Origin of the sequence: Vibrio sp. T13N, from assembly GCF_032970445.1 — a bacterium.
Taxonomy (GTDB): Bacteria; Pseudomonadota; Gammaproteobacteria; order Enterobacterales; family Vibrionaceae; genus Vibrio; species Vibrio diabolicus.
The window spans coordinates 1-51,834 of record NZ_JAWJYE010000019.1 but is presented as its reverse complement, the minus strand read 5'-3'; the positions used below and the strand labels follow the sequence as shown (position 1 = coordinate 51,834).

47 protein-coding genes and 1 pseudogene are annotated in these 51,834 nt (G+C 45.3%); 36 read left to right on the top strand and 12 right to left on the bottom strand.

The genetic code is table 11. The annotated features are described in order from the left end of the window. From tuf to R2S67_RS21030, 4 genes and pseudogenes are all read left to right on the top strand, one after another. Window positions 1-141 (top strand): annotated as a pseudogene (gene tuf / locus R2S67_RS21045) (elongation factor Tu); the annotation flags it as partial. Between the two features lie 331 nt (window positions 142-472). Beyond that, window positions 473-661: a (2Fe-2S)-binding protein gene (locus R2S67_RS21040; protein WP_031780493.1), complete on the top strand. Its 189-nt coding sequence runs from the start codon at window positions 473-475 to the stop codon at window positions 659-661. 101 nt (window positions 662-762) lie between these two features. Next, window positions 763-1,239 (top strand): bacterioferritin, encoded by a 477-nt coding sequence (gene bfr / locus R2S67_RS21035; RefSeq protein WP_005395745.1) that lies wholly within the window; start codon window positions 763-765, stop codon window positions 1,237-1,239. Between the two features lie 203 nt (window positions 1,240-1,442). Further along, window positions 1,443-2,720 (top strand): malic enzyme-like NAD(P)-binding protein, encoded by a 1,278-nt coding sequence (locus tag R2S67_RS21030; RefSeq protein ID WP_006742766.1) that lies wholly within the window; start codon window positions 1,443-1,445, stop codon window positions 2,718-2,720. A 113-nt stretch (window positions 2,721-2,833) separates the two neighbouring features. Here R2S67_RS21030 and metJ read toward each other — a convergent pair whose 3' ends face one another. Then, window positions 2,834-3,154, bottom strand: a complete 321-nt coding sequence (gene metJ, locus R2S67_RS21025) for a met regulon transcriptional regulator MetJ (RefSeq protein WP_005381353.1) — start codon at window positions 3,152-3,154, stop codon at window positions 2,834-2,836. A 225-nt stretch (window positions 3,155-3,379) separates the two neighbouring features. Here metJ and R2S67_RS21020 point away from each other — a divergent pair, with 225 nt between their 5' ends. From R2S67_RS21020 to metF, 3 genes are all read left to right on the top strand, one after another. Then, complete coding sequence (locus tag R2S67_RS21020; RefSeq protein WP_114324092.1) at window positions 3,380-4,543, top strand: O-succinylhomoserine (thiol)-lyase; 1,164 nt, start codon at window positions 3,380-3,382, stop codon at window positions 4,541-4,543. Between the two features lie 12 nt (window positions 4,544-4,555). Continuing rightward, window positions 4,556-6,964: a bifunctional aspartate kinase/homoserine dehydrogenase II gene (locus tag R2S67_RS21015; protein WP_104971011.1), complete on the top strand. Its 2,409-nt coding sequence runs from the start codon at window positions 4,556-4,558 to the stop codon at window positions 6,962-6,964. A 261-nt stretch (window positions 6,965-7,225) separates the two neighbouring features. Next, a complete protein-coding gene (metF, locus tag R2S67_RS21010) occupies window positions 7,226-8,128 on the top strand; it encodes a methylenetetrahydrofolate reductase (RefSeq protein ID WP_046874624.1) in 903 nt (300 codons plus the stop codon). Between the two features lie 70 nt (window positions 8,129-8,198). Here the strand turns inward: metF and R2S67_RS21005 are convergent, their stop codons facing one another. The 3 genes from R2S67_RS21005 to argE all read right to left on the bottom strand — a co-directional run bounded on the left by R2S67_RS21005 (window position 8,199) and on the right by argE (window position 13,206). Next, on the bottom strand, window positions 8,199-8,738 hold the full coding sequence (locus R2S67_RS21005; RefSeq protein WP_005395734.1) for a PadR family transcriptional regulator: 540 nt from the start codon (window positions 8,736-8,738) through the stop codon (window positions 8,199-8,201). A gap of 425 nt (window positions 8,739-9,163) precedes the next feature. Then, window positions 9,164-11,797 carry a phosphoenolpyruvate carboxylase gene (ppc, locus tag R2S67_RS21000; RefSeq protein WP_012841346.1) on the bottom strand — a complete coding sequence of 878 codons (2,634 nt, stop codon included), beginning with the start codon at window positions 11,795-11,797 and terminating at the stop codon, window positions 9,164-9,166. Between the two features lie 272 nt (window positions 11,798-12,069). Further along, on the bottom strand, window positions 12,070-13,206 hold the full coding sequence (argE, locus tag R2S67_RS20995; protein WP_317346945.1) for an acetylornithine deacetylase: 1,137 nt from the start codon (window positions 13,204-13,206) through the stop codon (window positions 12,070-12,072). Between the two features lie 144 nt (window positions 13,207-13,350). Here argE and argC point away from each other — a divergent pair, with 144 nt between their 5' ends. The 4 genes from argC to argH all read left to right on the top strand — a co-directional run bounded on the left by argC (window position 13,351) and on the right by argH (window position 18,595). Next, window positions 13,351-14,355 (top strand): N-acetyl-gamma-glutamyl-phosphate reductase, encoded by a 1,005-nt coding sequence (argC, locus tag R2S67_RS20990; RefSeq protein ID WP_301572630.1) that lies wholly within the window; start codon window positions 13,351-13,353, stop codon window positions 14,353-14,355. A 21-nt stretch (window positions 14,356-14,376) separates the two neighbouring features. Further along, entirely contained in the window at window positions 14,377-15,168 is a 792-nt protein-coding gene (gene argB / locus R2S67_RS20985) for an acetylglutamate kinase (RefSeq protein ID WP_317346943.1), read from the top strand. A gap of 84 nt (window positions 15,169-15,252) precedes the next feature. After that, window positions 15,253-16,467, top strand: a complete 1,215-nt coding sequence (locus tag R2S67_RS20980; protein ID WP_065645889.1) for an argininosuccinate synthase — start codon at window positions 15,253-15,255, stop codon at window positions 16,465-16,467. A gap of 253 nt (window positions 16,468-16,720) precedes the next feature. Then, window positions 16,721-18,595 carry an argininosuccinate lyase gene (gene argH / locus R2S67_RS20975; protein WP_006742774.1) on the top strand — a complete coding sequence of 625 codons (1,875 nt, stop codon included), beginning with the start codon at window positions 16,721-16,723 and terminating at the stop codon, window positions 18,593-18,595. A gap of 206 nt (window positions 18,596-18,801) precedes the next feature. Here the strand turns inward: argH and R2S67_RS20970 are convergent, their stop codons facing one another. From R2S67_RS20970 to R2S67_RS20960, 3 genes are all read right to left on the bottom strand, one after another. Next, window positions 18,802-19,071, bottom strand: a complete 270-nt coding sequence (locus R2S67_RS20970) for a DUF3624 domain-containing protein (protein WP_012841349.1) — start codon at window positions 19,069-19,071, stop codon at window positions 18,802-18,804. 390 nt (window positions 19,072-19,461) lie between these two features. Further along, the gene (locus R2S67_RS20965) at window positions 19,462-20,934 is read right to left on the bottom strand and encodes a dihydrolipoyl dehydrogenase (protein WP_317346942.1); all 1,473 of its coding nucleotides are present in this window, start codon (window positions 20,932-20,934) and stop codon (window positions 19,462-19,464) included. Between the two features lie 192 nt (window positions 20,935-21,126). After that, window positions 21,127-21,855, bottom strand: a complete 729-nt coding sequence (locus tag R2S67_RS20960) for a redoxin family protein (RefSeq protein ID WP_005395721.1) — start codon at window positions 21,853-21,855, stop codon at window positions 21,127-21,129. 170 nt (window positions 21,856-22,025) lie between these two features. Here R2S67_RS20960 and oxyR point away from each other — a divergent pair, with 170 nt between their 5' ends. Beyond that, window positions 22,026-22,937: a DNA-binding transcriptional regulator OxyR gene (oxyR, locus tag R2S67_RS20955; RefSeq protein ID WP_005395720.1), complete on the top strand. Its 912-nt coding sequence runs from the start codon at window positions 22,026-22,028 to the stop codon at window positions 22,935-22,937. A gap of 51 nt (window positions 22,938-22,988) precedes the next feature. Here the strand turns inward: oxyR and R2S67_RS20950 are convergent, their stop codons facing one another. Then, the gene (locus R2S67_RS20950; RefSeq protein WP_048626702.1) at window positions 22,989-25,550 is read right to left on the bottom strand and encodes a penicillin-binding protein 1A; all 2,562 of its coding nucleotides are present in this window, start codon (window positions 25,548-25,550) and stop codon (window positions 22,989-22,991) included. Between the two features lie 143 nt (window positions 25,551-25,693). On the opposite strand from R2S67_RS20950, the gene pilM reads away from it, so the two are divergent. The 14 genes from pilM to rplI all read left to right on the top strand — a co-directional run bounded on the left by pilM (window position 25,694) and on the right by rplI (window position 36,886). After that, on the top strand, window positions 25,694-26,710 hold the full coding sequence (gene pilM, locus R2S67_RS20945) for a type IV pilus assembly protein PilM (RefSeq protein ID WP_317346940.1): 1,017 nt from the start codon (window positions 25,694-25,696) through the stop codon (window positions 26,708-26,710). Next, window positions 26,694-27,269: a PilN domain-containing protein gene (locus R2S67_RS20940; RefSeq protein WP_046874634.1), complete on the top strand. Its 576-nt coding sequence runs from the start codon at window positions 26,694-26,696 to the stop codon at window positions 27,267-27,269. The genes pilM and R2S67_RS20940 overlap by 17 nt, the downstream gene beginning before the upstream one ends. Then, window positions 27,262-27,855, top strand: coding sequence for a type 4a pilus biogenesis protein PilO (locus R2S67_RS20935; RefSeq protein ID WP_012841351.1), 594 nt, complete (start codon window positions 27,262-27,264; stop codon window positions 27,853-27,855). Before R2S67_RS20940 ends, R2S67_RS20935 begins: the two co-directional genes overlap by 8 nt. Continuing rightward, the gene (locus tag R2S67_RS20930; protein ID WP_005395715.1) at window positions 27,845-28,360 is read left to right on the top strand and encodes a pilus assembly protein PilP; all 516 of its coding nucleotides are present in this window, start codon (window positions 27,845-27,847) and stop codon (window positions 28,358-28,360) included. The genes R2S67_RS20935 and R2S67_RS20930 overlap by 11 nt, the downstream gene beginning before the upstream one ends. 25 nt (window positions 28,361-28,385) lie before the next feature. Further along, entirely contained in the window at window positions 28,386-30,134 is a 1,749-nt protein-coding gene (locus R2S67_RS20925; protein WP_006742777.1) for a type IV pilus secretin PilQ, read from the top strand. A 187-nt stretch (window positions 30,135-30,321) separates the two neighbouring features. Continuing rightward, window positions 30,322-30,840, top strand: coding sequence for a shikimate kinase AroK (gene aroK / locus R2S67_RS20920; protein ID WP_005381319.1), 519 nt, complete (start codon window positions 30,322-30,324; stop codon window positions 30,838-30,840). A gap of 32 nt (window positions 30,841-30,872) precedes the next feature. Next, window positions 30,873-31,973, top strand: coding sequence for a 3-dehydroquinate synthase (gene aroB / locus R2S67_RS20915; RefSeq protein ID WP_046874636.1), 1,101 nt, complete (start codon window positions 30,873-30,875; stop codon window positions 31,971-31,973). 52 nt (window positions 31,974-32,025) lie between these two features. Further along, window positions 32,026-33,540: an SPOR domain-containing protein gene (locus tag R2S67_RS20910; RefSeq protein WP_317346933.1), complete on the top strand. Its 1,515-nt coding sequence runs from the start codon at window positions 32,026-32,028 to the stop codon at window positions 33,538-33,540. Between the two features lie 69 nt (window positions 33,541-33,609). Next, window positions 33,610-34,449: a Dam family site-specific DNA-(adenine-N6)-methyltransferase gene (locus R2S67_RS20905; protein WP_005395710.1), complete on the top strand. Its 840-nt coding sequence runs from the start codon at window positions 33,610-33,612 to the stop codon at window positions 34,447-34,449. A gap of 92 nt (window positions 34,450-34,541) precedes the next feature. Beyond that, window positions 34,542-35,213 carry a ribulose-phosphate 3-epimerase gene (gene rpe, locus R2S67_RS20900; RefSeq protein ID WP_139059621.1) on the top strand — a complete coding sequence of 224 codons (672 nt, stop codon included), beginning with the start codon at window positions 34,542-34,544 and terminating at the stop codon, window positions 35,211-35,213. Window positions 35,214-35,455: 242 nt separating this feature from the next. Beyond that, a complete protein-coding gene (gene rpsF / locus R2S67_RS20895) occupies window positions 35,456-35,845 on the top strand; it encodes a 30S ribosomal protein S6 (protein ID WP_005381299.1) in 390 nt (129 codons plus the stop codon). 8 nt (window positions 35,846-35,853) lie between these two features. After that, the gene (priB, locus tag R2S67_RS20890; RefSeq protein WP_005381298.1) at window positions 35,854-36,156 is read left to right on the top strand and encodes a primosomal replication protein N; all 303 of its coding nucleotides are present in this window, start codon (window positions 35,854-35,856) and stop codon (window positions 36,154-36,156) included. 16 nt (window positions 36,157-36,172) lie between these two features. Continuing rightward, on the top strand, window positions 36,173-36,400 hold the full coding sequence (gene rpsR / locus R2S67_RS20885; RefSeq protein WP_000090472.1) for a 30S ribosomal protein S18: 228 nt from the start codon (window positions 36,173-36,175) through the stop codon (window positions 36,398-36,400). 33 nt (window positions 36,401-36,433) lie between these two features. Beyond that, window positions 36,434-36,886: a 50S ribosomal protein L9 gene (rplI, locus tag R2S67_RS20880; protein ID WP_005381278.1), complete on the top strand. Its 453-nt coding sequence runs from the start codon at window positions 36,434-36,436 to the stop codon at window positions 36,884-36,886. Window positions 36,887-36,965: 79 nt separating this feature from the next. Here rplI and R2S67_RS20875 read toward each other — a convergent pair whose 3' ends face one another. Continuing rightward, complete coding sequence (locus tag R2S67_RS20875; protein WP_006743223.1) at window positions 36,966-37,730, bottom strand: DUF481 domain-containing protein; 765 nt, start codon at window positions 37,728-37,730, stop codon at window positions 36,966-36,968. Window positions 37,731-37,951: 221 nt separating this feature from the next. Between R2S67_RS20875 and R2S67_RS20870 the strand changes: the two genes are divergently transcribed. Both R2S67_RS20870 and alr read left to right on the top strand, forming a co-directional pair. Beyond that, window positions 37,952-39,352: a replicative DNA helicase gene (locus R2S67_RS20870; protein ID WP_005395704.1), complete on the top strand. Its 1,401-nt coding sequence runs from the start codon at window positions 37,952-37,954 to the stop codon at window positions 39,350-39,352. Window positions 39,353-39,365: 13 nt separating this feature from the next. Continuing rightward, the gene (gene alr / locus R2S67_RS20865; RefSeq protein WP_041853013.1) at window positions 39,366-40,442 is read left to right on the top strand and encodes an alanine racemase; all 1,077 of its coding nucleotides are present in this window, start codon (window positions 39,366-39,368) and stop codon (window positions 40,440-40,442) included. 38 nt (window positions 40,443-40,480) lie between these two features. Here the strand turns inward: alr and R2S67_RS20860 are convergent, their stop codons facing one another. Beyond that, the gene (locus R2S67_RS20860) at window positions 40,481-40,900 is read right to left on the bottom strand and encodes a secondary thiamine-phosphate synthase enzyme YjbQ (RefSeq protein WP_085344358.1); all 420 of its coding nucleotides are present in this window, start codon (window positions 40,898-40,900) and stop codon (window positions 40,481-40,483) included. 306 nt (window positions 40,901-41,206) lie between these two features. Here R2S67_RS20860 and pgi point away from each other — a divergent pair, with 306 nt between their 5' ends. Continuing rightward, the gene (pgi, locus tag R2S67_RS20855) at window positions 41,207-42,859 is read left to right on the top strand and encodes a glucose-6-phosphate isomerase (RefSeq protein ID WP_317346867.1); all 1,653 of its coding nucleotides are present in this window, start codon (window positions 41,207-41,209) and stop codon (window positions 42,857-42,859) included. A gap of 100 nt (window positions 42,860-42,959) precedes the next feature. Here the strand turns inward: pgi and R2S67_RS20850 are convergent, their stop codons facing one another. Both R2S67_RS20850 and zur read right to left on the bottom strand, forming a co-directional pair. Continuing rightward, window positions 42,960-43,421, bottom strand: a complete 462-nt coding sequence (locus R2S67_RS20850) for a chemotaxis protein CheX (protein WP_005381269.1) — start codon at window positions 43,419-43,421, stop codon at window positions 42,960-42,962. 9 nt (window positions 43,422-43,430) lie between these two features. Further along, entirely contained in the window at window positions 43,431-43,895 is a 465-nt protein-coding gene (gene zur / locus R2S67_RS20845; RefSeq protein ID WP_005381268.1) for a zinc uptake transcriptional repressor Zur, read from the bottom strand. 321 nt (window positions 43,896-44,216) lie between these two features. Here zur and dusA point away from each other — a divergent pair, with 321 nt between their 5' ends. From dusA to R2S67_RS20810, 7 genes are all read left to right on the top strand, one after another. Then, entirely contained in the window at window positions 44,217-45,197 is a 981-nt protein-coding gene (dusA, locus tag R2S67_RS20840; protein ID WP_109170353.1) for a tRNA dihydrouridine(20/20a) synthase DusA, read from the top strand. Window positions 45,198-45,360: 163 nt separating this feature from the next. After that, a complete protein-coding gene (pspG, locus tag R2S67_RS20835) occupies window positions 45,361-45,576 on the top strand; it encodes an envelope stress response protein PspG (protein ID WP_005398086.1) in 216 nt (71 codons plus the stop codon). A 98-nt stretch (window positions 45,577-45,674) separates the two neighbouring features. Next, window positions 45,675-46,334, top strand: coding sequence for a TIGR04219 family outer membrane beta-barrel protein (locus tag R2S67_RS20830; protein ID WP_104971004.1), 660 nt, complete (start codon window positions 45,675-45,677; stop codon window positions 46,332-46,334). 156 nt (window positions 46,335-46,490) lie between these two features. Next, complete coding sequence (locus tag R2S67_RS20825; protein ID WP_005455817.1) at window positions 46,491-46,721, top strand: hypothetical protein; 231 nt, start codon at window positions 46,491-46,493, stop codon at window positions 46,719-46,721. A 117-nt stretch (window positions 46,722-46,838) separates the two neighbouring features. Beyond that, window positions 46,839-48,710 carry an assimilatory sulfite reductase (NADPH) flavoprotein subunit gene (locus R2S67_RS20820; protein WP_074191318.1) on the top strand — a complete coding sequence of 624 codons (1,872 nt, stop codon included), beginning with the start codon at window positions 46,839-46,841 and terminating at the stop codon, window positions 48,708-48,710. Further along, window positions 48,710-50,446 carry an assimilatory sulfite reductase (NADPH) hemoprotein subunit gene (gene cysI, locus R2S67_RS20815; protein WP_006743229.1) on the top strand — a complete coding sequence of 579 codons (1,737 nt, stop codon included), beginning with the start codon at window positions 48,710-48,712 and terminating at the stop codon, window positions 50,444-50,446. The genes R2S67_RS20820 and cysI overlap by 1 nt, the downstream gene beginning before the upstream one ends. After that, window positions 50,439-51,218 (top strand): phosphoadenylyl-sulfate reductase, encoded by a 780-nt coding sequence (locus R2S67_RS20810; RefSeq protein WP_006743230.1) that lies wholly within the window; start codon window positions 50,439-50,441, stop codon window positions 51,216-51,218. The genes cysI and R2S67_RS20810 overlap by 8 nt, the downstream gene beginning before the upstream one ends. Window positions 51,219-51,834: the final 616 nt, after the last annotated feature.

Genomic DNA, 51,834 nt, shown 5'->3' with positions numbered 1-51,834 from the left:
GAAATGGTAATGCCAGGTGACAACGTACAGATGACTGTTGAGCTAATCGCACCAATCGCAATGGACGAAGGTCTACGTTTCGCGATCCGTGAAGGTGGCCGTACAGTAGGTGCTGGTGTTGTTGCTAAGATCTTCGACTAATTCATAACGAATTAAACGAAATCTTGCACTCGTCTTCTTTATGAAGAAAGCGCATCGAGAAAGGGAAGCTTAGGCTTCCCTTTTTTATATCTAAATTATATTTGGTTATAAGTGTTCGTAGGAAATACGTTAATTTTTTAATTTAAAAACAGAATATTACCGGCTCTATTTTTCAACACCTTTAGTCGTAACACCTAACCCTCTGATCTTTGCCTACTGTCACCAAATCTATATAACAAAATATTCTGAACAGGCCTATCAATGCGACTGGTAACAAGAACTATTCTTGTTTATATTGGTTGCCACAGGTTAATTTAATAGGTTTTTGAGTATGTACGTTTGTCTTTGCCATGGGGTCTCCGACAAGAAAATTAGGAAGTTGGCGATAGATGAAGGCGTAACGGATATTAAAGGAATCAAAAAATGCACAGCATTGGGTAGCCAATGTGGTAAGTGCATCAGACAGGCCAAGGATATTTTAGCGGAAACCAGTTACACGGTATTCAAACAAGCTAGCTAATTACTGTGAGCATGCGGTAATTAAGTAATTATTTGCCTAGCGTTTTGACACCTTCTCATTTGCTTCTACATTTAAATGAAGCTAAAGAGGAGGTTTTTGTCATGAAAGGCGATCCAATCATCATCCAACATCTCAATAAAGTGCTCGGAAATGAGCTCATCGCTATTAATCAGTATTTTCTTCATGCTCGAATGTATAAGGACTGGGGGTTAAAGCACCTAGCAGATAAGGAATATCACGAATCTATCGATGAGATGAAACATGCCGATCATCTGATTGAGCGTATTTTGTTTCTTGAGGGCTTACCGAATCTACAAGATTTAGGCAAGTTGATGATAGGTGAAGACACTAAAGAAATGCTCGAGTGTGACTTAAAGCTTGAAATGGCCGCCATTCCAGATTTAAAAGATGCGATTGCCTATGCTGAAGACATTCGAGACTATGTGTCTCGCGATCTGTTTCAAGATATTCTTGAAGATGAAGAAGAGCATGTTGATTGGCTAGAGACGCAACTTGGCTTGATTGAAATGTCTGGCATTGAGAACTACCTCCAAGCGCAATACGTAGACGAAGAGTAATAACGTCCAGGATTTTGCGCACTTCAATTGTAAGAAGAAAAGAGCACCTGACTCGAAAATCAGGTGCTTATCCCCGCTATCTGGTCTAATCTCTTTTATTATCGGCTTTTTAAGGATATTGCTCGCAATCTTGCCTATGAAGTTTGATTTCTATCCGATAGAATTTATCCCCCCTTACCTAAAAATAAAAAAGAGAAACGTCCATGTCTGAAGACAATCGCCAAGCAGCCACTCCAGAAGAAGAACATCGCCAAAAAGCATTGGATTACCATGCTTATCCAACTCCAGGGAAGATTGCTGTCGAATTGACAAAGCCTGCGGAAACGGCGGGTGATCTTGCCCTTGCTTACAGCCCAGGTGTTGCAGAACCAGTGCGTGAAATCGCACAAAACCCTGATAACGTGTACAAGTACACAGCGAAAGGCAACATGGTTGCTGTTATTTCTAACGGTACCGCTATCCTGGGTCTAGGTAACCTAGGTCCACTTGCATCTAAGCCAGTGATGGAAGGTAAAGCGTTATTGTTTAAACGTTTTGCAGGTCTTGACTCGATTGATATTGAAGTTAAGCACCGCACGATCGATGAATTTGTTGATACTGTTGCAAGCATTGCAGACACCTTTGGTGGTATCAACCTTGAAGATATTAAAGCACCAGATTGTTTTGAGATTGAAAAGCGTCTAATTGAGCGTTGTGATGTACCAGTATTCCACGATGATCAGCACGGTACTGCGATTGTAACGGCGGCAGGTATGCTGAACGCGATCGAACTTCAAGGTAAGAAGCTTGAAGACTCAACGATCGTTTGTCTTGGCGCTGGCGCTGCAGCCGTTGCGTGTATGGAGCTGCTGATTAAATGTGGTGCAATGCGCGAAAAAATTTACATGCTGGATCGTAAAGGTGTGATCCACACTCGTCGTGATGATCTTAATGAATACAAGCAGCTATTCGCAAACAACACGGACAAACGCACATTAGAAGACGTGATTGAAGGCGCGGATCTGTTCCTAGGTGTATCTGGTCCAAACCTATTGCCAGCGGAAGCGTTGAAGCTGATGGCAGATAAGCCAATCGTATTTGCATGTTCGAATCCAGATCCTGAAATTAAGCCGGAACTTGCCCACGCTGTTCGTGATGATTTGATCATGGGGACTGGCCGTAGTGATTACCCGAACCAAGTAAACAACGTATTGTGTTTCCCATTCATCTTCCGTGGTGCTCTTGATGTGCGCGCAAGTGAAATCAATGATGAAATGAAACTTGCAGCCGTTGAGGCGATTCGTGAGCTAGCAAAAGAGCCTGTACCTGAAACTGTATTGAAGGCCGCAGGCGTCGATAAGCTTGAGTTTGGTGCAGACTACATCATCCCAAAACCAATGGACTCACGTTTACTACCACGTGTTGCAAAAGCTGTGGCTCAGGCGGCAGTTGATTCAGGTGTTGCTCGTATCGAGATGCCTGAAAACTACATGGCAGAGTAATATATCTATTAGATGTGATGTACAAAAAATGGGACGCAATCGCGTCCCATTTTTTATATCATTCTTTTGGCTCGAGATAAGAATTGCTATCTGAAGCCTCCAGCCTCGCTTTTTTACTCTTCGTCAAACGACTCAAATTCGATGCCCATTTCCGTCATCAGTGCTTTTACTTCTGTTGGAATATCATCTGGACGGTCTTTACGAAGGTCTTCATCTGTTGGAAGTGGCTGACCTGTGTACGCGTGCAAAAATGCTTCGCATAGTAATTCACTATTGGTTGCATGGCGTAAGTTATTGATCTGACGGCGAGTACGCTCATCAGTTAGCACTTTTAAAACTTTTAGCGGGATAGAGACGGTAATTTTTTTTACTTGTTCGCTTTTTTTGCCGTGCTCTGCATATGGGCTAATGTATTCGCCATTCCAGTCAGCCATTGCACACCTTCATTTATGTAATCGGTTAAAAATAATTTAGGTGCTGATTTTAGCTGCATTTACCGCCATAAGCAAAGACATATAGACGTCTAGAAGTGTTGACGTCTCATTTTTTGACGAGTAAAGTGAACAGAACAGCAAAGGAAGCGTGTTGATCACTTTATTTCACTCATTAGATATAGCGCATTCCTATTTAGAAGTCATTACCCGTGAAAGGATACACCCATGAGCTCTCGCAAACCTGCGACCATTGCAGTACGCACTGGTATTGAATCAGACAGCCAATATCACGCTGTCGTTCCACCTATTTATCTTTCCACTAACTATGGTTTTCCTGCTTTTGGTGAAGTACCTAAGTATGATTACACGCGATCTGGAAATCCAAATCGCGGACTGTTGGAAAGTGCGTTATCTGAACTCGAGTCTGGAAAAGGAGCGGTTGTCACGAACTGCGGTACGTCGGCATTAAATTTATGGGTGTCCGCTTTTCTTGGCCCTGATGATCTCATTATTGCTCCTCACGATTGTTATGGCGGCACCTATCGTCTTTTTAATACCCGAGCCAACAAAGGCGATTTTAAGGTTCAGTTTGTCGATCAATCAGACGAGCAAGCTTTGGATGCAGCATTAGCACAAAAACCAAAACTCATTTTGCTAGAAACTCCTTCAAACCCTCTGGTTCGCGTAGTGGATATTGCAGCTACCTGTGAAAAAGCGAAACAAGTCGGCGCGTTAGTTGCGGTGGACAATACCTTTTTGACACCCGTGTACCAAAAACCTTTAGAGCTAGGTGCGGATTTTGTTATCCACTCTACAACGAAGTACATCAACGGTCATTCAGACGTGATTGGTGGCGTGATCATCACCAAAACAGAAGCGCATGCAGAAGAGCTTGCATGGTGGGGCAATTGCATTGGTGCGACTGGCACACCTTTCGATAGTTATATGACGTTGCGAGGCATTCGTACACTTGGTGCTCGCATGCGAGTGCATGAAGAGAGTTCACAGCAGGTACTGGCTTATCTCCAGAAGCAAGCGTTAGTTAAAACCATTTATCATCCAAGCCTGCCGGAGCACCCGGGTCATGACATTGCTAAAAAGCAGCAAACTGGTTTTGGCTCTATGCTGAGCTTCGAGTTTGCCGGTTCGTTTGAGCAGTTAAAAGTGTTCGTTAAAGAGCTCCAACTGTTTTCATTGGCCGAGTCATTAGGTGGTGTAGAAAGCTTGATTTGTCATCCGGCATCCATGACGCATCGAGCTATGGGAGAGGAAGCACTGGCAGAAGCGGGGGTGTCACATCAACTATTGCGTTTGTCTGTCGGCTTGGAAGATGCACAAGATCTCATCACGGATTTAGAGCAAGCATTCGCTAAAGCTGCCCAACAATAGGAGACGAGAATAATGACTGTACAACGTCAGCTGCATAAGTTTGGTGGCAGTAGCTTAGCAAACCCAGAATGCTATTTACGCGTTGTGGATATTCTTAAGGAGTATTCGACGGAAAATGATCTTGTGGTCGTTTCGGCGGCAGGAAAAACCACTAACCGCTTGATTGAGTTCCTGGAAGGGTTAGACAAAGATGGCCGAATCGCGCATGAAGCACTTCAAAGCCTAAGACAGTTCCAAACTGAGCTAATAGAAAACTTGTTGGAAAATGAAGTACAAGAAGAGCTATTAGCGTTACTGCATGATGAGTTCAGTACCTTATCTGAGCTGACAGCACCACTCACTGGCGCGCAAAAAGCCGCGGTACTAGGACACGGAGAAGTTTGGTCTGCTCGCCTATTGGCCGCGTTATTATCTCAACGTTCTATCCCCGCTGTCGCACAAGATGCACGAGCGTTTTTACGTGCGGAAGCCGGGACTCAACCTGAAGTTGATCGGGCTCGTTCATATCCTTTGATAAAAGAAGTTCTCGCGCAACACAATCATAAACGTGTGGTAATTACTGGCTTTATGGCTCAGAACGAGGCGGGCGAAACCATTTTACTTGGTCGTAATGGCTCTGACTATTCTGCAACTGTCATTGGTGCTCTGGCTGAAGTGAGCACGGTCACCATTTGGAGTGACGTTGCCGGTGTCTATAGTGCCGATCCGCGTTTGGTGGCAGACGCGTGTCTGTTACCGTTACTTCGATTGGATGAAGCCAGCGAACTCGCCCGTTTAGCTGCCCCAGTCCTACACAGTCGTACACTTCAGCCTGTGGCGCAAAGTACTATGGATCTCAACCTCAAGTGTAGCTATCTGCCGGAATCGGGCTCTACTCGTATTGAGCGTGTCTTGGCGTCTGGCCGTGGCGCTAAAATTATTACCTCGCTGGATGATGTTTTATTGGTGCAGCTATCTTTCATGCATGGGCACGATTTCGAAAAAACACAGAATGATGTATTACAAGCGTTGCAGCGAGCGCAATTGGAGCCATTGGCATTTGAGGCACAGCCCGATCAACACACGTTGCGCTTGGCGTATACCGCAGAAATTGCCGGTGGCGCACTGAAACACTTACAAGAGCTTGCGGTTGAAGCGGAGATTAAGCTCAAAGAAGGCTACTCGCTCTTAGCGGCGGTAGGCGCTGGCGTTACGAAAAACGCCAACCATTGTTTTGGTTTTTATCAGAAGTTAAAACACTCTCCGGTTGAATTTATTTCTGAAACTGAGTCAGGGCTGAGTTTAGTCGCCGTTTTGCGTCGTACTGATACCGAAGTGTTGGTTCAAACGATTCATAGCCAGTTGTTCCAAGCGCAAAAGCGCGTGGCGGTGGCTTTATGTGGCAAGGGCAACATTGGTTCTAGTTGGTTAAATTTATTTGCAACTCAAAAAGGTGAGCTCGAAAAACGTCATGGCATGAGCTTTGACCTTGTCGCGGTCGTGGATAGTCAAACCTACTGGTTCGATGAGCAAGGTATTGATGCAGCAAGTGTTGCTGAACGATTTGATGATGAAAGCCTAGCAAACGATGGGTCTTGGTTGACTCAATTAGGAGCGCTAAAAAATTACGATGAAGCCGTAGTGCTTGATGTGACAGCGAGTAAAGACTTAGCTCAGCGCTATGTAGAAATTGCGCAGCAGGGCATTCATTTGATTTCCGCTAACAAAGTGGCGGGTTCGGCAGATAGCCAGTATTACCATCAGGTTCAAGATGCATTCGCTAAAATTGGTCGTTATTGGCTGTACAACGCGACGGTTGGTGCAGGGTTACCAATAAACCATACCGTGCGAGATCTACGTGAAAGTGGGGATGAGATCGTTGCTCTATCGGGTATTTTCTCAGGGACGTTATCATGGTTATTCCAACAATTTGACGGCTCAGTACCATTTAATGATTTAGTCGACCTCGCTTGGCAGCAAGGTTTAACAGAGCCTGATCCTCGTTCTGATTTAGATGGTTCAGATGTGATGCGTAAGCTGGTTATCTTAGCTCGAGAGTCTGGTCTCGATATTGAGCCGGGCAGCGTTAAGGTTGAATCTCTGGTACCAGAAGAATTAAGAAAACTTAGCATCGATGACTTCTTCGATAACGGAGGGCTGTTGAGTGAAATACTGCAAGAGCGCCTGACAAAAGCACAGAGAAACGACCAAGTGCTTCGCTACGTTGCTCGTTTAGAAAAAAATGGTAAAGCGACGGTGGGAGTAGAAGCGTTATCTCGTGAACATGCGCTCGCCAACCTACTGCCGTGCGACAACATTTTTGCCATTGAAAGTAAGTGGTACAAAGATAATCCACTCGTTATTCGAGGGCCTGGCGCAGGAAGAGAAGTGACAGCCGGCGCGATTCAATCCGACCTCAACCGATTAGCCGGTTTATTCTAAAGTTGCGAGATACCTAAAACCCTGGAACCCGACCAGGGTTTTTTATTTTGCCTTCAGTGCCATACTGAAGTATCGGCTTGTGATAAGTGGTGAAATAACGTTCAAGTAATAACTTGAACTATCCTCATTATTAACTTGAGAAAAATTCATAATTACAAGGTTGACATTAAATCGTATTCAATACATTCTGTAGACATATAGACGTCTAAACGTCGATTTAAGGAATTTGTTTTCGTGGCGGAGTGCCACAGGGAGAGTAAGATGGGATACACGCACGCAGGCCATATTGACGCCTTGAACCAGAATATTGCTGAGTTGTCAGACAACATCAATGTATCATTTGAGTTTTTTCCACCAAGCAGCGCGAAGATGGAAGAGACACTCTGGAATTCAGTGCACCGTCTTAAAACGCTCCAACCTAAATTTGTTTCTGTTACTTACGGCGCGAACTCTGGCGAGCGTGACAGAACGCACTCCATCATTAAAGAAATCAAAGCAACAACCGGATTGGTTGCTGCTCCTCACCTCACTTGTATTGATGCGACTCGCGAAGAGTTAATTAATATTGCCGATGATTACTGGAATAATGGTATTGAAAATATCGTTGCTCTGCGTGGTGATATTCCTCCTGGTGGCGGTGCGCCTGACATGTATGCCTCGGATCTGGTTGAGCTGCTGAAATCACGTCACGATTTTGATATCTCAGTAGCCGCGTTTCCTGAGGTTCACCCTGAAGCTAAAAGTGCGCAGTCTGACTTATTGAACCTAAAACGTAAGGTTGATGCAGGCGCAAACCGTGCAATTACTCAGTTCTTTTTTGACGTCGAGTCTTACCTTCGTTTCCGCGATCGCTGTGTGGCGGCAGGAATTGATGTGGAAATTGTCCCTGGTATTTTGCCAGTGTCGAACTTTAAGCAAGCCTCTCGCTTTGCTGCGCAGAACAATGTGAAAGTACCAGGCTGGATGAGTAAACAGTTCGAAGGCTTGGATGATGATCCGGTGACTCGTCAGCTTGTGGGAGCAAGCCAAGCTATTGATATGGTGCGCGTACTTAGTCGTGAAGGCGTTAAGGATTTCCACTTCTACACCCTAAACCGTGCAGAGATGACTTACGCTTTATGTCATACGCTAGGCGTTCGTCCTCGCGCTGCAGTAGGTGCATAAATCGGGTTTCAAAAAGACAAAAGGCTTGCCGAGTGGCAAGCCTTTTTCGTTGTATCAAAGTAAAAGGAAATTAACCAATCACTTCAAGTTCTGTTAGGACTTCTTCAGCCCACGTGATCCACGTTTCACGTAACAGTAGGTTACGACGAAGCGTTAAACGCTCTAGGCGAGCTTGTTTGTCTAAAGTTGACGGCGTTGCGTAGTAAGCCGCTTCAATTTCTTTGTAGTGAGAAACCAGTTTGCGAGACTCTTCAACCAGTTCGGCGAGTTGATCACGGAAAGGTGTTGATGGTTGAACGGCACATGCCATCAATTTCGCTGAAAATTCATCACGAACAGTCGGGTGTGCAGTTGGTTGATCAAACCATTCTCCTAAAGCGCTGCGACCAGCATCTGTGATGGAGTAAACCTTACGGTCTGGTTTGCCTTCTTGGGGTTCTAATACGCAAGTAACCAGCTCTTTCTCGGCCATTTTATTGAGTTCACGGTACACTTGTTGGTGGCTTGCTTTCCAGAAGTAACCGATGCTAGCAGAGAATTCTTTAGTGATATCGTAACCGGTTGCGTCGCGAGTGCTAAGAACAGTTAAGATTACGTGTGGTAATGACATGTCTTCAATCCAAATGGTCAATAAACTTGTAAACAAGCTACTTATACTTTCAGCTGTGCTCTTTCTGGCACTTGAGTTTTTTAATGTATAAGTAGCACCAACAATGTTGGTCCTGTCACCTTAAAGCCGTTTATCACCTAGAGAGATGGGGAGTCCCATCATGGCTGGAGCAGGTATGATTGGATTTATGAGCTCTCAGCAGGCAAGTAGTATATAAATAATAAGCATGAAGTGGAATAGTAGGACAAAATTACCCTAAAAAACTAACATAATAATCAATAGTGTTAACTTGTGGTTTTTTATTCTTTTTGTGTGGTAATTTTTGGGTTTTTTATAGTTTATTAAACTGCCTTTTGGTTGCGCAATTATCCAGCGCCAAAAAAAAGCTGAGCACTTGCTCAGCTTTTTTATTACAAATGAAGCGATTAGCCTGTGTTGCGCATGCCAGCTGCAATACCAGCAATTGTCACCATTAGCGCTTCTTCTAGGTTTGCAGATGCTTCTTCGGTTTGGCGTGTACGGTATAGCAACTCGGCTTGTAGCATGTTCAATGGCTCAACGTAGATGTTGCGCAAGCGAATCGATTCGAGTCCCCAAGGGTCATGCTGCATCAAGTTTTCGTTGTTCTCTACATTCAGTACTGCTTTGATATCTTCTTGAAGCTGAGCGCGAAGCTTTTCACCGAGTGGACGGAGTGATTCATCCACCAATCGCTCATCGTAATAGCGAGAAATATCGATATTACACTTCGAGTACACCATTTCTAACATGCCAAGGCGAGTCGAGAAGAACGGCCATTCACGACACATCTCTTCGAGCAGCGCTTGGTGACCTTTATCGATCGAGTATTGAATCGCTTCACCCGCACCTAGCCATGCAGGAAGTACCAAACGGTTTTGGCTCCATGAGAAGATCCACGGGATTGCACGTAAGCTTTCTACTCCGCCCTTCGGATTACGTTTTGCAGGACGAGAGCCAAGTGGCAACTTACCGAGCTCGAGCTCTGGTGTCGCTTGACGGAAGTAAGGCACAAAGTCAGGCTCGCCGCGAACTACGTTGCGATAAGACTCGCAGCTAACTTCTGATAGCACTTCCATTAAGTCGCGCCATTCTTGTTTTGGCTCTGGTGGTGGCAATAGGTTGGCTTCTAGAATCGCGCTCGCGTAAAGGTTAAAACTGTTTACGGCGACATCTGGAAGGCCCAGTTTAAAGCGGATCATCTCGCCCTGTTCTGTTACGCGCAAACCACCTTTCAAGCTTTTTGGTGGTTGAGACAGAAGTGCAGCGTGTGCAGGTGCGCCGCCACGACCAACGGTGCCGCCACGACCGTGGAATAGAGTTAGTTCAACACCTTCTTCTTCCGCCACTTTTACTAACGATTCCATCGCATGGTACTGAGCCCAGCCTGCAGACATGACACCCGCATCTTTCGCTGAGTCAGAGTAACCAATCATGACCATTTGGTGGTTTTGGATAAAGCCACGGTATAGGTCGATACCCATCAGCTGTTTGATGACCGATTCTGCATTGTTCAAGTCGTCTAGCGTCTCGAATAACGGGCAAACATCCATACGATATGGGCAGCCTGCTTCTTGCAGAAGTAGGTGGACTGCTAACACATCTGATGCAGTGCGTGCCATAGAAATAACGTAGGCACCGAATGCTTCACGCGGTTGTGCTGCAATAATCTTACAGGTGTCCAAAACCTCTTTGACAGGTTCTGATGGTTCCCAATCACGAGGCAGAAGAGGACGTTTAGATGCGAGTTCGTTGGTTAGGAAAGCAATCTTATCTTGCTCGCTCCATTGTTCGTAATCACCAATGCCTAAGTAGCGGGTTAATTCAGACAATACGTCTGAATGACGAGTGCTCTCTTGGCGGATATCAAGGCGAACAAGATGAATACCAAATGCTTTTACGCGGCGCAATGTATCCAGTAGAGAGCCATTTGCGATCACACCCATGCCACATTCATTTAGCGACTGGTAACAGGCATACAGAGGTTCCCAAAGTTGCTCGACTTTTTGCAACGGAGCTTTAACGGCCAGTTTTTGACCATGGATTTTAGCATCGAGAATATCTTTGGTTTCGTTCAATAGGGTGCGAAGTTGTTTCAGGATCGCACGATATGGTTCGTGCTGATCTTCGCCAGCAAGCTCACGAACTTGGTCGTTTGAAACCGTCATAGACAGTTCACTGATCAACTCGTTGATGTCATTGAGATAAAGATCTGCGGCTTTCCAACGAGACAGAAGCAATACTTCACGCGTCACGCTATGAGTGACGAACGGGTTACCGTCGCGGTCACCCCCCATCCAAGAAGAGAAGTGCACAGGGCGAGCATCAATTGGTAAACCTTCACCCAAGTAAGATTTCAAGCGATCGTGCATTTCACGTAAGAAGTCTGGCACTGCTTCCCACAGTGAGTTTTCTACTACGGCAAAACCCCATTTCGCTTCATCCAATGGAGTAGGGCGTTGTTGACGAATCACGTCAGAATGCCAGCTTTGTGCGATAAGTTGCTCTAAGCGACGCTCGGTTTTCTTGCGCTCTTTAGAAGAAAGATCACTCAGTTCCAACTTTGATAAGCACTCGTTGATCTTGACCAACTTGTTGATCATCGTGCGACGCGTGATTTCCGTTGGGTGAGCCGTCAAGACCAATTCAATATTCAGATCACGAACCGCTTGCGCAGTGTCCAGTTTGCTCACATCGTTTTGTACCAGTTTAGAAAACAGCGAGTTAATCGCGTCTGGTTCACAAATGTGCTCTTCACAATGGCGTGAAATCGTGTGGTATTGCTCAGCAATATTGGTGAGATTTAGAAATTGGTTAAACGCACGGGTAACGGGCGTTAGTTGCTCATCAGGTAAATGTTTGATTTCTTCGATCAAGCTATCCCTGTCTGCTTGATTTCCTGCTTGAGCTGATTTGGATAATTTACGAATGGTTTCCACTTTCTCGAAGATTTCTTCGCCATGGGCATCGCGAATGGTGTTACCCAATAAGTGGCCTAACATGCGCACATTGCTTTTGAGTGCGGCGTATTTCTCGTTCATTGTCGTCCTGCCTCGTAAAAAAACTACATCCATTGTCCTTGTTAAGACTCCAATCTAGCGAAAAGCACCAGTTATAGTCAAATAAAGCAGACTAAGTTTGCAATTATTCCGCTGTCTCCTGATTTAGAGCAAATTTACGGCAGCTGTAGAATAAGAAGTGAAAATTAATTACAAAATAACAAGTTAAAGAAGTGTTAAGGCTAGCGCTAAATTGTGAAGATAAAAAGATGCAGCTCAATCGAGCTGCACTGACTTTTGAGTTTATTCGCGTATTAACAGCAATACTTGACCATTGCCTTTGAAAGCACATCAATTGTGGGATCGATAAAATCAAATGAGAGAAACTCATCCGGTTGGTGCGCTTGGTCAATTGAACCCGGACCAAGAACTAAGGTTGGACAGAGCTGTTGTAAGAAGGGCGCCTCAGTACAGTAGTTCACGGTTTCTGAACTGGTTTGGCAGATCTCTTCAACACCACCGATAAATGGGTGGTCATGTTGGCATTCGTAACCCGGAATTGGTTCATGTAACGGAATTATCTCCAAGCGTCCAGGCCACTTTGCTTCGACTTCTTTTAATGCTCCGCGCAGCATATTTTCTAGGCCATCCAGGCTGATCCCTGGTAGTGGGCGAACATCATAGTGCAGCTCACAGCAACCACAAATACGGTTAGCACTGTCACCGCCGTGAATGTGTCCAAGGTTTAGGGTAGGGCTTGGAATGGCAAAACCCGGATGGTGGTATTCTTTCACCAATTTATCGCGCAGTTGCATCATGGCAAACATCACTTCATGCATGATCTCAATCGCGTTAACGCCTAAGGCAGGATCGGATGAATGGCCTGACTTACCCGTGACCCGAACTGCATTCGCCACATGACCTTTGTGGCCGCGAATAGGAACGAGGCTGGTAGGCTCACCAATGATGCAGTAATCCGGCTTAAAGGGGGCGTTTGCTGTGAAATGTCGCGCGCCCAACATGGTTGTCTCTTCATCACAAGTGGCTAATACGTATAGCGGCTTGGTCTGCTTGCTCCAATCGACTTTCTTCACTGCTTCATAAATAAAGGCGAAAAAGCCTTTCATGTCTGCTGTGCCTAAACCGTAGAAGCGGTTGTCTTTTTCCGTCAGTTTATGCGGATCAAAATTCCATCGCCCTTGATCGAATGGCACGGTATCACTATGGCCAGCAAGTAAAAGGCCACCTTCACCCTCTCCCATACGTGCGATCATATTGTGCTTGCCTGGCTCGACTTCGATCACTTCAACGCTAAAACCCAGATCTTTAAACCAAGATGCGAGTTTTTCGATGACTTTTGCATTGCCCTGATCCCAGCTCGGATCCGTGGAGCTGATAGAAGAGGTGCTGATGAGTCCTTCATAGACCTCTAGAAAAGTTGATAATTGCATGGATTCTTCAAATCTCCTGTTGACAGACAGACCACAAAAATGTAAAACACATATTAAATCATATTTAATGAATAAAAAATCAAAATAAAGCAAAAATTAAATATGATTAGTCATTTGAGCCTTTAAGTATATGGATGTCACACAATGCTAAAAACCACGATTATTGGAGCCAGCGGTTACACCGGCGCAGAGTTAGCGTTAATGGTTAATAAACACCCACAACTCACGCTATCAGGTTTATACGTTTCCGCCAACAGTGTTGATGCGGGAAAGAGCATAGCGCAGCTACACGGTAAGCTAGCGGGCATCATTGATATGCCAGTTTTACCACTAACGGATCCACTGCAAATCGCTCAAGAATCGGACGTGGTGTTTTTGGCAACGGCTCACGAAGTCAGCCATGATTTAGCCCCAACTTTCTTGGAGGCAGGCTGTCAGGTATTCGATTTATCGGGTGCATTCCGTGTGAAAAGTGAAGGCTTTTACGACACTTTTTATGGCTTCGCGCATCAACATAACAACTGGCTAGATAAAGCAGCATACGGCTTAGCAGAGTGGAACCAAGAATCAATAAAAACCACTCCTTTGATTGCAGTAGCAGGTTGCTACCCAACCGCTTCACAGCTTGCAATCAAACCTTTATTAGAACACGCATTACTGGATAACAACCAATGGCCAGTGATTAACGCAACCAGCGGTGTATCAGGTGCAGGGCGTAAAGCCTCCATGGTTAACAGCTTTTGTGAAGTGAGCTTGCAACCTTATGGTGTCTTTAACCATCGTCACCAGCCAGAGATTGCTCAGCACTTGGGTTGCGATGTGGTTTTTACTCCGCACCTCGGCAACTTTAAACGCGGCATTCTTGCCACTATCACCATGAAGCTTGCGCAAGGTGTGACAGAAGCACAAGTGGCACAGGCGTTTGAACAAGCTTATCAAGGCAAGCCTGCGGTGCGTCTTAAAGGCGACGGTATTCCACGTATTCAGGATGTCGAAAATACCCCTTTCTGTGATATCGGCTGGAAGGTACAAGGCGAACACATCATTGTGATTTCGGCTATCGACAATCTACTTAAAGGTGCATCGAGTCAAGCGATGCAATGTCTCAATATTCATTACGGTTACCCAGAACTGACAGCGTTGCTGTAGTCGTTGAAAGAGGGAAATGCGATGACGCAAACCAATCAAGCTCCTTTAGTCATTAAGCTAGGTGGTGCAGCTCTATCATGCACTCAAACCTTAAGCCAACTGTTTGGTGCCATTGCGGCTTACCAAAAATCGGCACAGCGACAAATCGCCATCGTTCATGGCGGTGGCTACCTAGTTGATGAGTTGATGGCAAAGCTTCAGCTTGAAACCGTAAAGAAAAACGGTTTACGCGTAACGCCTTACGATCAAATTCCTGTGATTGCAGGCGCGCTTGCAGGCACTGCGAATAAGTTACTTCAAGGTCAAGCGATTGCGGACGGTCTTAACGCTGTGGGTCTTAGCCTTGCGGATGGTGGTTTGTGTCTTGTTGAAGAACTTGACCCAGAACTCGGCGCGGTAGGCAAAGCATCACCGGGTGACTCAGCACTATTACAAGCGGTGCTAAACACAGGTGCACTGCCGATCATCAGTTCAATTGGTTTAACCAAAGATGGCCAGATGATGAATGTGAATGCTGATCAAGCAGCAGTCGCGGTTGCGGGCGCATTAGATGCGGAGTTGGTCCTGTTATCAGACGTGAGTGGTGTACTAGATGGAAAAGGCCATTTGATCAAAACCCTGTCGGAACAACAAGCGAACATGTTGATCGATGGACATGTGATCACAGACGGCATGATCGTCAAAGTGAAAGCTGCTTTGGAGGCGGCCAATGATCTTGGTCGCCCTATCGAAGTCGCGACCTGGCGTTACCCAGAAAAATTAGTACAGCTATTCGCTGGTGAAAGTATTGGAACGCAATTTTTGCCTCAATAAGCATCAGCAAAAGAATTCAATATTAGGAAGTAGTAGTTGGCACTGACCGCCGAGCGCAGCGCCAGTTAAGTTTGGAGAAGAAAGATGAGCAAAGTGAACGTAAATAAAGTGGTAGTCGCATACTCAGGCGGTCTAGATACCTCAGTAATTATCCCGTGGCTAAAAGAGAACTACGATTGTGAAGTCGTTGCTTTCGTTGCCGATGTTGGTCAAGGCGCAGAAGAGCTAGAAGGTATTGAAGAGAAAGCAAAAGCTTCAGGTGCTTCTGAGTGTTACATCGCTGATCTGAAAGAAGAGATGGTGGCGGATTACATTTACCCAACGCTAAAAACCGGCGCGTACTACGAAGGTAAGTACCTGCTGGGTACATCAATGGCGCGTCCAATTATTGCTAAAGCACAGGTTGAAGTCGCACGTAAAGTGGGCGCGGACGCATTGTGTCACGGCTGTACAGGTAAAGGTAATGACCAAGTTCGTTTCGAAGGCGCATTCGCAGCACTAGCACCAGATCTACAAGTGATTGCCCCTTGGCGTGAATGGGACCTAGTGAGCCGTGAAGAATGTTTAGATTACCTAGCTGAGCGTAACATTCCTTGTTCAGCGTCTCTTACTAAGATCTACTCACGTGATGCAAATGCATGGCATATTTCCACTGAAGGTGGCGTCCTAGAAGATACGTGGAACGCACCAAACGAAGATTGCTGGGTATGGACTGTAGACCCAGAGCAAGCACCAAACGAAGCGGAATACGTCACGCTGAAAGTAGAAAAAGGTGAGGTGGTCGAAGTTGATGGCGAAGCGATGACACCATACAACGCGTTGGTTTATCTAAACGAAAAAGGTGCGAAGCACGGTGTTGGTCGTATCGATATCGTTGAAAACCGTCTAGTAGGAATGAAATCTCGTGGCTGCTACGAAACACCGGGAGGCACCATCATGATGGAAGCGCTGCGTGCCGTTGAACAGCTCGTGCTAGACAAATCATCATTCGAATTCCGTGAAGAGCTGGGTCTAAAAGCGTCTCACCTTGTGTACGATGGCCGTTGGTTTACGCCACTATGTAAGTCGATCCTTGCCGCTTCAGAAGAGCTAGCGCAAGACGTGAATGGCGAAGTGGTTGTTAAGCTCTACAAAGGCCAAGCCACGGTAACGCAAAAACGTTCTGACAACAGCTTGTACTCAGAAGAGTTCGCGACTTTTGGTGAAGATGAGGTTTACGACCAAAGCCATGCGGGTGGTTTCATCCGTCTTTACTCGCTATCAAGCCGTATCCGTGCATTGAACAGCCAGAAGAAATAATCTCTCCACATCTCGGATTGAGTAAAGACCTGCTATTGGATAGCAGGTCTTTTTTGTTGGCTTATGTCTATGAGCACAAAGATGCAAATTCACTCCATTTGAATATATATGTAAAAATATTGAATTTATACTTTATTTTTTGTCGAAATTGCCGTAACGTTGACCCATAAGAAAAAGTGAGCAAATGACCATCAAATTGGTTACTACTCATTCGAGAACGTTAGAGTAAGCAATAGTCATCAGGAGAAACGCAATGGCATTATGGGGCGGAAGATTTACCCAAGCGGCAGACACTAGATTTAAAGAGTTTAACGATTCGTTGCGTTTTGACTACCGATTGGCTGAGCAAGACATCGTAGGTTCAATCGCATGGTCTAAAGCTCTGCTTTCTGTAGATGTTCTATCGGCAGAAGAACAGCAAAAGCTGGAACTTGCTTTAAACGAGCTGAAGTTAGAAGTGATGGAAGATCCTCATCAAATTCTTCGCTCAGATGCAGAAGATATCCACTCGTGGGTTGAACAGCAGCTGATTAGTAAAGTGGGAGATTTAGGTAAAAAACTCCACACTGGGCGTTCTCGTAATGACCAAGTAGCGACAGACCTAAAACTTTGGTGTCGTCAGCAAGGCCAGCAACTGTTGATTGCTTTAGATCGTCTGCAAGCACAAATGGTTCATGTTGCTAAGCAGCACCAAGGCACTGTATTGCCTGGCTATACTCATCTTCAGCGCGCTCAACCTGTCACCTTTGCTCACTGGTGTTTGGCTTATGTTGAAATGTTCGAGCGTGACTACTCTCGTCTGAATGATGCCTTACAGCGCCTCGACACTTGTCCACTTGGCTCGGGTGCTTTAGCTGGCACGGCTTATCCGATTGATCGTGAACAATTAGCTCATAACCTTGGTTTCCACCGCGCTACGCGTAATTCACTCGATTCGGTTTCGGATCGTGATCATGTGATGGAACTGATGTCGGTGGCCTCGATTTCTATGTTGCACCTTTCTCGTCTTGCAGAAGATATGATCTTCTACAACTCAGGGGAGTCTAACTTTATTGAGTTAGCGGATACGGTGACGTCTGGTTCGTCATTGATGCCACAGAAGAAAAACCCAGATGCACTTGAGTTGATCCGTGGTAAGACAGGGCGTGTCTATGGCGCATTATCGAGCATGATGATGACAGTGAAAGCCCTACCATTGGCGTACAACAAAGACATGCAAGAAGATAAAGAAGGGTTGTTTGATGCGTTAGACACATGGAATGATTGCATGGAAATGGCAGCGCTGTGTTTTGATGGCATTAAAGTAAATGGTGAGCGTACGCTTGAAGCTGCGAAGCAAGGGTATGCGAACGCGACTGAGTTAGCTGATTACTTAGTGGCGAAAGGCATCCCATTCCGTGAGGCGCACCATATTGTGGGCGTGGCGGTGGTAGGGGCAATTGACAAAGGTTGCGCGCTGGAAGAATTGTCTCTGCAAGAGCTAAAAACCTTCTCTGAGGTGATTGAAGATGATGTGTATGACATTCTGACAATAGAGTCTTGTTTGGAAAAACGTTGTGCGCTGGGTGGTGTTTCGCCTCACCAAGTCGCTTATGCGGTAGAGCAAGCGGATAAACGTCTGAGCCAGCGTGACAGCTCGGCAGTGAAAGTGCGTCCTGCACGTTTGACGGACATTGAAACACTAGAGGGCATGGTGGCTTATTGGGCGAACCTCGGTGAGAATCTACCCCGCTCTCGTAATGAGCTCGTGAGAGATATTGGCTCCTTCGCGGTGGCTGAGCATCATGGTGAAGTGACAGGTTGCGCTTCTCTATATGTGTATGACTCAGGGTTGGCTGAAATACGCTCTCTTGGTATCGAAGCGGGCTGGCAAGGCCAAGGGCAGGGCAGTGCAATCGTAAATCACTTGGTTGAGAAAGCACGTCAAATGGCGATCAAGAAGGTCTTTGTCCTCACTCGAACGCCAGAGTTCTTTATGAAGCAGAGCTTTTTACCAACATCGAAGTCGCTGTTGCCAGAAAAAGTCTTGAAAGATTGCGATCAGTGTCCACGTCAGCACGCGTGTGATGAAGTGGCGCTAGAGATCAATTTAATGGAGCAAGTGATCCAAAAATCGCATGTGGCATGAGCTGAAATTTCGGAGTGATTTTATTAGCATTCAATGACATAGTTATTTTCTGATTCACTTACATCAGTATTTGCTAAAAAAATCGAAAAAATTTGGAACCTTTGAGAGGAAGCTCGGTCTATTAAAGTACCACTGCTTTTTCTTAGAAGAATCTAAGAGAGCCCCAGAACTGATATTGGTTTTGGGGCTTTTTTCTATCTGCCACTTTACTCTTTTTTATCCGTCTCTTTTCGTCCTCGCCTACGTTGCCACGGCAAGATGACAAAACGCATCCATAAGTGCAAAAACAATAAAATATTGAAAGCGAAACCAGCAAAGATCAAAGCGATCGACTCGATGCTTTGTGGATCATCTTTGAACGCAAACCACCACACAATCCAGCACAGTACCGAAAGCACCGTTAACTGATCCAAGCATCGTTGGCAACGCCCAAGCTTTTTCCAAAACCAATGTTCCTCGCAACGGCGACAAGTCATAGTGTTTTCCAAGGCATCAGTGTTGCTTCAGATTATATACCCAACACAAAGAGAGAAAGCGTTTTTTGTCGCAGCTTAGAGCGCAGGAACACAACCAAAAATGGAAAGTTAGCTTTGTAGAGCTTATGTGGCACGTGATTGATGTATGGTGCGCTGTCAGTCTTTAATAGGAAAAATAATCATGTCGACAGAATTGAAATTTGCGCTGAGTATCGCTGGTGGCTTTTTTACGATCGGTGTAGTCGCGATCATCATGGTAAGTCGTTACGCAATGATGGCAGTGTAGTACTTATGTAATCGCCTCAAAGTAGTCAACAGAAAGCCTCGTTAATCACGAGGCTTTCTGTTTTGTTTGGTATGTAAAGACTGGCTCGATTGAGCATGAAAGCGTTAGCAACCAGGCCCACAGTCAAGGCAATGTTTCACCATTTCTGGCCCTAAGTGTAGTTTTGCATTCAAATCACGTAGAGCGGTGCGGACACCCTCTTCGATCACTGGATGATAGAAGGGCATATCTAGCATCTCAGAAATCGTCATTCTATTTTGGTGTGCCCAAGCCAAAAGATGCGCGAGGTGTTCTGCGTTCGGCCCCATCATCTCTGCACCTAAAAAGCGTCCAGTACCTTGCTCGCCATAGACATGTAACATCCCTTTGTTTCGTAGCATGACACGCGAACGTCCTTGATTCTCAAACGAGACTTCGCCAGTAACAAAACAACCACAGCTTCCTAAGCGAGTTTCCAGTTGTTTGAAAGTTTCACCGACCATAGCTATTTGCGGATCGGAGAATACAGCTGAAATTGGCGAACGACGCAGACCTGCACGAATATCCGGGAAACGACCAGCATTGTCACCAGCAATGCGGCCTTGGTCAGCGGCTTCGTGCAGCAATGGAACTTGGTTACTTGCATCACCCGCAATAAAAATACTCTCTACGGAGGTTTGCAATGTGTAGTGATCTGCGGTTGGTACACCGCGTTCATCTAATGCCACACTGGTGTTCTCGATCGCCAGCTTATCTACGTTTGGACGTCGTCCAGTGGCTGCTAAAACGTAATCAACAATAAAGGTTTCTAATTCACCGTCGTGGTTAATGAATTTGATTTCAACTTTGTCTGCGCCTGCTGCATTCGATGAGGGTATGCGCTTCATGCTTTCTACTTTTACATCGGCATCAAGATAGAACTCTTCTTTAAAAGTTTTATCTGCGTAAGCCATCACCTCTGGATCTGTCAGTGGACCAACTTGACCACCAAGACCAAAGAGCTTCACTTTCACCCCTAGGCGGTGCAATGCTTGACCGAGTTCAAGACCGATCACTCCAGGGCCAAATACCGCAACGGACTCAGGCAAATCATCCCAATCAAAGACATCATCATTAATTACGAGATGGTCACCCAACTCATTCCAAGCTGCTGGATAGGCGGGACGAGAGCCCGTCGCGATCACAATCCGTTTTGCGGTGACCTGAGTATGGTCATCTATGATAAGTGTATGATCATCGGCAAACTTCGCGTAACCTGACAACTTGTCTTCTGCGGGAATATCATCGACGCTTTCAAGCACAAAGCCAACAAAACGATCACGTTCGTGTTTTACACGATCCATGACTTCTTGTCCGTTAATGCGTATTTCACCTTGCGGATGGATCCCAAATCCAGGCGCTTTTTCGATTTGGTGGGCACTTTCTGCGGCCGCAATCAACAGCTTAGAGGGCATGCAACCGACGCGAGCACAGGTTGTTCCGTAAGGGCCGCCTTCAATCATTACTACGCTATTAGTATGAGCTTTTGCTGCTCGATAAGCGCCAAGACCAGCAGTACCACCACCAATAATCGCTACGTCGACATTAACTTGTTTCATCGTGAACTCTCGCTTTTTGTTTTTAAGCCAAGCTAGCTACATTGAGCTTGGAGAGTGAATTGGGTCGTTGAATCTGTATAAGGAGTCACCTTATCGGTAGACGACTACTTATCTAGACTAGTAGAAGAAGTGAGTTAGGGTTGGCCTCCGAGCCAAAGGCACCGGAGACCGAGGGTGTAGGCTATGGACAGCTTAGCCTAGATACGCTTCTAGCTCTTCGCTACCGCCGATGTGCTTGCCACCGATAAAGACTTGTGGAACAGTCGTGCGACCAGATATAGCTCGTAGACTAACTGTCGTTGCGTCTTTACCCAGAATCACTTCTTCATATTGAAGACCGTGGTCAATCAGGTTTTGTTTCGCTTTCATACAGAAAGGGCAGCCTGGTTTAGTGAACACCGTGATGGATTCTTGCGTTTTGTAGTCAGGCGCTATGTAGTTCAGCATCGTATCTGCGTCTGACACCTTGAATGGGTCGCCTGGTTCGTTTGGCTCAATGAACATTTTTTCCACTACGCCATCTTTTACTAGCATGCTGTAACGCCATGAGCGTTTACCAAAGCCGATGTCGTTTTTATCCACTAACATGCCCATGCCATCGGTGAACTCACCATTACCGTCAGGAATGAAGGTGATGTTTTCTGCTTCTTGGTCTTGTTTCCATGCATTCATCACGAACGTATCATTGACTGAGACACAAATAATCTCATCCACTCCGTGCTCTTTAAATACAGGGAACAATTCGTTGTAACGAGGTAGATGGCTTGATGAACAGGTTGGAGTAAATGCACCCGGTAAGCTAAATACGATAACGGTCTTACCTTTAAATAGCTCATCAGTCGTTACATTCATCCAAGAGTCACCTTGACGAACTGGAAAAGTAACTTGAGGGACTTGTTGACCTTCTTTAGATACAAACATAATGATTTCCTTTAACTATTTTAAATTATGCGTATAGAGCTTAGCGTTTTTCTTTGCTCTGTTTCGTTCTGTTGAGCCCATTATTGTAAAAATCCTTTGATAGCTCTAATCGTTTGGTGTTATGGTTTTGATAGGTATTAGCTATTGTTAAAAGAAGCGAATTGTGAGTTATGAATATTCGAGATTTTGAGTACTTAGTTGCACTTGCGGAACATAAGCACTTTCGCAAAGCGGCAGAAGCATGTTTTGTTAGCCAACCAACATTGAGTGGACAAATTCGTAAGCTAGAGGATGAACTCGGTACCACGCTTTTAGAGCGAAGCAGCCGTCGCGTTTTGTTTACCGATTCAGGGTTGCAGTTGGTGGAGCAAGCTAAGCGTATCTTAAGTGAAGTGAAAACTTTTAAAGATATGGCGAGTGGTCAGAGCGGAGCAATGACTGGGCCTATGCATATCGGTTTCATCCCGACGGTAGGTCCGTATCTACTACCCAAAATTCTGCCGCAGATAAAAGAAGCATTTCCTGAACTGGAGCTGTTCCTGCACGAAGCTCAAACACATCAGTTGGTGCGTCAATTAGAAGAAGGTAAATTGGACTGCTTGGTCTTGGCTTCGGTTGATGAAACGGCACCTTTTAAAGAAATCGAAGTGTATAACGAGCCGTTAAGCGTAGCGGTGCCATGTGATCATGAGTGGGCCTCTCTCGACCATGTTGATATGTTGGAGTTGAATGGTAAAACCGTTTTAGCGCTAGGAGACGGTCACTGTCTGCGTGATCAAGCGTTAGGTTTCTGTTTTGCTGCCGGAGCGAAAGACGATGAACGCTTTAAGGCAACCAGTTTGGAGACACTGCGGAATATGGTCGCTGCTGGTGCTGGGATTACGTTATTGCCTCAGCTTTCTATCCCCAATGAGAAACAAAAAGATGGCGTGTGCTATGTACCAGCCGTTAACCCTACGCCTTCGCGCAATATAGTCCTTGTATATCGCCCGGGCTCACCACTGCGTGCAAGGTTTGAAGCTTTGGCGGCGAAGATTAAAGAAGTATTGGCTTCTTATCCTTCATTGAACGCCGCGGCGTAAAAGCCGACATAAAAAAGGGAGAGCGAATGCTCTCCCTTTTGCTTTAGTGATTTAGAACAGCTCTTCTGCACCAGAGCCGGAAGAATAAATACTGTCTTCCAAACGGTCTCCAGCGTATTCGGTAGGCTCAGTGCCTTTTTCAAAGTATTCGAACATCGATGTGCTGTCTACTTTGTGCGTTAGCATGCCAGTGTTGCGATCAATACGAACACGAATGATGTTATCTGGAATATTTTTACCTTGCTCAGGTGTTTCTTCTAGTGCAACGCGCATAAAGTCAATCCAAGCGGGTTCTGCGGTTTTCGCACCCGATTCAGCACCGGAAATTTGGCCTTTGCCTAGGTTGCTATTAACCGTTGTGCGACCAAGGGCGCGTGAGTGATCATCAAAACCAACCCAAGCAATGGCAACAACACCAGGACCATAGCCGTTGTACCAAGCATCTTTGGAGTCATTCGTTGTACCCGTTTTACCACCGATATCACGACGCCCCAGTTTTTGTGCACGCCAGCCAGTACCGTTCCACCCCGTACCTTCACGCCAGTTACCACCACCCCAAATGTTGCTGTACATCATCTCACGCATCAAGAATGCGTTTTGCTCAGAGATAACTTGTGGAGCATATTGAGGTTCATCATTTTCCAGTGCGTTGTCTGTTGCCAAACCATCAATCGCGACGTCTTGTTCGCCAAACTCATCGGCATAGCGATTGTCTGGCTCATCGCTCATTTGTGGGCAATCCTTATGACAAACGCTTTTTGGATTCGCTTTAAACAGCACTTCACCGAATGCATCTTCCACGCGTTCTACGTAGAACGGTTCGACGTAATAACCTCCGTTCGCAAATACAGAGTAGCCTTGTGCCACTTTCATTGGTGTTAAGCTACCAGCACCGAGCGCGATGGTCTCTGAACGTGGTACTTGGTTAATATCAAAACCAAAACGAGTAAGGTACTGACGAGTTTCATCAAGGCCTACTTCACGCAGCGTACGCACTGCCATCACGTTCTTTGACTGAGCTAAGCCGAGGCGAAGGCGAGTTGGACCGCCATAGGTTGGTGGTGAGTTTTTAGGTCGCCAAGCCGAACCAGAACCTGCGTCCCATTTGTTAATCGGCGCATCGTTGATCAGAGTGGCTAAGGTAAGTCCCTTGTCAATTGCAGCTGAGTAGATAAATGGTTTGATACTTGAGCCAACCTGACGCACGGACATAGTGGCACGGTTAAACTTACTATGAACAAAGTTAAAGCCACCCACTAACGACAATATCGCACCATTTTCCGGGTTCATCGCGACAAACGCGGTGTTCGCTGTTGGCACTTGGCTCAGTTTCCAGCTTTGTGTCGTGTTGTCATCTTCATTGGCTTCGCTCACTTCGCGAACCCAAACTTGTTGACCCGTCGCTAGCACATCATGCGCTGATTTTGGTGTTGAGCCTTGGCGGTTTTCGGTGATGTATTTACGTGCCCAATGCATTCCAGTCCAAGGAATGGTCTGCTCTTCATGGTTTTTAACCCAAACTTGTGCAGTCTTATCATCGACTTTTGTCACGACGGCAGGATAAAGGTCACCATAAGTTGGCTGCTTCTTAAGGTGCTTTTCTATTTGCTCGCTGTTCCAAGCGGTTTCACCTTCTTTCCAAAGCACTTTCTCCGCACCGCGGTAGCCGTGACGTTCATCGTATGACAGCAGATTATTTACCACGGATGTATTCGCGGCATCTTGCAGTTTAGAGTCCACCGTCATGTAGATATTCAAGCCAGAGGTATAGGCTTCTTCTTCACCGTACTCTTTCACGGCCCATGCACGAGCTAGTTCCGCCACATAAGGAGCGGAAAGTTCAATTTCAGCACTGTGGTAACGCGCCACGATAGGTTCGTTGCGTGCTTCGTCATACTGTTCTTGCGTGATGTATTTTTCATCAAGCATTCGCATTAACACGACGTTACGGCGTTTTGTCGCACGCTCAAGAGAGTAAATTGGGTTCATCGTTGATGGCGCTTTTGGCATCCCTGCGAGTGTCGCAAGTTCGCTTAACGTCAACTCATCAAGGCTCTTACCAAAGTAAACTTGAGCGGCCGCACCAAAACCATATGAGCGGTAACCAAGGAAGATTTTATTGACATAAAGTTCCATGATTTCTTGCTTACTCAGAAGCTGCTCAATGTGGATAGCAATGAAAATCTCTTTAATCTTACGCATGATCTTCTTCTCATTAGATAAGAAGAAGTTACGCGCTAGCTGTTGCGTAATGGTACTTGCGCCCTGCTTAGCGGAACCTGAGATCGCAACTACAACGGCTGCACGAGTGATGCCGATAGGATCGATACCTGGGTGTTCGTAAAAACGGCTATCTTCGGTTGCGATTAGCGCATGAATTAAGTCTTGAGGAATTTCATCATAAGTAACAGGAATACGACGCTTTTCACCGAACTGTGCGATCAGCTTCCCGTCTTGACTAAACACCTGCATAGGTGTTTGTAATTCAACGTCTTTTAGAGTTGCAACATCTGGCAATTCAGGCTTCACGTACTGATAGAAGCCAAATATTGTGGTGACTCCAAGAATTATGCAAATCAATGTTAAAAATAATAAACGCTTTATGAACTTCACCGGAGAATCCCTGATTGGTTGAGGCTGTGTAACGGCAAACCCTTGTACTCTTAGGTCAAAAATTTAGCACATAGAGATATTAACTCTTATTTGGGTGCTAATAACAACCTTTGCACGAAGAAATTTCGGAGCGAGAGTAAGAGATGGATAAGCTAATCGTTACCGGCATCGATATAGGCCATAACAGCCTCAAAGCCGTAGTACTTAAACCCACAGGCAACAATTACGCTCTGTTGGGTTACAAAGAAATATTACTAAAGGAAGGTATTGTCGCTGAAAATAACACTATAAATCATCAAGAAATTGTAAAGACCCTAAAGCTGATTAAAAAAGAACTGCCTTTTGGTGCTAAAAAGGTCGCAATTTCAGTGCCTGATAATTCGCTGATCAGTAAAAAATTGCAAATAGAACAAAACCTTGAAGATAGCGAAGTTGAGTTTGCTGTGATTCAGGCATTTTCTCATCAATCGCCATTCCCTGTCGAAGAGCTGAGTTTAGACTTCGTCCGTCTTCGTGCCGAAGATGGGTTGCGTGGGACTGATAACTATCAAGTGTTTGCGACAAGAAAAGATGTGGTCGATAGTCGCGTGGATGCATTAAAAAAATCCGGACTAAAACCCGTTTTAGTAGACGTGCATTCACAAAGTCTTGGTCATATCTGGAAGCTCACCGCCGATCGCTTTCCTGACAAAAATAAGTACTGCTTACTCGATATTGGCACCTCATCGAGCTCCTTTACCATGTTTACCGAACAAGGTGAGCTGTTTCACAAAGAGTTTGCTTGCGGCACTCGAGGAGCAAACAGCCCTGTTCAAGATGATTTGCTGTCCGATGGTGCTCAGGAGAAAACAGAACTGTTTAATCGCCAAATCGTCGAGCGGGTGAAACGTCAGATGCAGCTCTACACCTCAATTAATGGCTCGCAAAACATCAAGGGTATCTGGTTGTCAGGGGAAGGAGCTTCGACACCAATGCTCGCGGAAGAGTTATCTCAGCAACTGTCACTAGAGTGTGAATTGCTAAACCCGCTAGGGCTATTTGAGATGAAGGTGTCCAAACGTAAGCGTCGTGCCGCGGATTGGCAGCATTTCTCTACAGCCGCAGGACTCGCGATTTGTGGCATTCATTGGCTAGGAGGTGCGCGTGCTTTATCGCATTAATTTACTTCCTTGGCGAGAGAACCAAAGAGAAGAGCACCGACGTCGTTTCATTAGCTTGGTCGCGTTAGGCATGTTGGTCGCCATTGGTATTCAATGGGGTATTGGAAAGTTTTTTGAGTACCAACAAGATCAGCAGCAGGAGCGGCTTGATTACCTTACTCACTACATTGCTGAGCTCGACCAGCGTATTGAAGCAATGAAAATCGCCGAGCAAGAGCACAGCAAAATCCTCGAACGTTTAAAAGTGGTTGAAGGGTTACAAAACGGTAGAAACAAAACGACCGAGTTTATGAACTTGATGCCAGCCGTCATTCCTGAAGGTGTATATGTCGACAAGATCAAAATGAATGATCTGGAAATTGAGATCTCGGGGATCTCTGATAGCACTCCAAAACTTGCCACGATGCTGGACAACATGGAGCGTTCGGCCAAGTTGAATGATGTAGAAATGCACTCCATCGTCCACGGAAAAGCGCGTTTTGGAAAAGAGTTCCAAACGTTCAAAGTGTCTTTCATGTTCAAAGTGCCGGAGAAGAAAGTGGAGGCCCAGCATGGTTGATTGGCAGGATCTCGAAATAGATGAAATGGCAGAGTGGCCATTGTTGCCTCAGCTTGTGGTTATCGCGCTGCTGATTTTCCTCATTCAAGGTTTTGGCTATTGGTTTTACCTTAAGCCAAAAGAAGAGCAATTGAATAACTTGGTCCAGCAGGAGCAGACGCTCAAGGTAGCACTGAAGATCAAAGCGAACAAAGTAGCTGCATTGCCTCAGCTTCAATCTCAATTGGATGAACTCACCACGCGTTACGAGTTATTGCTACAACAACTGCCCGCGCAAAAAGAGTTGGCTACGATGCTCGCTTCGGTGAATGAACTCGGTATCGACAATAAGTTGACCTTTACCCGTATCGACTGGGGTGAAAAGCAATCAGAGCATTTCCTCTATCGTCTTCCTTTAAACATTGAGTTAACGGGAGATTTTCATGATATCGGACATTTTTCTCAGGCGATAGCAACGCTACCTCGAATCATCACGTTTAAAGATGTGACTTGGCAGCGTGTCAGCCAAGAAAGTGAAACTCTGCACTTTAGGGTACGAGCCAATACCTATCAGTTTAAGCCAGAGGAGACGAACAATGACAAGTAAGCATTTGTTACTGGTACTGATGGGGTCTCTGCTACTTGGATGTCAGGCGAATGATGAGTCATTAACGGATTTTATTCGAGGGGTTGAGAGTCAGGCGCGTCGAGATGTCGAGAAACTTAAGCCTGCAGATAAGTATGTTGCCGTCACGTACGCACCTGAAGTACAGCGTGCGCCCTTTGAGTTACCAAAAGAAGCCACGATCGCCACTCAGCCCGTTGCAAGAAAAGATTGCTGGCAACCGCCTTCAAGAAGGCGCACTGGCAAATTAGAAAAATTCCCATTAAGCCAATTACGTTTGAAAGGAGTTATGGGCATGGGTAATACGGTTTCTGGTCTCGTTCAAGCACCCAACGGCACCGTTTATAAAGTGAAGCCGGGGCAATACCTCGGACGCAACAATGGCAAAGTGACCCATGTCAGCCATTCCTATTTGTTAATTAATGAAACGTTGCCCGACGGCTTAGGGTGTTGGCAGAAGCGTAAAGTTAAGTTGGCTTTGAGATAGCCCCATTTATTTTTGATATTGAGTAATGAAAATGAGACAAGGATTAACACGTACACCAAGGATACTAACTGGGCTCTTCTCCTTATGGTTGTTTGTATTTTTAGCCCCTTTAGTGGCAGCAGAAGAAGTATCGTCTAATGCCTTAAAGAGTATCGATTTTCGCACTAATAAAGATAAAGACGCCGTTATTGTCGTTGAACTGGCGTCACCTGCCGCGATTGTTGATGTCAAACGCGTACAGGAAGGGTTAAGTATCGATTTGCTTAATACTTCGGTAAAAGACGAGCAACTGTATCTCCTAGACGTAAAAGATTTCTCGACTGTGGTTGAAAGCGTAGAGGTATTTCGCGATACCTCAACTACGCGCTTGGTTGCGCACATTAATGAAGAATATACGCATGATTACCGTTTAACGGGACGATTCTTGGAAATCAAAGTGGCTAAGATCAAACCCAATGAGAAAGCCCCGGATAAAAGCATTCTAGAAAAAGAAGGCAAGCTCATTTCGATTAACTTCCAAGATATTCCTGTACGTAATGTGTTACAGCTGATTGCTGACTACAACCAGTTCAACTTGGTTGTTTCAGACTCTGTAGAAGGTAACCTCACACTTCGTCTTGATGGTGTTCCGTGGCAGCAAGTGTTGGATATTATTTTGCAAGTTAAGGGGTTAGATAAGCGTGTTGATGGCAACGTGATTCTGGTTGCTCCAACAGATGAGCTTGATCTGCGCGAAAAACAGCAACTCGAAAAGCAGCAGCTAGAACAAACGATGGGAGAGCTTTCGTCTGAAATCATCAAGGTAAACTTCGCTAAAGCATCAGATATTGCAGAGATGATCAACGGAGAAGGGAACATCAGTATGTTGTCTGAGCGAGGCAGTATGACCATTGATGAGCGGACTAACTCGTTATTGATTCGTGAGCTACCTGAAAACATTGAAGTGATTCGAGAAATTATTGAATCTTTGGATATCCCGGTGAAGCAGGTTCAAATTGAAGCGCGTATTGTGACCATCAATGAAGGCAACATGGACGAGTTGGGAATTCGCTGGGGCTTTACCTCTATTAATGGCAATAACACGGTTGGTGGTTCTATCGAAAACAACCTGGCCACGATCGGTTTATATAACGGTGGTGGTGAAGGAGAAGACGGTGGTGACGGTGATGGAGTAGGTATCGATGACTTCCTAAACGTAAACTTAGCTGCAACCAGTCCAAACGCGACCAGCATTGCTTTTCAGGTTGCAAAATTAGGCTCAGACACCTTGTTAGACCTCGAGCTTTCTGCGCTGCAACAAGAGTCCAAAGCTGAGATTATCTCAAGCCCACGTTTGATCACTACCAATAAGAAGCCTGCCTATATTGAGCAGGGTACCGAGATACCTTATCTAGAGTCCTCATCAAGTGGTGCTACGACGGTAACGTTCAAAAAAGCAGTATTGAGTTTGAAGGTGACGCCACAAATTACACCGGATAACCGCCTTGTGTTGGATTTAAGCGTTACGCAAGATAGACCTGGACAAGTCGTGAAAACAGGTACTGGTGAAGCCGTTGCGATTGATACTCAACGTATCGGGACGCAAGTGTTAGTAAATAACGGTGAAACCGTCGTTCTTGGTGGTATTTTCCAGCACAGCATTACTAACTCGGTGGACAAAGTGCCTTTGTTAGGCGATCTGCCACTATTAGGTGCGCTTTTCCGTCGAAGTTATGAAAATGTTGGTAAAAGTGAGCTGTTGATTTTCGTCACCCCTAAGGTGGTGATTCAGTAGTTCTACCTCGTGAAAAACTGATTAAATCAAAAATAAAGTTGCAATAGTGGCACCATGCTTGGATAATTTCGGGTCTTATCACGAATTATCTGTGAGGAACTGGTGCCACAAGCCTTGTAGAACAGCGATTTAGCTGTGTTTTCTTGTGGCGATCTTATTGAATCAATGTTGTAAATTACTGCTAAACATGGCTGAGAAACGTAATATTTTCCTTGTTGGCCCAATGGGCGCCGGCAAAAGTACAATTGGTAGACATCTAGCACAGCAACTGCATATGGAGTTTGTTGACTCCGATACAGTGATCGAAGAACGCACTGGTGCAGACATCTCTTGGGTTTTTGATGTAGAAGGTGAAGAAGGCTTCCGCAAGCGTGAAGAAGCGGTACTTGAAGACCTAACACAAGAGCAAGGCATCGTGCTTGCGACTGGCGGTGGCTCTGTTAAGAGCAAAGAAAACCGTAATCGTCTTTCGGCACGTGGTGTTGTTGTTTACTTAGAAACGACGATTGAAAAGCAACTTGCGCGCACAAACCGTGACAAGAAGCGTCCTCTACTTCAAACGGACAACCCTCGCGAAGTATTGGAGCAATTAGCTGAAGAACGTAATCCTCTGTATGAAGAAGTAGCGGATTACACTGTTCGCACTGACGATCAGAGTGCAAAAGTGGTAGCCAACCAGATCGTAAAAATGCTAGAAGAGAGATAAGTTTTTATCTTTTTTTTAATTGGAGCAAACCGATGGAACGGATTACGGTCAACCTAGCTGAGCGTAGCTACCCAATCTCTATTGGCGCCGGGTTATTTGAGGACCCGGCGTACCTCTCTCAAGTTCTCTCAAACAAAAATGCAAAACAAAAAGTTGTTGTGATCAGTAATGTCACAGTGGCGCCTTTGTATGCTGACAAAATTTTAAAGCAACTCGAGCAGCTCGGTTGTAGTGCATCCTTGTTAGAATTGCCTGACGGCGAACAGTACAAAAACTTGGATGTGTTTAACCAAGTGATGAACTTCCTCCTCGAGGGGAATTACGCTCGTGATGTTGTGATCATCGCGTTAGGTGGTGGCGTTATTGGCGACCTTGTGGGTTTTGCTTCTGCCTGTTACCAGCGTGGGGTCGACTTTATTCAAATACCAACGACATTACTATCTCAAGTGGACTCTTCGGTGGGGGGAAAAACCGCGGTTAACCATCCGTTGGGTAAGAACATGATAGGTGCGTTTTACCAACCTAAAGCCGTGATCATCGATACCAACTGTTTATCGACGTTGCCTGAGCGTGAATTCGCAGCAGGTATCGCAGAAGTCATTAAGTACGGCATCATTTACGATGCAGACTTTTTTGTATGGTTGGAAGAAAACCTTGAACGCTTGTACGCGTTGGATGAAGAGGCGCTAACTTATGCCATTGCACGTTGCTGTGAAATAAAAGCGGAAGTGGTGGCTCAGGATGAGAAAGAATCGGGCATCCGCGCTCTGCTCAACTTAGGTCACACCTTTGGTCATGCGATTGAAGCTGAGCTTGGCTACGGCAATTGGCTGCATGGTGAAGCGGTTTCTGCTGGCACGGTTATGGCGGCCAAAACTTCGCATCTGCGCGGTCTTATCTCAGCAGAGCAATTTGAGCGTATTGTTGCGATTTTGCGTCGTGCCAAACTGCCTGTTCATACTCCAGAAAGTATGAGCTTCGATGACTTCCTCAAACATATGATGCGAGATAAAAAAGTCCTCTCTGGTCAATTAAGATTAGTTCTACCTACAGGCATTGGTAGTGCCGAGGTCATTGCTGATACGACACAAGACGTACTCAAACAGGCGATAGACTTCGGTCGCGATATTTAACCTTGTAATGGCGCCTTTGGGCGTCATTCTTGTAGTGTATTAAGGTTATTAGATGAGTGTTGCTCACGTTCTGGAATTAGATTCTCAAATCGAGTTGCTTGATAGGTTAGGATTGCTGACTAATTTTGGTTCCAACTTCATTGCGATTAATGGTCATGATGGTTATGGAAAATCTTGGTTAGCGCAGCGATACCTTGAAGTGGGTGCCAGTAACAAGAATCAATGTTTGTTACTTTGTCATTCTAATCAAGATGATGTGCAGCGCCGCATCCTTATTTTGAGTCAACTGGTTTCGGACGCATTGTTTAATCAGCAAGAGCCTTTACTTGATAGTCTCGAAAGACTATTGGGTGATGAGCCTTGTGATATCTCGATTGTGGTTGATGATGCGCATTTATTAAGTGAGACGCTCGTTTCTGAGCTTTGGATGCTGGTTTTAGAGGCGCATCATAAGCCGAATTGGACCATCAATGTCTTATTATTTACGCAGTCTGGGCGCTTAGAAGGATTGCTGTCACGTCTCAGTTACGGACAAGAGATAAAGCCTGTTGAGCTTGATATTGATATGTTGTCCGAAGTGGAAGCCCGTCGTTTCTTTGAATCACTTGTTGCGCGCTATGTTGATGATGAGGCGGAGAAGCGGGTTCGAGATGCATTTAAAAAAGTTGACCCAGTACCGGGTGACATCATGGCGTTAGGAGAGATGAAAGTGGAAAAAAGGATCATTATCCGCTCGATTGTCGGTTCACCGCTGAATATTGCGTTAGTGGTATTAGCATTACTGTTGCTTGCTGCTGGTGGCTATTGGTGGATGTATAATCAACCAAGCCCTGATGATAAAGCGCAGCAAATTGCTGGTAGTTTAGAGCAAACGGCTATTCCAACTTTTGAAGATTCAGGAATCAGTGCTGCGCAGTCTTCACTACAATCTGTGACTGATGACACTAGCAGTAGCCTTGATGGCTCTGGCGCGATTGATGATTCTGATTCATTACCGCCAGCAGTAACGGAAGAAGTGGCGAGCGTTGGCAGTGATGATAATCAACAGAGAGTGGTGATTGAGTCGAATGTGGTCGATGCATTGCTTGAAGGTAAAGCTGATTCAGCAGACACAAAAGCGATTGATGATGTTATAGGCGTTGAGAAGCAAGACGCCACTGATGAAACCAGCTCACCCCTAATAAAAGTCGTAAAACCAAATCAAGGTATGACGCAAACTTCTGCTCGGTCAGGAGAAGACGGTGCGAAGCAGCCTGTGGTTAAGTTTTCATTTGCTCGCGAAGAATTAAAAGCACTATCACCAAGAGCCTATACACTGCAGCTTGCTGCTATGACGTCACTGGAGGATGTACAAGCCTTCCTCGATGAGCATCAGCTGAATAATCAAGTACGAATTTATCCTACCGTTCGCAATGACACCGAGTGGTATATCATCACATACCAAGATTATCCGACAATTCAAATGGCTCGCGATGCCGTTGCAAGCTTGCCTGATTCGGTTAAGTCGGTGAGTCCTTGGGCAAAATCACTCCGTCAGGTTCATCGCGAAATTGATCGCGTGAAATAAACCTGAGCTTCGCTGAAAAATATGTTACATTCCGCAGCCTTAATTTTTGGTCGATAGATAGAGCAGTAGATGAAAAAGCAACGAGCCTTTCTTAAATGGGCAGGAGGAAAATACGGACTGGTTGAAGACATCCAACGTCATTTACCGCCGGCTCGAAAGCTAGTTGAACCTTTTGTTGGCGCGGGCTCAGTTTTTCTGAATACCGACTATGACCATTACCTACTGGCAGATATCAATCCAGATCTGATCAATCTGTACAACCTACTGAAAGAACGCCCGGAAGAGTACATCTCTGAAGCGAAGCGTTGGTTTGTCGCTGAGAACAACCGTAAAGAAGCTTACTTACACATTCGCGCTGAGTTTAATAAAACCGATGACGTGATGTACCGCTCTTTAGCGTTTTTGTACATGAACCGCTTTGGTTTTAATGGTCTATGCCGTTACAACAAAAAAGGCGGTTTTAACGTTCCGTTCGGTTCATATAAAAAGCCTTACTTCCCAGAGGCGGAATTGGAGTTTTTTGCCGAAAAAGCCAAGAAAGCCACGTTCGTTTGTGAAGGTTATCCAGAAACTTTTCGTCGAGCACGTAAGGGGAGTGTGGTGTATTGCGACCCTCCTTATGCACCGCTTTCAAACACGGCAAATTTCACCTCATACGCAGGTAATGGTTTCACGTTGGATGATCAGGCTGCATTAGCCGACATTGCTGAAAGAACGGCGACTGAGCGTGGTATTCCGGTTTTGATTTCTAACCACGACACTACGCTGACGCGTCGGTTGTATCACGGTGCGGATCTCAATGTAGTAAAAGTGAAGCGCACCATTAGCCGCAATGGCAGTGGTCGTAATAAAGTCGATGAGCTGCTTGCGCTTTTTCATGCCCCTGAGATGGATCAACCAAGCTCTTAGTTCTCACACTATTAAATCTAAATAGTGGATCTCCCCACAGGCTTCGGTAGAATTGCGCGCAGATTGTTTGCTCATTACTACTGAGGTCAGGTATGAAAGATTTTCTTATTGCTCCATCCATTTTATCGGCAGATTTTGCTCGTCTCGGTGAAGATGTCGAGAAAGTACTCTCAGCGGGTGCGGATGTGGTGCATTTCGACGTTATGGATAACCACTATGTACCAAACCTGACTTTTGGTGCACCTGTGTGTAAAGCACTACGCGATTACGGCATCACCGCACCAATCGATGTTCACCTAATGGTGAAACCGGTTGACCGCATTATTCCTGATTTCGCAAAAGCGGGTGCGTCGATGATTACATTCCATGTGGAAGCTTCTGATCATGTAGACCGAACACTGCAGTTAATTAAAGAGCACGGCTGTCAGGCTGGTGTGGTACTAAATCCAGCAACGCCACTTGCGAGCCTTGAGTTCATCATGGACAAAGTCGACATGATTCTACTGATGTCGGTTAACCCTGGCTTTGGTGGTCAATCATTCATTCCTCACACGCTAGATAAACTGCGTGCAGTTCGTAAGATGATCGATGAGTCTGGTCGCGATATCCGTTTAGAAATTGATGGCGGTGTGAAGGTTGACAACATTCGTGAAATCGCAGAAGCGGGCGCAGACATGTTTGTTGCAGGCTCGGCGATTTTCGGTCAGCCAGATTACAAACAAGTGATCGACCAAATGCGCACGGAACTGGCTGAAGTAAAATAAGTCCCGATATACGCGCGATAATGCCCTGATTTTAAAGGCTGTCACTTTATTGGCAGCCTTTGTTATTTCTAGCGTTGGATGAAATAAAATATCCCCTGCGTTGAGCAAATAATCACTTGCCTATTTTGCGCCCTTTCTGTACTATTCGTGCTCCTTAAACTCAGTCAATTATCTTTAGTTCCTTGCTTCCTCTGGACGACTGAGCCATTTGTGGAAGCTGAATAATCCGTAAGGAGCAACCAATGCGTCATTACGAAATCGTATTCATGGTGCACCCAGATCAAAGCGAGCAAGTTGCTGGCATGATCGAGCGTTACACTGGTTCAATCACTGAAGCTGGCGGTAAAATCCACCGTCTAGAAGACTGGGGCCGTCGTCAACTGGCTTACCCAATCAACAAGCTTCACAAAGCTCACTACGTTCTTATGAACGTTGAAGCTGACCAAGCTGTAATTGATGAGCTAGAAACTGCTTTCCGTTTCAACGATGCAGTTCTACGTAACATGATCATGCGTACTAAAGCAGCGATCACTGAGCAATCTATCATGCTTAAGCAAAAAGAAGAGCGTGCTCCACGTCGTGAAGAGCGTTCTGAAGCTAAGCCTGAAGCTAAGTCAGAAGCTGCTGAGTAAGTTTTCTTATGGCCAATCGAATGGAGCTGAGCGGCACCATAGCCAAACCGCCCATTCGTAGTAAAAGCCCTGGTGGCATTGAACACTGTCGGTTTTGGCTGGAGCATCGCTCTACTATTATCGAAGCTGACTTACCTCGACAAGTTTATTGTCGTATGCCGGTAGTCGTCAGCGGGCTTGGGTCACAAGCACTAACTCAGAATTTAGTTCAAGGCAGTAACATTAAGGTAAGTGGTTTTGTCACTTATCAAACCGGCCGAAATGGCGTGGGAAAATTAGTGTTACACGCCGACAACATTACTCAAATTTAAGATCAGGAGATAGCCCATGGCTCGTTTCTTCCGTCGTCGTAAATTCTGCCGTTTCACTGCAGAAGGCGTACAAGAGATTGATTACAAAGACGTAGCAACTCTTAAAAACTACATCACTGAAGCTGGTAAAATCGTACCTAGCCGTATCACTGGTACAAGCGCTAAGTACCAGCGTCAACTAGCACGTGCTATCAAGCGTTCACGCTACCTAGCTCTACTACCGTACACTGACAAGCATCAGTAATCGGTTCATTTTATTAAGAAAGAGGATTAAGCAATGCAAGTTATTCTACTTGATAAAATTGGTAACCTAGGTGGTCTTGGCGATACTGCAAACGTTAAATCTGGCTACGCTCGTAACTTCCTTATCCCACAAGGTAAAGCAGTTATGGCAACTAAAGCTAACGTTGAAATGTTTGAAGCTCGTCGTGCTGAACTAGAAGCTAAAGTTGCTGAGCAACTAGCTGCTGCAGAAGCTCGCGCAGAGAAAGTTAACGCTCTAGAAGCTGTAGTTATCGCTTCTAAAGCTGGTGACGAAGGCAAACTATTCGGTTCTATCGGTACTCGTGACATCGCTGATGCTATCACAGCTGCAGGCGTTGAAGTTGCTAAGAGCGAAGTTCGCCTTCCTGAAGGTGCTCTACGTACAACTGGTGAGTTCGAGATCAGCGTTCAACTTCACTCTGAAGTTTTCGCAACTGTGAACCTACAAGTTGTTGCTGCTGAGTAATTCAGTATCAAGACGAAATACTAAAAAGCACCTCTTCGGAGGTGCTTTTTTTATTTCTAAAACTGGGAGAAAAAACGGGTTAAAAAGCGAAGAGTAAATTAACGGAAAATACGCTATCCGCTTTGCTTAAGCCTTCAGGCACTTTATCGTGATACTGACGAGAGTGTGCCAGCTTCAGTGCAATATCTTCAGTAATATCATTGGTCACGCTGAGTTCACTATCGGCCCGAGTGTTACTTTTACCTGTTACCAACGTAATATCAGCCGCGAAACTCAGATTATCTAATGCGTGCCAAGTCGTATTGATATTCCCTCGAAAAATGCCTTCTCGAACGATATCGGGAAAGACAATGTCGTCATCATCTATCTCATCTAAATTTGGTTCTTGATAACGAAAACCAGGACCGACTTCTACCTCTAAAATGAAGTTTTCAGTGTAGGAAAACTGGTAACCCAAACCACCTGATAAGGTGTAGTCTTTAAAATAGGCACTGTAACGAGAATCCACCCCTTTAAAGCTGCCATACAAATACGTTTTAGGGCCTAACTTGTAGTCACTCTGTAGGGCGTAGGTGGATGAGCGTTTGTCTTCTTCACCGTCTTTGTACAAGTTGTAGTACTTCCATTCACCATTAGAACGGTGTCGACCTGACGTATATTCAGCACTCAAACGAGCATTCAGGGAACGAGAGTCCGTGTTACCTGTGTGAGCTTGATAGCCGAACTCCACCTCGGTTTTTAATGGGTCGGGCACATCAATATTTTGCTCTGGCTGTACTGATTCGTCAGCATACGATGCACTAGCGCATAGTAGGCTAAAGCTAAGTAACCAGTATCGGGACACATCAACCTCGAACGTAATTAAAAAGGAGGGGCATGATACTGATACAGATATTTTGTTGGGTCAATGGTAGGTTAATTTTTATTAGAGCTGGGCGGAAGAACCAGGCTATTACTTGTGCGGTTCGCATGTTGATTTCTTAACAAGTAATTGTCGCTTCGGGGAAGCATCTCAGTTAGGTTAAGGTTATAATCGTGGGTCAATAGTAGTTATCGAGCAAAGTCATGGCGGAAAACAGAAATCGCAAACCTTCAGACAGTCAGGTCGACGCAATCAAAGTGCCACCTCACTCACTAGAAGCCGAGCAATCAGTAATTGGTGGTCTTTTACTGGACAATGAACGTTGGGACACCGTTGCCGAACGTGTTGTAAGCAGTGATTTCTATAGTCGTCCGCATCGCCTAATTTTTGAAGGTGTAAAAACCATTCTTGAAGCGGGCAAGCCTCTCGATCTTATTACTTTATCGGAATACCTGGAGCGTCACGAGCAATTAGAAGATGTGGGCGGTTTTGCTTACCTTGCAGATTTGGCGAAAAACACGCCAAGCGCCGCTAACATTAATGCGTACGCTGATATTGTTGCCGAACGTGCGATTGTCCGTGGTTTGATCGGTGTCGCGAATGAGATTGCGGATGCGGGTTACGATCCTCAAGGTCGAAGTTCGGAAGATCTGATTGATATGGCGGAGAGCAAAGTTTTCGCCATCGCTGAGTCACGAACCAGTGAAAACGAAGGGCCACAAAATGTCGATAACATACTCGAAAAGACGTTAGAACGTATCGAGTTGTTATATAAAACGCCGCAAGATGGTGTAACGGGTGTCGACACAGGTTTCACTGACCTCAATAAGAAAACCGCAGGTTTGCAAGGTTCTGATTTGGTGATTGTCGCGGCGCGTCCATCTATGGGTAAAACGACCTTTGCGATGAACTTGTGTGAAAATGCGGCCATGCAACAAGAGAAACCTGTGCTTATTTTCTCGCTAGAGATGCCAGCCGAGCAGTTGATGATGCGTATGTTGGCCTCTTTGTCTCGCGTTGACCAAACCAAGATCCGTACGGGTCAGTTGGATGACGAAGACTGGGCGCGTATTTCTTCTACTATGGGTATCTTGATGCAGAAGAAAAACATGTACATTGATGACAGCTCCGGTCTAACTCCGACCGAAGTGCGTTCACGCGCTCGCCGTATCGCACGTGAACATGGCGGTCTGTCGATGATCATGGTCGACTACCTTCAGCTTATGCGCGTGCCTGCACTCTCTGATAACCGTACGCTGGAAATCGCGGAGATTTCGCGCTCTCTGAAAGCGCTGGCAAAAGAGCTCAATGTGCCCGTCGTGGCGCTGTCTCAGCTTAACCGTTCCCTAGAGCAACGTTCAGATAAACGCCCAGTAAACTCGGACTTGCGTGAGTCGGGCTCTATCGAGCAGGATGCCGACTTGATCATGTTCATCTACCGTGACGAGGTGTATCACCCAGATAGCCCATACAAAGGTACGGCAGAAATAATCATTGGTAAGCAACGTAACGGTCCTATCGGCTCTGTGCGTCTCACCTTCCAAGGTCAACACTCGCGCTTTGACAACTACGCGGGTCCTGCATTCGATATTGATGATGAGTAACCCCATGAGCTATATGAAAGCGGCCAAGGCGTGCATTGATTTGTCTGCGTTGCAGCACAACTTACAGCGCGTGAAAGCGCAAGCGCCCCAAAGTAAAGTGATGGCTGTAGTGAAGGCCAATGGCTATGGTCACGGATTACGTCACGTTGCAAAACATGCCAACCATGCGGATGCCTTTGGTGTTGCGCGCATTGAAGAAGCGTTGCAACTGCGCGCTTGTGGCGTGGTAAAGCCGATTCTATTGCTAGAAGGTTTTTACTCTCCAGGTGACTTACCTGTTCTTGTGACGAACAACATCCAAACCGTGGTGCATTGTGAAGAGCAGCTTATCGCTTTGGAGCAAGCCGACCTTGAAACTCCGGTTGTCGTGTGGCTTAAGATTGACAGTGGGATGCACCGTCTTGGCGTTCGCCCTGAGCAATATGATGAGTTTGTCACGCGGTTGAAAGAGTGTCCAAATGTAGCCAAGCCGTTACGTTACATGAGTCACTTTGGATGTGCAGATGAGCTGGATAGCCATATCACTCCCCAACAGATTGAGCTGTTTAAGTCGTTGACCTCTGGTTGTCAGGGGGAGCGTTCACTTGCGGCATCTGCGGGGTTGTTGGCATGGCCTCAAAGCCATTTGGATTGGGTTCGTCCGGGCATCATCATGTATGGTGTATCGCCATTTGATGACAAGACCGCACAAGATCTGGGGTATCAACCCGTGATGACACTTAAATCCCATCTTATTGCGGTACGTGAAGTTAAGAAGGGCGAAAGTGTTGGCTACGGCGGTATGTGGACCAGTAAGCGAGATACAAAAGTCGGTGTCATCGCTGTAGGGTATGGCGACGGTTACCCAAGAAGTGCCCCGAACGGCACGCCGGTTTGGGTAAATGGTCGTAAAGTACCTATCGCAGGTCGAGTTTCCATGGATATGCTGACGGTCGATTTGGGACCAGATGCAACGGATAAAGTCAGCGACGAAGCGATTCTTTGGGGGAAAGAGCTCCCAGTAGAAGAAGTGGCGGGTCACATTGGTACCATTGCGTATGAACTCGTGACTAAGCTAACGCCTCGCGTCGAGATGGAGTACTCAAAATAAACAGCGAAAGGCTAACCTAAGGTTAGCCTTTGTTTTATCTACTCACCGTTAATCGTAGCAATAACGCGGCGGCCGCCGCCATAGTCTCGGTGCTCACCTAAGTAAATGCCCTGCCATGTTCCTAAAGCTAATCGACCATTTTGGATTGGTATCGTCACACTACTGCCAAGTAGGGATGCTTTAATGTGTGCTGGCATGTCGTCATCCCCCTCATAGGTGTGCTGATAATAAGGAGCACGCTCTGGCACAAACTTATTGAAGTGCGCTTCCATATCCATACGCACGGTTGGATCAGCATTCTCATTTAAGGTCAAACTGGCGGAGGTATGTTGAATAAATAGGTGTAATAAACCTACCGAAAGCTCGTTTATTTGTGGTAATTGTTGTTCAATTTCATCAGTTATTAGGTGAAAACCGCGGCTTCTCGCTTTTAATTGCAGTGTTTTTTGTGCCCACATACGTGTTCCTTTGGAAATTTATAAATTGGCGTCTATCCTATTCCAATTAGAGCCTGTCATTAGTAAGTGATATGATTCTTGTCATCGTAAATGAATTGTTCATTTTCAGGGCAGGGAACGTGACCTAACTCAATGTGAGTGTAAATACTCTCAGTCATAATTGGCACCTGAAAAAAAATTACAAAGACTTGTTTTGTGGCAATTCGCCCAAACATCTAATTAATATTCTATTTGCTAAATCGGGGATTCCACAGTTTTCGCTAGACTGTAAGGAATGGAACCTACTGTAACATCGGGATAAAGACCATGTTGAAAAATATCAATCCAACGCAAACACAAGCTTGGAAAGCGCTAACTGCGCATTTCGAATCTGCACAAGATATGGATCTTAAAGAGTTATTTGCTCAAGACGCAGCGCGTTTCGACAAATACTCTGCACGTTTCGGCTCAGACATCCTAGTCGATTACTCAAAGAACCTCATCAATGAGGAAACTCTGAAGCACCTGTTCGCTCTTGCGAACGAGACTGAGCTGAAATCTGCAATTGAAGCGATGTTCAGTGGTGAAGCGATCAACCAAACAGAAGGTCGCGCTGTTCTTCACACTGCACTACGTAACCGCGCGAATACACCAGTAATGGTAGACGGCGAAGACGTAATGCCAGCAGTGAACGCGGTTCTAGAAAAAATGAAATCATTCACTGAACGCGTTATCGGCGGTGAGTGGAAAGGTTACACAGGTAAAGCAATTACAGATATCGTGAACATCGGTATCGGTGGTTCTGACCTTGGTCCTTACATGGTGACGGAAGCTCTAGCACCATACAAAAATCATCTAAACCTTCACTTCGTATCTAACGTTGATGGTACTCACATCGTTGAAACGTTGAAGAAAGTTAACCCAGAAACGACGCTATTCTTGATCGCGTCTAAGACGTTCACAACGCAAGAAACCATGACTAACGCGCACACTGCTCGTGATTGGTTCTTAGAGTCAGCGGGCGATCAAGCGCACGTGGCTAAGCACTTTGCTGCGCTTTCAACGAACGCGACAGCCGTGTCTGAATTCGGTATTGATACCGCGAACATGTTCGAATTCTGGGACTGGGTTGGTGGCCGTTACTCACTATGGTCTGCAATCGGTCTATCAATCGCATTAGCGGTAGGTTACGACAACTTCGTTGAGCTGCTTGAAGGTGCTCACGAGATGGACAAGCACTTCGTATCAACAGACCTAGAAAGCAACATCCCTGTGATCCTTGCGCTTATCGGTATTTGGTACAACAACTTCCACGGTGCGGAATCAGAAGCTATCTTACCTTACGATCAGTACATGCACCGTTTCGCGGCGTACTTCCAACAAGGTAACATGGAATCAAACGGTAAATACGTTGACCGTGAAGGCAATGCCGTGACTTACCAAACGGGCCCTGTTATTTGGGGTGAACCAGGTACCAACGGTCAGCACGCGTTCTACCAACTGATTCACCAAGGCACTAAGCTGATCCCATGTGACTTCATTGCACCTGCAATCAGCCACAACCCAGCTAGCGATCATCACCAAAAACTGATGTCCAACTTCTTTGCGCAAACTGAAGCACTAGCGTTTGGTAAGAGTGAAGAAACAGTGAAAGAAGAGTTGGTGAAAGCAGGTAAGAACGCTGAAGAAGTGGCAGCGATCGCGCCATTCAAAGTGTTTGAAGGTAACCGTCCAACAAACTCTATCCTAGTGAAGCAAATCACGCCTCGTACGCTAGGTAACTTGATCGCAATGTACGAACACAAAATTTTCGTACAAGGTGTTATCTGGAATATCTTCAGCTTTGACCAATGGGGCGTGGAGCTAGGTAAACAACTGGCTAACCAAATCCTACCTGAGCTTGCAGACGAGTCTCAAATCAGCTCGCACGACAGCTCAACAAATGGTCTAATCAACGCATTTAAAGCGTTCAAAGCTTAATGTTTGAATAGATAAAGAAAAGGTCAGCAAGTGCTGACCTTTTTTATTGCCTGAGGCAGAAACAAAATAGGTTGGCCAGTGCCAACCTATTTTTTCTCTTTTATTCGAAGCAGATTTCGATAAAGGCATTTCCCCACTGGGAAGAGAAAGGCATGATGATGATTGAGCCCTCACATTTGTGGCGAATGGTATGGCCTCGGCCAGAAACCACTACCGGTGTTGCCATATCAAAATCAAAACCACTTTCCGCCAGAATGCGTTTCGCACCACCAGTAACCATATTGGTGATCTCACCCACCATATCGGTGACCTCTTCATTGAGTCCATTTGGACGCTCACCAAGCATGTTCTGCATGATTTCTAGAGCTAGCGCTTCATCAAAGGTAATCGACATTGAACCACGAGTTTGTGGACCTACCATGCCAATCAGACCAGAAACGTCACCTCGTGCGATCTCATCTTTTTTGATTCGCGGTTTTTGTGGCTTCAGCTCAAGAGAAGCCATGGTTTTTAGCACGTTCATTAAAGAAGCTAAAAACGGGTTTACAAATTCAGCGCGCATAACGTTCTTCTATACTTTTTCTTTCGTCTCGGAGGAACAGGCCTGGCATTCACCATGAGTTTCAATAACTTGGTTGGTCAGTTTGAATCCATGCTTCTCGGCGTTTTCGGCTAACAAGGATATCAGCGTCTCATCTTCGAGTTCAACGACATCACCACATTTATCGCAAATTAGTAATTGGAAAAAGTGCTGCTGAGTATTGAAAGAACAACAAGTAATAAAGCTATTTGTCGATTCCACTCGGTGGATGAAGCCTTGCTCTAGGAGAAAATCTAATGCTCGATAAACAGTGGGAGGCTTAGCCTGAGGCTCACTCTCTTTTAGTTGCTCCAATAGCTCATACGCACTTGAGGCGCGGCGATTAGAACAAATGAGTTCAAATACGCGTCGGCGTTGCGGAGTCAATCGTACTCCACGCTCTGCGCAGATACTTTCAATTTGTTCAATGATTGTTGGGTTCAAACCTTTCACCATAACTATCGGACGTGCTCTATGATAAATCATTTCTATACGAAGTTCGTTTAGAAATGCTTCATTTTACCCACTATCAGAACGAAAATCATGAATTAAAGCAAGTCGGTGGTGGTGTGAAGTCGGAATAGTCATCACAGAATGAATCAACGAGTGACGAATTCGTATTACTGCTGCATATTCTTAAGCATTTGGCTAGCCAGCCAACCAAATCATTCTCGCTGAAACTAGCACCTAGAGGTGCTTGGGTATACAATACCCGACTTATTTTTTGAGCGTACTGCTGCGCTCGACCTTGGCAACATAAAAACGGGTGTTTATATCATGACTCATTCTTGCAGGCTCTCCGTAGCACCAATGCTCGACTGGACCGATCGTCATTGTCGCTACTTCCATCGCTTAATGACCAAAGAAACCCTGCTGTACACTGAAATGGTGACGACAGGTGCGATCATTCATGGAAAAGGAGATTTCCTGGCTTACAACGAAGAAGAGCATCCGTTGGCCCTTCAGTTGGGTGGTTCAAACCCAGAAGACTTGGCAAAGTGTGCCAAACTGGCTCAAGAGCGTGGCTATGATGAGGTTAACCTCAATGTGGGTTGCCCGTCTGACCGTGTACAAAACGGTCGCTTTGGTGCTTGCCTAATGGCGGAACCACAGTTGGTTGCGGATTGTGTCGCTGCAATGAAGGACGTGGTTGATATTCCTGTGACAGTCAAGACTCGTATTGGTATTGATGATCAAGATTCTTACGAGTTCCTAACGGATTTCATTTCTATTGTTTCAGAAAAGGGTGGCTGTGAGCAGTTCACTATCCATGCTCGTAAAGCTTGGTTAAGTGGTTTAAGCCCAAAAGAAAACCGCGAGATCCCACCATTGGATTACCCACGCGCTTACCAATTGAAGCAAGACTTCTCACACCTAACGATTGCGATTAACGGTGGCGTGAAATCATTAGAAGAAGCAAAAGCACATCTTCAGCATCTTGACGGTGTGATGATTGGTCGTGAAGCATACCAAAGCCCATATTTACTGGCATCGGTAGACCAAGAGTTGTTTGGCTCTAATGCTCCAGTGAAGAAACGCAGCGAAATTGTTGAAGAGATGTATCCATACATTGAAGCGCAATTAGCGAAAGGTGCGTACCTTGGTCATATTACCCGCCACATGTTAGGTTTGTTCCAAAGCATGCCCGGTGCTCGTCAATGGCGTCGTCATATCAGTGAAAATGCGCACAAACCAGGTTCTGGTCTAGAAGTGCTGCAAGACGCGTTAGCGAAGATTCCAAAAGAATTGAATGTGTAAAATTCACCAGTGGTTGGCTAAAATTACCAACTAAAGAACAAGTAAGCCAGAGTGCAGAAATGCCTCTGGCTTTATTTTTGAATAAAAATCATTGTGTTATCGTTATCTTGGTAAGTTGGTATGGAAACTGCTCTGTTTATTAAAAACAAATGGAGAAGTGATTATGTTGGAGCTAATCTTTATTTTAGTCTTTGCGGCGACCCTATTGGTTACCGGTATCACAATGATGACCGTATTCGCAGCAACCGGTATTGCGTTAGTTGTGATGTTTTTACTGGGAATGGTCGGAGCGGTACTCAAACTATTGCCATGGTTAATCGTGATTGCATTGGGTGTTTGGTTCTTCAAGAATTACGTTGCCCAGCCCCGCTATAAATAACGAGTGACATGATTTAGTTGATAGAGAGACGTGAGAGTATGGTATATTTCCTCTCACGTCTTCAACGTGAACATCAGCTATCTCGGAGTACACACTACATGACAAATAAAGCGACCATCGCTTTAACAGCATTATCGTTGGCAGTATCTTTTCCTGTTTTTGCAGAATATTCTGTATCGACGAAAGTCGGCGCAGAGATCTGGGCTGCTGACACTAAAGTAAATGAAGTAAGACGAGATAGCAGCACAACAGGCGCATTTTACGCGGCGATTGAACATGATGTTAAATACGTTCCTAATGCGCGCCTTCGTTACTCAAGTGTTGATGCGGATTACATGGGGTTCGATAAGCTCGATTTCACCATGTACTACCAAGTTCTGGAGCATGATTTATTGCATTTTGATGCGGGTGTTACATTCAGTAATTTAAGTGACACTAAATACATTGATGCTGGCTCAAACAAGCGTATAGAAGAGTTTGATGAGCTGATTTGGGCTTGGTACGGTTACGCAGAGATTCAAGTTCCGGACACAAATTTTGATGTGATTGGTGAGATAAACTTTGGTGACAACAAAGGTATCAAAAGCACTGATTTCATGGCCGGTGTTCAATACCATGTACCGCTCGAAAAAGCTCAACTGGCTTTTCGTGGTGGTTACCGCGTGATTGATTTGGAGTCCGAGAAATTCATGTCGGATCTAGGGAAAGAGTTTATTTTTGCTAACGGCTTTTTTGTGAGTGCAGAATACGCATTCTAAATGCAGCCAGATTAGATACTCGATTTTTTAAAACGTCGCTTTATAAGCGGCGTTTTTTTATATCACTTCATTATATCCAATCGAATTTTCTGCCTATTTTGCTGACTTAGACCATGCTTACCTAGGAGCAATGTGAAAGTTAAAGCAGGGATAGCGATGACAATAAACGAACTAAGACATCTATTCCGTGAAAACCAGCTTGTCGAAGCGATTATTGAACCTGCAATCCAAGAGGGTGGCTGGGTTGTGGAGTTCAGACATGCGCGCGGTGGTTTTGTTTTTCTGACGGACAGTCATGGTGAAGAATGTCTTTATGAAGATTTGGATGCAGCGTCAAAATCGGCAATGGCAGTAGGCTTTCAACAAGTCCGCATTGAAGATCGATGAGCAAAAAATAAGCCGTTCTTACTTCCAAAAAGTTATAAAACATTCACTTCTATTCTTTCTTGTTATTAAGGAGAGTGGGTACTCTATCGTCACGCAATGAATAGGGATGTCGTGATAATGTCTTTTCAAAAGAATGAGTATTCTCACAAGAATGTGTCTGAAGATAATAATGGGCAAGGAGGAAATCCTCCAATCGCAAGCCCTCTGAATGACCAACAAATTAGCTCACTCCAACAAACTGTCTCTGAGTTGTCTTCACAGCAACTTGCTTGGGTCAGTGGGTATTTTTGGGGATTAGCTCAAAATCAACCAAATACAGCGGTAACGCCAATTGCACAAGCGACGGCAGCCGTATCAGCGAAGCCTGCAGGTAAGTTGAGTATTATTTTTGCTTCCCAAACTGGCAACGCTAAAGGCGTTGCTGAAGCTCTAGAACAGGAAGCAAAAGCAGAAGGAATTGCTGTCGAACTTTTTGATGCAAGTGATTACAAAGGTAAAAACTTAGCCAAAGAAACACATGTCATTATTGTGGCATCGACGAATGGCGAAGGCGAAGCACCAGATAACGCTATAGAGCTACACGAGTTTTTGCAATCTAAGAAAGCTCCTAAGCTGTCAAACCTTCAATATGGCGTTATTGCTCTGGGTGACTCGAGCTACGAATTCTTCTGCCAAACCGGTAAAGACTTCGACGCTTACCTATCAAAGTTAGGCGCGACCCCATTTATCGATCGTCTTGATTGCGATGTGGATTATGAAGCACCAGCAGCTGAATGGCGTAAGAATGCGTTAGGTAAGGTAAAAGATACGCTTTCTTCTGGCACTGAAGCGGATGTGGTTCAACTTCCTGTGGGTCAGGCGGCGACTGCGCACTCTCCTTACAATAAACAAAACCCATACACAGCGACGTTACTGACCAGTCAAAAAATCACGGGTCGTGATTCTGGAAAGGATGTTCGTCATATAGAAATTGACTTGGAAGGTTCGGGGTTAACGTATCAGCCTGGTGATGCGCTAGGTGTGTGGTTTGAAAATAGTTCAGAACTTGCTAATGCCATTCTTGGTAAGGTCGGTTTGTCTGGGGTTGAAACCGTTGATGTTGATGGCGAAAGCTTGTCAATCCATAGTGCTCTCGTGAGTAAATATGAAATCACAACATCTAACCCTCAGCTCATTACAAAGTTTGCCGAGTTATCCGGTAGCAAGAAGCTACAAAAGCTGGTTGACGATAAAGATAAACTTCGCGAGTACTCTGCCAATACTCAAATTGTTGATGTATTGGCAGAGAAGAAAACCAAGTTAACCGCAGATGAGTTGATTAGTTTGCTTCGTCGTCTTACTCCTCGCCTTTACTCTATTGCATCAAGCCAAGAAGAGGTCGATGAAGAAGTACACCTAACGGTTGCTTTGGTTGAGTACGAACAAAACGACGAAAAACGATATGGTGGTGCGTCGAGCTTCTTAGCACAGCGTCTCGAAGAGGGAGATGAAGTTAAAGTATTTGTTGAGCATAACAACAACTTTAAACTGCCGGAAGATGATAGCACTCCAATTATCATGGTTGGTCCAGGCACAGGGATCGCACCATTCCGTAGCTTTATTCAGGAACGTGAAAACCGCGATGCTGAAGGCAAAAACTGGTTGTTCTTTGGTGATCGTACTTTCACTCAAGACTTCTTATACCAAGTTGAATGGCAAAAGTACCTCAAGTCAGGAGTACTAAGCCGATTGGATGTTGCTTTTAGTCGTGACCAAGTAGAAAAAGTTTACGTACAACATCGCATCTTAGAAAACGCCGCTCAAGTGTGGCAGTGGATCCAAGAAGGCGCTTATATCTATGTCTGCGGTGATGCCACTCGTATGGCAAAAGATGTGCACGACGCACTGGTTATCGTTGCTGAACAAGAAGGCAAGATGCCGCGTGACGATGCGGAACAATTTATTAATGACCTACGTAAAGCGAAACGTTATCAGAGGGATGTGTACTAATGACTTTTTCTACGGACAATAATAAGCAGGTTGTATTAGGTGAAGAGTTAGGGCCGCTATCTGATAACGAGCGCCTGAAGCGAGAAAGTAACTTATTACGTGGCACCATTGAGCAAGATTTACAGGACCGTATTACTGGTGGCTTTACTGCCGACAATTTCCAGTTAATTCGTTTCCACGGTATGTATCAGCAAGACGATCGTGATATCCGCAATGAACGCACAAAGCAAAAGCTAGAGCCATTGCATAACGTGATGCTTCGTGCTCGTATGCCTGGAGGCATCATCACGCCAACGCAATGGTTAGCGATCGACAAGTTCGCAACGGAGCACTCTTTATATGGAAGTATTCGTCTGACAACTCGCCAAACGTTCCAGTTTCATGGGGTATTAAAACCGAATATTAAGTTGATGCATCAAACGCTCAACAGTATTGGCATTGATTCGATTGCAACCGCGGGTGATGTAAACCGAAACGTGTTGTGTACCACTAACCCAGTGGAGTCAGAGTTACACCAAGAAGCTTACGAATGGGCGAAGAAGATCAGTGAGCATCTATTACCAAAGACGCGCGCTTATGCAGAGATTTGGCTGGACGGTGAGAAAGTAGAAAGCACTGAAGAAGATGAACCTATTCTAGGCAAGAACTACTTACCACGTAAGTTTAAAACCACGGTGGTGATCCCACCGCAAAATGACGTAGACGTTCATGCCAATGATCTTAACTTCGTAGCAATTGCGGATAACGGCAAGTTGGTAGGCTTTAACGTTTTAGTTGGCGGCGGCCTAGCGATGACACATGGTGATACGTCAACTTATCCGCGCCGCGCTGACGACTTAGGTTTCATCCCATTAGAGAAAACGCTTGATGTTGCAGCGGCGGTGGTTACCACTCAGCGTGATTGGGGTAATCGCTCAAACCGTAAGAATGCCAAAACCAAATACACACTTGACCGTGTAGGTACTGATGTCTTTAAAGCCGAAGTCGAAAAGCGAGCAGGCATTCAGTTTGAAGCAAGCCGCCCGTACGAGTTTACTGAGCGTGGTGACCGTATTGGTTGGGTAGAAGGAATTGATGGTAAATATCATTTAGCGCTTTTCATCGAAAACGGTCGCTTATTAGACTTTCCAGGTAAACCACTTAAGACGGGTGTTGCTGAAATTGCCAAAATCCATAAAGGCGATTTCCGTATGACTGCCAACCAGAACTTAATTGTTGCGGGGGTACCTAAAAGCGAAAAAGCGAAGATCGAAAAGATCGCTCGTGAACATGGCTTGATGGATGACAATATCAGTGAGCAGCGCAAAAATTCAATGGCGTGTGTTGCCTTTCCAACGTGTCCGTTAGCAATGGCAGAGGCAGAGCGTTTTCTTCCTCAGTTTGTTACTGATGTGGAGGGGATTTTGGAAAAGCACAACCTACCAGAAAATGACAACATCATTTTGCGTGTAACTGGATGTCCAAACGGTTGTGGTCGCGCCATGTTGGCTGAAATTGGTTTAGTTGGTAAAGCGCCAGGTCGTTACAACCTACATTTAGGTGGTAACCGTGCTGGTACTCGAGTACCAAAAATGTACAAAGAGAACATCACGGATAAGCAAATCTTAGAAGAGATTGATCTGCTGGTGGCTCGATGGTCGAAAGAGCGTGAAGAAGGCGAAGCCTTCGGCGATTTCACAATTCGTGCTGGTATTATCCAAGAAGTGCTCGTATCAAAGAGGGACTTTCATGCTTGATTCTGTAGCATCCAGGCTTGAGCTTACAGAGTTATTGACATTAACAAAGACGGAGCAAATCCTCCGTCTTGCTCAAATTAATGTCGAGCTCGAAAAGCTTTCGGCACAAGATAGAGTAAAGTGGGCTTTAGAAAATCTAGAGGGCGAGTTTGCGGTTTCTTCTAGTTTTGGTATTCAAGCCGCGGTTATGCTTCATTTAGTGACTCAAGTCAAAGCGGATATCCCCGTCATTCTAACCGATACAGGATACCTGTTTGCTGAAACCTATCAATTCATTGATGAGCTGACAGATGCTCTCAACCTAAACTTAAAAGTTTATCGAGCGAAAGAAAGTGCGAATTGGCAAGAGGCTCGATATGGAAAGTTATGGGAGCAGGGTGTAGAGGGAATTGAAAAATACAACAAGCTCAATAAAGTGGAGCCAATGCGTCGAGCGCTAAAAGAGCTTAATGTTGGAACGTGGTTCTCTGGACTGCGTCGAGAGCAAAGTAAATCTCGTGCAGGTTTACCGATTCTATCAATTCAGAACGGTGTGTTTAAATTTCTACCAGTAATTGATTGGACTAATAAAGACGTTCATTACTACTTAGAACAACACGGCCTTAAATACCACCCATTGTGGGATGAAGGTTACCTTTCAGTTGGTGATACACATACCACTCGTAAATGGGAGCCGGGAATGTCAGAGGAAGAAACTCGATTCTTTGGCTTAAAGCGAGAATGTGGCCTACACGAAGATGATGGTTCTGAACAAGATGGGTCTGGCATATAGCCATAATGCTCTTTAAATAGAGTTTAGGTTAAGTTTAATAAAGATAGCTGCAATAAAGCAGCTTTCTTTATTTATGGTACTTGAAAAACACGTCTCAAAGAACAACTCTGTGGATAAGTTGTGTGAGAGTTTGGGGTAAAGTTGAATAAATAAAGCTTTGATCGAAAACTCATCGTTTAACCATTATTTTTGCAATTTTTGAAAAATAACACTTGCCAATGTGAGCGCGATCTCTATAATGCCTCCTCGTCGACAGGGCAAGGCCTCACAAGGGTTTAAGCGAAGTTGATAAGGCTGAAAAGAAAAACGAAATAATTTGAAGAAAGTGTTTGACACAATAAATTATCTCGCTAGAATGGCCGCCTCTTCCGAAGTGATGTCAATCACAAAGAAGAGTTGCTCTTTAACAATATAGACCTATCAATCTGTGTGGGCACTCGTTGATGATAATCCAATTAGAAGCTTCGGCTTCAAATTAGGTTTCAATGAAACGAAGTGACCATTGAATCTTCGGATTCAGCACAGTCAATTCAAACATTACTTTATGTAATGTTCAGTATTCATTGAGCCCAACAAAATCTTAAATTGAAGAGTTTGATCATGGCTCAGATTGAAC

What these genes read in the sequence shown, in the direction of transcription:
- R2S67_RS21030 (WP_006742766.1), top strand. Translation starts at nt 1,443, where the DNA reads ATGTCTGAAGACAATCGCCAAGCAGCCACTCCAGAAGAAGAACATCGC.
- R2S67_RS20935 (WP_012841351.1), top strand. Translation starts at nt 27,262, where the DNA reads ATGGTTGATTGGCAGGATCTCGAAATAGATGAAATGGCAGAGTGGCCA.
- R2S67_RS20905 (WP_005395710.1), top strand. Translation starts at nt 33,610, where the DNA reads ATGAAAAAGCAACGAGCCTTTCTTAAATGGGCAGGAGGAAAATACGGA.
- aroK (WP_005381319.1), top strand. Translation starts at nt 30,322, where the DNA reads ATGGCTGAGAAACGTAATATTTTCCTTGTTGGCCCAATGGGCGCCGGC.
- R2S67_RS20870 (WP_005395704.1), top strand. Translation starts at nt 37,952, where the DNA reads ATGGCGGAAAACAGAAATCGCAAACCTTCAGACAGTCAGGTCGACGCA.
- R2S67_RS21040 (WP_031780493.1), top strand. Translation starts at nt 473, where the DNA reads ATGTACGTTTGTCTTTGCCATGGGGTCTCCGACAAGAAAATTAGGAAG.
- R2S67_RS20825 (WP_005455817.1), top strand. Translation starts at nt 46,491, where the DNA reads ATGACAATAAACGAACTAAGACATCTATTCCGTGAAAACCAGCTTGTC.
- argH (WP_006742774.1), top strand. Translation starts at nt 16,721, where the DNA reads ATGGCATTATGGGGCGGAAGATTTACCCAAGCGGCAGACACTAGATTT.
- pgi (WP_317346867.1), top strand. Translation starts at nt 41,207, where the DNA reads ATGTTGAAAAATATCAATCCAACGCAAACACAAGCTTGGAAAGCGCTA.
- R2S67_RS20925 (WP_006742777.1), top strand. Translation starts at nt 28,386, where the DNA reads ATGAAAATGAGACAAGGATTAACACGTACACCAAGGATACTAACTGGG.
- R2S67_RS20910 (WP_317346933.1), top strand. Translation starts at nt 32,026, where the DNA reads ATGAGTGTTGCTCACGTTCTGGAATTAGATTCTCAAATCGAGTTGCTT.
- R2S67_RS20860 (WP_085344358.1), bottom strand. Translation starts at nt 40,900, where the DNA reads ATGTGGGCACAAAAAACACTGCAATTAAAAGCGAGAAGCCGCGGTTTT.
- pspG (WP_005398086.1), top strand. Translation starts at nt 45,361, where the DNA reads ATGTTGGAGCTAATCTTTATTTTAGTCTTTGCGGCGACCCTATTGGTT.
- R2S67_RS20970 (WP_012841349.1), bottom strand. Translation starts at nt 19,071, where the DNA reads ATGACTTGTCGCCGTTGCGAGGAACATTGGTTTTGGAAAAAGCTTGGG.
- pilM (WP_317346940.1), top strand. Translation starts at nt 25,694, where the DNA reads ATGGATAAGCTAATCGTTACCGGCATCGATATAGGCCATAACAGCCTC.
- rpe (WP_139059621.1), top strand. Translation starts at nt 34,542, where the DNA reads ATGAAAGATTTTCTTATTGCTCCATCCATTTTATCGGCAGATTTTGCT.
- rplI (WP_005381278.1), top strand. Translation starts at nt 36,434, where the DNA reads ATGCAAGTTATTCTACTTGATAAAATTGGTAACCTAGGTGGTCTTGGC.
- R2S67_RS20830 (WP_104971004.1), top strand. Translation starts at nt 45,675, where the DNA reads ATGACAAATAAAGCGACCATCGCTTTAACAGCATTATCGTTGGCAGTA.
- oxyR (WP_005395720.1), top strand. Translation starts at nt 22,026, where the DNA reads ATGAATATTCGAGATTTTGAGTACTTAGTTGCACTTGCGGAACATAAG.
- R2S67_RS20960 (WP_005395721.1), bottom strand. Translation starts at nt 21,855, where the DNA reads ATGTTTGTATCTAAAGAAGGTCAACAAGTCCCTCAAGTTACTTTTCCA.
- R2S67_RS21005 (WP_005395734.1), bottom strand. Translation starts at nt 8,738, where the DNA reads ATGTCATTACCACACGTAATCTTAACTGTTCTTAGCACTCGCGACGCA.
- zur (WP_005381268.1), bottom strand. Translation starts at nt 43,895, where the DNA reads ATGGTGAAAGGTTTGAACCCAACAATCATTGAACAAATTGAAAGTATC.
- metJ (WP_005381353.1), bottom strand. Translation starts at nt 3,154, where the DNA reads ATGGCTGACTGGAATGGCGAATACATTAGCCCATATGCAGAGCACGGC.
- R2S67_RS20980 (WP_065645889.1), top strand. Translation starts at nt 15,253, where the DNA reads ATGAGCAAAGTGAACGTAAATAAAGTGGTAGTCGCATACTCAGGCGGT.
- rpsR (WP_000090472.1), top strand. Translation starts at nt 36,173, where the DNA reads ATGGCTCGTTTCTTCCGTCGTCGTAAATTCTGCCGTTTCACTGCAGAA.
- argC (WP_301572630.1), top strand. Translation starts at nt 13,351, where the DNA reads ATGCTAAAAACCACGATTATTGGAGCCAGCGGTTACACCGGCGCAGAG.
- R2S67_RS20930 (WP_005395715.1), top strand. Translation starts at nt 27,845, where the DNA reads ATGACAAGTAAGCATTTGTTACTGGTACTGATGGGGTCTCTGCTACTT.
- cysI (WP_006743229.1), top strand. Translation starts at nt 48,710, where the DNA reads ATGACTTTTTCTACGGACAATAATAAGCAGGTTGTATTAGGTGAAGAG.
- R2S67_RS20820 (WP_074191318.1), top strand. Translation starts at nt 46,839, where the DNA reads ATGTCTTTTCAAAAGAATGAGTATTCTCACAAGAATGTGTCTGAAGAT.
- rpsF (WP_005381299.1), top strand. Translation starts at nt 35,456, where the DNA reads ATGCGTCATTACGAAATCGTATTCATGGTGCACCCAGATCAAAGCGAG.
- bfr (WP_005395745.1), top strand. Translation starts at nt 763, where the DNA reads ATGAAAGGCGATCCAATCATCATCCAACATCTCAATAAAGTGCTCGGA.
- R2S67_RS21015 (WP_104971011.1), top strand. Translation starts at nt 4,556, where the DNA reads ATGACTGTACAACGTCAGCTGCATAAGTTTGGTGGCAGTAGCTTAGCA.
- argB (WP_317346943.1), top strand. Translation starts at nt 14,377, where the DNA reads ATGACGCAAACCAATCAAGCTCCTTTAGTCATTAAGCTAGGTGGTGCA.
- argE (WP_317346945.1), bottom strand. Translation starts at nt 13,206, where the DNA reads ATGCAATTATCAACTTTTCTAGAGGTCTATGAAGGACTCATCAGCACC.
- priB (WP_005381298.1), top strand. Translation starts at nt 35,854, where the DNA reads ATGGCCAATCGAATGGAGCTGAGCGGCACCATAGCCAAACCGCCCATT.
- R2S67_RS20850 (WP_005381269.1), bottom strand. Translation starts at nt 43,421, where the DNA reads ATGCGCGCTGAATTTGTAAACCCGTTTTTAGCTTCTTTAATGAACGTG.
- metF (WP_046874624.1), top strand. Translation starts at nt 7,226, where the DNA reads ATGGGATACACGCACGCAGGCCATATTGACGCCTTGAACCAGAATATT.
- R2S67_RS20965 (WP_317346942.1), bottom strand. Translation starts at nt 20,934, where the DNA reads ATGAAACAAGTTAATGTCGACGTAGCGATTATTGGTGGTGGTACTGCT.
- R2S67_RS21020 (WP_114324092.1), top strand. Translation starts at nt 3,380, where the DNA reads ATGAGCTCTCGCAAACCTGCGACCATTGCAGTACGCACTGGTATTGAA.
- dusA (WP_109170353.1), top strand. Translation starts at nt 44,217, where the DNA reads ATGACTCATTCTTGCAGGCTCTCCGTAGCACCAATGCTCGACTGGACC.
- ppc (WP_012841346.1), bottom strand. Translation starts at nt 11,797, where the DNA reads ATGAACGAGAAATACGCCGCACTCAAAAGCAATGTGCGCATGTTAGGC.
- alr (WP_041853013.1), top strand. Translation starts at nt 39,366, where the DNA reads ATGAAAGCGGCCAAGGCGTGCATTGATTTGTCTGCGTTGCAGCACAAC.
- aroB (WP_046874636.1), top strand. Translation starts at nt 30,873, where the DNA reads ATGGAACGGATTACGGTCAACCTAGCTGAGCGTAGCTACCCAATCTCT.
- R2S67_RS20810 (WP_006743230.1), top strand. Translation starts at nt 50,439, where the DNA reads ATGCTTGATTCTGTAGCATCCAGGCTTGAGCTTACAGAGTTATTGACA.